Below are 57671 nucleotides of genomic sequence, written 5' to 3'. Positions count from 1 at the left end.
TCCACTGATATTCATCATCTGCTCGGGCGGATCAACGACGTGAATAATTTCGCAATAGTTCTATCGCGCCCAAGGGCCTAGACCGGCCACCATGCCTGCCCGGCCGGAGGATCTCCGCCCTTGGATCTGCCATGTACAAGCTCTTGATTTCGCTCGCGGCCGCCGTGCTACTAGTGCCAGCCTCTCGCGGCTACGCTGCACCAGTACATGCCACACCTCAGCGCGCCTCGCCCTCCGATCTTCTCGCTGGGCTCCACGAAGCACCGACTCGTCGCCCTCAGAGCGGAGCTACCGCCGAGCAACGCCTCAAGTCGCGCCCTGCCGTTCCTGCTGCTCCCTGGCAGGCAGGGCCGCTTACCCTGCTGCTGGCAGCCGAAGTCACGCTTCTGATCCCGAAGGGCTACTCTTACCTGCCCCCTGTCGACGCCGCACAGCTGGCAGGGCTGCCATTCCACCAGGGGATGCCAGGACTGATCCGGCACGAGGCTGCAAGCACCCAAGCGGCTGTATGGTGGCCAGAGGTCGGCTACTACCCGCCACATGCCCTGCATGTAGATCCGGTCGCCACACTTGAGGCGCTGCAACCTGCCAGGCTCAGAACCCTTATCCCAATGGATATGGATGCCAATGAAGGGGCACAGTTCTTCGCCCGCCCGGTTTGGCTGATTCCGCCCACCTTCAATCCGGCGTTGCATACATTCCGATGGGCCTACACCCTGCCACGGAGCGCAGCCGCGGATATCACCCTGTTGCGTCTTGGAGGCACCCGTGCAATTGGCTTCCATGCATTCGCTCCCAAGCAGGAGACACAACGCACGCTGCAGCGGCTGAACGAGCTGGCAGAAGGCGTCGAATTTGCAATCGGCCATCGCTATCTGGATGCCACTTCCCGAGCTCCAGTGGCCCAGGTGCCGATCACGCAGTGGATTGCAGGTGATCCGTTACTCGTCATGCAACAACAGGCAGCACAGGAAGGACGGCGCACTCAGAGGGCGTCCAACAATGGAAGCCTGGGCAGCCGGCAGGCGATAGCGGCTTCACTCCTGATCTTTGCCATCATCGCCCTGATGGCTATCGCCCGCCAAGGACAGAGAGGTGCAAGTAGCAAAGCTGGTGCCGCAAGGGCAGATCCAGCAAATCAGTAGCCCAGCCACCGATTGCTCTCCAGTTTCGACTATTTTCGAATCAATCAATGCGCCAAGAGCTTCCCTGCCCATCAAGTGAGAAGCCGTTTGCACTTTCACTTTAATGGCTAGGCACTGATCACGCGACTTTCTGAAATTTAGAGCACCCGCATCACAGTTGCGGCTCAGTCAGACATAAAGCAGTGACACTGCCAAGCCCCCAAGCCACCGTTTCGGTTTGACGCTCCCAATTAAGGAGTGTAGAAAATTCGGACGATCCGATACACGAGGTTTCATCGATGAAGATCAGAAATGGAGTTTCAGTTCTTTGCGCACTCGTCGCAGCATCGCTTTCCGCAGGAGTGGTCGCAAGTCAGGCGCCCTACCAAGACCGCCCTATGGCATCAGCAGATGGGAAGAGGTGGATAGAGCGAACGGCCCAGCTATCTGACTTCAATGGAGGCCAAGTGGCTGTCCGAATCAGATTCCTCCAAGACGGCAAGGGGGACTCGTGTATCGCTTCGATGATCAGACTGAGGCTACAAAGCTCTATCATCAAGCAGCCTGTGAGGCGACACATGCCAAAGCTAGACGCGGCGAAACTGTTGTTTCTGGCGAGGCAGTGGCAGGTTGGTCATGCGAGGGCGGTTCTGACGCGGACCCATCTGCGCAGGGGCTGGTACAACCGATGGTTGGCTACTACGTTTTTGCGTTGGCCCCTAGCGGCAGCGCCCCCATAGGAGTGAACTTCAACTCCGTAGGGACTGCCCGGTACCAAAGCTCCATTGCCGGACAATCCAATGCAACTCTCTCAATCGACAACGGCCGCTGCATGACGTCAGCTAGTGACAACTACACAGGACCATTTACGGGCACCTACACCCTTCAAGTGGTCTGCATAGGTGTTAGACCAGGTCTCATCAACACCGCAATGTCAGCATGCATCCCACGACTATGCTCGACAGACAACGGCGCCATTGACGTCATCTAGTCTTTGGGATCGAGCACCTCATCCTGGCGAGCGCAGGCCGCCATTGCCTAGAAGATGGTCCCGATGAACGTCGATTAGCGCCCCCAGACCGCCAAAGCAACGTGCCGCCCGGCGGCCGTTGCCCGCAACTGGGCTTAGATCATATCGAGCTGTGCAAGGAAGTCCTCACTATCAGTTTTGCCAGCCGCCACCAGCAGCGACCCCAGGGCACTCACTCGCTCCCAACGCTCCGTAGCAATGGCTGGCGCCCAGTCTGCCGCGGAAAACCTCCGTTTGTTGTATGGATCGCATGCCACAGCGGCATTTGCGCTGATCCGCCAGCCAGACCATGGCCCCATGCCGCATTGTTCCGCTGCCGCCCGCCTCCGCAGCGCCGTTCACGGCGCAACTGCAGATCTGATTGATCGAGAGCAGCTTGCCGAACTTATGGTGCTAGCCATCATTGCCGGTGAGCACTTGCTCGTAATCGGCCCACCGGGCATAGGCAAGAGCGCCATCGTACGTCGCGTCGCAAAACTCCGTAGCGGGACGCCCGAGTTCTATTTGAAGGGATCAAGCACAGTCGGTGCTCACTAGCGCTGATTTCACATTGGTTATCTCCAACCTCATCCCTGAAGCACGCGCATGCGGAATCGCGAAGGATCTCTGCGATGCGCCCTTCCTTCATCACCAGGACCGCTGCCTCCATACGATCGATCTTCAGGATTTCACGCCGGATCAACGGTGGAGCTGATGACTCCGGCCAACGCCCGGCCATCCGGCCAGTCCGCCATGTTCACTAGGACACACCCCAGATCGTCATGCCTCAAGCCTTCTGAATCGACACTTTGGCGGGCCAGGTCGCAATAGGCCCCTGCGGCTCTGAAAGAGATCCAGCTTTCCAGTCATCTGGATGCGCCATGTCGTCAGAAGACAGCAAAAAAAAGGGAAGATCCAAGCGCGCCTAGCACGCGCCAACCCTAGACCAGCTCAGCCTAGGGAATACAAGCTGGCGCACCCATAGTCGGTGCGCACACCGATAGCATCTGTTCCTACCCATGCAGTGTTGAAACGCTTGACCACAGGCTCAATGCCGATGCGATGTAGCGGCTGCGACCGCCATCAATAAGATCATGCAGGTGATGCACTGCTAACGTCTTGAGGAAGTGAAGTTCTTCGGAAAGAGCCCGTCCTTGAGCGAAGAAGTCGTCCAGCGCGCTATCCACAAGAGCTATCGACTCCTGGGTATAGTCAAGGCGCACCGGGTTGATACGCCCCCCCCTCTTCCTGAAAGGAAGCGATCAACGCCTCCGCCTGCAGCGCCATCACATGCTCATACATGGGCGGCGTTTTCCTGCGTTTCATAGAGACAGGCTCATGGCTTAGTGCTCCTTGTGAATCGCTGATCCATAAATTGAAGGGCGGCACCGTGAGGAGCCGAGCCGGCACGATAGATTGGTAGCACCGATCGATCTATGGACATCTGTCTAGTTTTTACCCCCCGAGATCCACCTGCACCGCCCTCCAGCCTCGCGCGCAGCCCCAACCTGACGGGGATGAGACACGCATGTCACAGCACGCCCGCTCCCACTTGAGAGCTGCCTAGAAGGGCAGCTCTCCCTCCGGCAAGTCTGGCCCTTCCAGCGCCGTAGCCATTCGCTCGAAATGACCAGCTCCGCGGATCAGCCGATCAACTGTGCGCCGACGTCTGGCACGTGCTTGCCAGTCACCATCTCCGGCAGCCTCCAGCGCGTTGATGCGTCCCCATAGCTCCGCGGCTCTGGCCCTCGCCCAATCTGCTTTCTGCTCAGCTATCGTTTTTTTTCATACATGGCCTCGTTGTTGATGTTGCAAGCACTCCCAAGACGCTGGGCTGACCGAACCGCATGACTGAGCCTTCGGCGACAGCCTGGATGTCCGGGAGAGTTGTTGTTGTTGAACCTTCTTCACCCTTGGTTTTCGTCGGCGGCGCCGGCCTTGTCCGGGATGACACCGATCTGCTTGGCCTTGATCTGGCCAGAGAGCATTGCGCTGCAGACCATGTAGGCAGCCGTCGCCAGGACGCCAAGCCAAGCGTCGATGGACAGGTTCCACATCAGCCAACCCAGGTGGAACACCCAGAAGATGATCGGTGAGAGGATCCCGATCGCCTTCTGCAGCTTGATACGGTTGACCACGATGTTGTTCTGGAAGTGTGGCAAGGGCAGGTGGTCATTCTTCAGGCTCAGATATGCCCGAATAGTCAGCGGGATGAGGAAGAAGGCCATTACGAGGTTGTAGATTGCGATTCCCATGGTGTGTTGCTCCTTTCTTGAAATGAGTAGATGGCCCTGGAAGCCCGGCAGACGTATACGCATAGCCATGCTCGGACCGACCGGCAGCCCGCGCACAAGTCAGTGCCGCCTGCAAGGCAAAGGGGGTTGAAGGGACTGTGGAATTTTTCACGACAAGCACTACAAGGCCGCCTCTGGCCGTCTTCTCATCATCTCGATGCTTCGATTGCCGAGCACCTCCTCGTGACTCCTCGCCCCCGCTTTTGGCGAGAGGCGTAGCGGAATGCGACCGATGCAGGCTTCCTAGGAAGCCCATTGGTCGATGCTAATCGTAGTATGTCGAATGGTAGTATACAAATCGAGACCATCCATAGATGGCTCGAGGCGCCCACGAAACTCACCTAGTCACGATCTTTGCCAGCAATGTCAGGCGATTGAGGAAGGAGCGTGGGCTGTCGCAGGAAGATCTGGCGGAGGCTGCCGGGGTACACAGGACTTACATCGGGATGATCGAGCGCGGCGAGAAGAACGTGACGATCTACAACATCGAGCGCATCGCACTAGCCCTAGATGTTCGTCCCGGTTCACTTCTCGATTGAAGGCCGACTGCTGCACCGTTCCTCAAACAGTCGATGAGCCCGTCCCTATCCCGCCACGTAGTGCGGTAGCACTCGCGCTGGCGATCGCCCTTGATTTTCCACCCGCAAACTTGCGCGCCGGCACACATGCCATGGCGGGCGCGATTCTCTTAATTGGTACAACGAGCGAATCGCTACAGGGCTAAGTGGCAGACACTGCCCCGTCTAGGGAAAGTGGGCCAACATCCCTGATATCCATTACCTGCGGGACACTCTTCAGCTGCGCCAGCTGTGCCGCGCCACTCTGTACACAACGAGCAGCGATCCACGCCCCGCCTCTAGATCGCGCTTAGAGCGCCGCTCTTCTGGTCCACGCAGTCGTCTCAATCAAGGCTAAACGCCTGTACAGCGAATGGAGGCCAGTCATTTCGAAGACTCCACGACACCTCGCACACTGGTCCATGCATCTGTCCATCGCTGTAGCGAGCAGGACGCAGCATAGAGAGTGTCCCGAGCCTCTACCGTCCATTTTCGAAATAGTTCAATGGATGGCACCAATGCTCTTTGCCAGGATCGTGGGTTCCGCTCAGGAGACTGGGCCGGCATGCCAGCCTCCGACAATCTGAGCCCTACATGGCCATCTCACTACCGCGAATCCTGCGCTCAGCGCTACTCCTCCTGCAGGGCCTGCTGCTTCTTGGCTGCTCCAAGCCGTCGCAGCCACTGCAGCCCGTTCCAGGCACCGCAGTCAGCCTCGCTCCCCCATCGGGGTTCTCACCAGCCCCAAACTTCGCTGGCTTTGTAAGCGAGGATGGTCGAGCAAGCATCCTGGTTGCTGAGCTGCCCGCACAGGCCAGCCGCGATGTCGGAAGGCTGTTCATTGATGAAGAGACCGCCCGTCGCAAGTTTGCTACCCAGGGCGTTCAGGTCCAGCGCATGGATTCGCTCAGCGTCGAGGATCGACTTGTACCGGTTGCGATCGGCACTCAGGACGGCCATGGCCATACGTTCAACAAGTGGATTGCCCTCTTCTCCGGATCTCCCACCGTACTAATCACGGTGCAGGTCCCCACTGATCATCCGCTGACGCACAAGGCCGCAATGAAGGTATTGGCTTCAGTCAGGGTGAGTCCGCCTCCTTCCCTCAAGGAGAAGCTTGCGGCGCTCCCCTTCACCGTGGCGCCAGAGAACCCCTTCCGGATTGTCGACACCCTGGCAGGCTCATCGGTGATCATGACCGCAGGCGATCTGGATGTAGATCCTGAGGGCCGCCAACCGATGATGGTCGTCGCATCTCAGCTATCACTCCCATTTGATTCGGATGACCTTGCAGAGGTATCCGATCAACTGATTGCCGGCACGCGCAAGATCCAGGACGGCACTGTTGAGTCGAGACGCGAGGTCATTTTCGCTGGCGCTATCGGGCATCGCGTCAGCGGACGCCTCCCTGACGGTGGCACCTACCATCACTACTTGGCGCTCTGGCCCGGAACGCGCTTCGTGCGCATGGTGGCCATCCTGCCCGTGGGCAGTGGCCAGGAGCTACAGGATTCGGTTGAAGCAACAGCCGCTTCAATCAGATTCCGGGAATGAACCACGTACAGCTACGGCATCCCGCTATCACAGCGTTTGAATCCAAGGATGGACGCACTCGGGCACGGAGCAGAAATACAGTCAGGCGCTGATGCCATCTATCTTTGCGACCAGTTACGCAAGCGAAATGGAAAGGCTCGGCAAATCCCCGACGTCGCTGCTCCTCGGTCCTGGCCGATTCCAGATAGGGGAACTTCGAACTGCGGGCCCATCCATGGTCCATCACCCCGCCAATGCAGAATGCACGGAGCAGATGAGCAAAGACCATTGGACCGCGTGCCAAGCAACTGAACTTCTGCGTGAGGTTCAATCAGCAAACTTCACCTGCATCCGAGCCCGATCCTTTCGCGATTGACCTTCGGACAGCAGAACTCCTTGAGCAGATAGATGCAGTCCTCACCCCAACGCCGATCCAGCTCCAGAGTCTTCTGGTGCCTCGCACTACTTGTGTGGCTGATTCTCGTCTGCACACTCATCCACGCTGGGTTCCAGCCAGATCATTGGCGTCTGAGCCACATGGAGTCCGGGCCCCCGTCCTATCCAAAGGCTTCAGTCCTAAACTTCTCCCTCATCATCCTGGCAGAGATCGTGGCCCTCGGCCTGATCGTGCAGCCATGGCGGTTCCGCCGCATGTGGCTCAGGATGCTGATCGGCCTCTTGGCTTGGCTGGGATGGACCGGTCTCTCGGCAATGGTGGCCATGCATCAATCACCAGTGCGCGATGTGCACTTGAACTGGCTACTGGTCGCCGCCTCGATCCAGCTCCTAGCGCTGCTGGCGCGTATCGACATCTTGTTCGACCGGGGCTCTCCTCGCTGACTTGCCTACCCCCCGCAGCAGCCAGGTACACGCCCATCCCATTTATGAGCTGACGCACATCGACTCTGAAACAACGGAGGCCATGTAGGCGAAGTCCATCGGTACCCCCCCCCCATCCAATCTCCTCAAGCATGAATCTACCAGGCGTCTACGTGCCGCGCGGGCAGTCCCAGCGCACTGCGCGCGCGCTCGATCGTGGCCACGATCTCCTGTTCAAACCCGACCCCCGAGTCCAGACAGCTCAGCAGCTCGGCAGACCTCCGCTTGAGCGCGACGGCCCACTCCAGCTCCTCTGGGTCAGCGATCACCTCGGCAAACATTGATCTGCTGCGTTCAGCTTCTCCAGCCAATCCGGCCATCACTGCCGAGTAGTACCTGTTCCATAGGCTGGGCGATGCGTTCGCAGCCATCCATGTCAGCGCGTGAGCGACCGAGGAAAATCGTTCACGTAGAGCCACCACTTCCTGTGCTGCACGCCTGGCAAGCGAGGTGGCCTCCACCGAGAACTGCTCCTCGCTGACGAACTCGCAGAAATCTTCCACCCTGTACCCGGCATCGAATGAAAGGTAGTCCTTCTCATACCAGAGCCAGTACGCCCCCACATTCAGATAGCTTCCCTTCCGCCCAGAAGATGGCTGGAACTCGACCACTCCGATCCACCACCCCTGGTCGTCAAGCCAGATCCTGGAGCGTCCCTTCTGCACGCAGCCCAAAGAGCCGAGCTCCAATCTGGCTGCAGCATTGATCATTCGAGAGTGCTGGGGAGTCGACATTGAAGAAACTCTTACGCTAGCGAACGTTCCTGCCATTGTATTGCCAGGTTTGGCGCTGGGCATCGGCTGCCTCCAGGAATGCCAACTGCGGGCCACAAAGTCTGATCGCCGCTACGACCTCCCTGGCAGAACCATCCTCTGGTCAACGAACTGCCCTGATTCTGAAAGCCCTAGCCCATCAAACAGTGCCCGGCCAGCAGGCCGGGCACTATGACCGCCATCCAATCCAGTGGCTCGCTACATCATCCCCCGCCCAGCCATGGACAGCGCCTGATCCGCCGTGACCACAAAGTGGTCCAGCATCCTGATATCCACCAGCTGCAGGACGCTCTTCAGCTGTGTCGTAATCGCCTTGTCTGCAGCAGAAGGCTCAGGATTTCCGCTGGGATGGTTGTGTGCCAGGAGGATTGCGGCGGCATTCAACGCCAGGGCCCGTTGGACCACGATCCGTGGCGAGACAAGCGCTCCATCGATCGTCCCGGAGAACAACCGCTCCGCTGCAATGAGGCGATGCTGGGCATCAAGGAAGGCCACTTCGAAGTGCTCCCTCGTCTCATTACCCAGGCGCAGCCTGAAGAACGCCCCGCAGGTGGGCACATCACTCATCGCCCGCCCGGGCTTGCAGGCCCGCCGCTCCAGGATTCGTAGCGCCCGTGCAATGGCCCGATCATCCCTCAGCCTGGCGGCTGCATCCAGCACCGCACACTGACTGTGATCAAGCGGGTCCACTCGAGTGTGCACCCGCATCAGCGCCCCCCTTCCCCGGCTTCAGGACTGGCCAGTCCTGCGACGGAACCACCAGAAGCCACCGAAGTCGACCGCGGCACCCCGCGATCCCGCGAATGGCTGATTCCCAGCACAACGCAACTGTCGGCACCGAATTTCCCTTCTCCACCTACTGCCGGCACGTCAGCCCCTCCTCCGTCGCCGCTATCAGGAGCACATCTCCGTGCATCCTTCTTCTCGCTCATCTTCATCCACAGCTCTCGGCCCGTACGGACCATCCGTTCAATCAACTTCATCAGCGTTTCCTTTGTGAGTAGACGGCAGAACGCACAAGGCCCGGACGAGCCGGGCCTTGTGCTGGGTGCCATGGATTGGGGGTTCACGGATCGAGGAAGTCACCGCAGTTGATGCAGGTAGTGGAGGAGGTGCATTTGACTATTCCAGCCAGCACAGCCGTGGCCACCACCATGACGCAGTAGATCAACTCGATCTTGCTCTTCATCATCGATTACACCCATAGAGGGCGCCACACAGCGTGGCACCGGACGCGAAGCCAATGACTCCTTGCTTCATGGGAGTACTACGTATCTGAAATATCGTTGAATCGATTCAGTCCGCCCTCACCGGGCATCTGAGCAGCCCATATGCCCCCAGCGCACATCGATTTCGAGGTAAAGCACACCGAAACTGACCCACCGGTGGCAAATCCAGCCTGATGCGGGCTTCGAATCTGCGCTGCATCTGCCGCTTCTGCCCTCTCCCCCATCAGGACCGACTTGGCGGTAGGATCGGCCCAGGCCGGTGAGGACTGGCCTTACAGGGGGAATCATGAATCGCACGACCACGTTGTTGGAGCGAGTTGCCTTGCTGTCCGCAGTTGCTGGCTTGACCGCCTGCATTCATCGAATTGGCATACCAACGGTGGCGCCGCCGGCCGTTACTACCACCGAGTTTGCTGATGGACGGTTCTGGGTGCAGGAAAAGGACCTGAACTACCGGATCGGTGATACCCAGGAGGTGATCACGGTACCGGCAGGCTTCGTGCAGGACGGAGCCTCCATCCCACGATTTCTCCATGTGGCCATCCCCAAGACAGGTTGGTACGGACGGGCTGCTGTCATTCACGACTACCTGTACTGGTCGCAGTTGTGCACCAGAGAGCAGGCCGACAATCTGATGCTGATTGCGATGAAGGAGAGCAAGGTCTCCACGGTCGATCGCGTCGCGATACACATGGCGGTGAGGAAGGGAGGAGAAGGTGCCTGGGAGGAGAACGCCCGCTTGAAGGCGAAGGGCATGCCTCGACTGATCCCCAGCGCTTATCGGGATCTTCCTCTGAACATCACCTGGCCTGTCTACCAGCGGCATCTGTATGAGCTGGGCATTCGTGATCCTGACGCGGCGCTTCCGACAACTCCGGCAACTCCGGCCTATTGCGCGATCGGGGACTCAACTCACGTGCCAGCCAGTTGACCACGCCCTGCAACGGCAGGCCCGTCGAGGCGACGAAAGGCCCCGAATGCGCTGCAATTCCCCTTGCAAGAGAAACGCGCAAGGCCCGGACGAACCGGGCCTTGCGCTGGATGCAGTGGATCTGACCATTGCGAATCGAGCACGTCACCACAGTTGAAGTCGATTGGCGCAGGTCAGACACCGTACCGGACAGCCGCTCTTGAACATCGGCTTCGGGTCAAAGCGCTCAGCTACCGCGCTTGGGCAAGCGAAACTCCCCCAGCCCGGTGGGAACCAGCCCCATCGCCCCGCCAGCAATCGCCCCTGCGTCTCGATTACGGATGCGGAACCGGAGCGCCGTATCGGTTGCTGGTCGAGTTGCCCGGAAGCAAGATGAACGCGAGCGCGATCAGGCCGACGATCGGCACCAGACCCACCAGCAACCACCAACCAGAACGATCGGTGTCATGAAAGCGACGAACGGTAACCGCCAGAGCGGGCACCAGGATTGCCAGCGAGAACAGCGCGCTTGCAGCAGTGCCGATCAGTGCAATCGCAGACCAGCCATTGGAGGCGGCTACGATCTGAAGAACATTCAGAGGAACAAGCACCATGTAGCAGAAGAGCTGGAACCACCAGAACTCTGCCCGGCTGGCGCGTCCGCTGAACTGCGCGTAGCGCTTGAGTGGCATCATCATCCTATTCATTGCGACAACCCAGATTAAGGAAGCCGACAACCATTCCAGCCTAGCTCAAGAATGAACATCGAATAAGTTCTAAACGATAATTCCCCATGGAATTTCCCACCACAAGACACCACCTTCGCCGCCACTATGTATTGCAACTCAAGCATCTTCCGCTCTCGGCTCTGCCATGATGTAAGGCGCTTCAATCCCAATTCCCATTGCATGGTACGAGTCGGCCTACCTTCTTTCAGTCCATTTGCGACATCGAGTCAATTGCCACACCCTAAGGTTCCACAGAAGCGATCGACGCCGCACTGATTCAGTCGACGTGCTTTGCAAAGCGGCTCTTTTTTTTGCGAGACTTTGTTAGACCAATCACCAAGGAAGATCATGTTCGAAAACGGAATTTATCGCAGCGACGATGAGACACCGGGCCTGGGCGAGTGCCTGCAGCGCGCTCGCGAAGACATCGAGATCGCCTACAACATCCGAGCCAAGCGGGCCAACCCTCTGTGCTCATTCGTCGATGAATGGAACCTTCTCTGCGAGGACATCATTGGAGGCACGGATACTGCCAGCAGGCTGGACAGGATCGCCAATCACATGCGGCTCCACGGGGCAGTTCCTGAAGTTCATATTCTTATACGAGTCCCGATTGTCCTCTGGCTTGAGGCCAAGCGCGCTTTTGACACCGGGGACAGAGAGAGATCGTGGGCTGCTCTGGCGCGCTGCAACTACTACATCGGCATGTGCTATTCCCACGAGACGCATAACGAACGTTCGTCCCGAGGCGGAAAGAACTCCTCGCTGTACTCCCCTTACCTGCGCAGTATGGTTCTAGAGCGTTTGAGAGAGATGGAAGACAACTCCCGCGCTACGAAGCAGGACGTTTGGAAAGAGCTGGTTCCCCAGATGGCCTCTTTCCGAGCCCCCATCTCCAAGGAGCTCAACACCGTCTCGGCTGCAGCCAAGAAGAATGCCGTACTTGATGGCAATGCATCCAATGGTAGTGGCTCACTTGGCAAGAGCGCCTATGCAAGAAGCCAGAATCCGAATCAACTGCTCAGCCGCTGGACCAACAACGACGAAGAGATCCGCGCTGAGTTCGTGCGCGTGGTTGTGGCAGACCTCAACACCCGCGCTAAGCGATCACACAAGGCAAAGGTTCCCAGGGGCGACAAACCTCAGAGCGAACTCGGGGCCCTGGATCAGCAGGGGATCTCGGAGCATTCCCAGGACACGGTCAAGGAGCGGTGACTGTCAATTGGGCTTCCTTCAGCAATGGAGTTCAGCTCGAATGGACCATTCCTTTCCCTGACCCCCTCCGAAGAGCTTCTTCCTAAGCTGAGCTTCTTCCGCTCCCGGTTGACCGATGGGCATCTCGAGTGCGAACGCTCCGGGTGATCCTTTGGCCTCGCTCATGAGGAAGATTCGTCAACGTTTCCGTGCCGGCACGGCAGAGCCCGTTCAATAGCATTGCTGCAGAGATCGATTTTTTTCTATATGACGTAACTTGAACAGACCCTAGGGTGGGGCGAGGCGGCAAGAGCCGCCCACCTCACCCTAGGAGTTTTCAATGCCGTTGAGTGTGCATCGCAAGCGCTACCTGTTGACCGCCCTTCTCGCAGTGATGGCAACACCTGCACTGGCGCAGACCCCTTATAGCGGCACGGTCTTCATCGGAGACAGCCTGACGGACACGGGCTATTTCAGGCCCCTGCTGCCCGAGGCCGTTCGCCCTGTCACCGGTCAGTTCACCACCAACCCAGGCTGGGTCTGGTCGCAGCACGTCGCCAACTACTACGGAACCAACGCCGGCCCTAACGGCAACGGCCAGGACGGTGACAACTACGCTGCTGGCGGCGCACTTGTCGGCGTCGACGTCGTCAACGAGCTGGGCTTTGTTCCTTCGCTCAAGAGCCAGACCACCGCATACCTTGCGGCCAACGGTGGCCGCGCCGATCCCAACACCTTGTACTCGGTCTGGGGCGGCGCCAATGACATCTTTGCCATCACCTCGCCTGCCCAAGCTCCTGCAGTGATCGGGGCTGCCGTGGCCGACCAGGTTGGTATCGTTGCGGCATTGCAGAGCGCTGGCGCGCAGTACGTCGTGGTTCCCAACCTTCCGGACTTCGGCCTGACGCCCATGTTCCGCAGCCAGGGCGACGCCGGTATTGCCACCGGAACTGCCCTGGCAAAGGCCTACAACGAGGCGCTGTACGGTGGTCTCAAGGCCGCCGGCCTGCAGGTCATCCCCGTGGATACCTTCCACCTTCTCCAGGAAGTAGTGGCAAATCCCGGGGCATATGGATTCACCAACGTAGATGGCAGGGCTTGCCCGGTCGGATCTTCGCTGACCTGCAACCCCACCCAGTACGCAACCCCTGATGCCGCCACCAGCTACATGTTTGCAGATGGCGTCCATCCCACCTCGGCTGTCCACAGCATGCTTGGCCAGTACACCATGTCGATCCTAGAAGCTCCGCGTCTGCAGCAGGTGCTGACGCATTCGGCCCAGACTGTTGGCCGATCACGTGCCGACCAGGTCAGCTGGCACCAGGATGGCCGTCCCACCGAGGGCCTGAACTGGTGGGGCAGCGTACGTGGGGACATGCAGCGCTATGCACACGCCGATCTGTATGACGGCATGGCTCCTGCCGGCTTGTTCGGTGTGGACTGGGCACGTGGCGGCACGGTGGTTGGCGGCTTCGCCGGCTACGGGCGCATGGATGCCGACTTAGGCAACAGCCACGGGGACTTCAATCAGTCCGACACAACCTTGGGCCTGTTTGCAGGCTGGTATGGCGAGCGCGTCTGGGTCAACGGCCAGATGAGCTACACCTGGCTGAACTACGATGTGAATCGCAAGGTCCAGATTGGCCCTGTAACGCGCGAACACAATGGCTCGCCCGAGGGCAGCAATCTGACCGTCGCATTGAACGCCGGCTACGAGTTTGGTGCCGAGGGGGGCTTCCGCCACGGCCCAGTGGCTGCAGTGATCTGGCAGAGGGTGAAACTGGACGGCTACACCGAGAGCAACCTCAGCGCTACCGCACTGGGCTACGTCGACCAGAAGATGGATTCAACCGTTGGCCGTGTCGGCTGGCAAGCCCGGTTTGATGGAGGTAACGTCAAGCCCTACGTGCAGGTCACATACGACCACGATTTCGAAGACAGCAAGCAGGCCGGCGCTTGGTTGCAGACAATGTCCGAGGCTGGCATGTACAAGGTGCCAGGACTGCAGTTCGACAGGGACTACGGCACCGCAGTCATCGGTGTGCGCATGAACCTTTGGGGCCTGCAGAGCAACGTTGGTGTCAGCACCACAACCCTGCAGAAGAGGGCACGCGACGCCACACTGTTTGCCAGCTTCGGCGGAAGCTTCTAAGAACAAGCGCCACGCCGCCACATCGGCATGGCGCTCCGTAGACCTGCTAAAGTCAGCAACCGAAGGGTTTTCCAATGTAAATCCGTGACGTAGCGCGCGTCGAGACCGCTGTGCGGGAGCTTCTAAACTGCAGAAAATTAGAACAATCTCTATCGATTCAACGTACATTCCTCACCATAATGAGCACCGCTGGATCGATTGCTTCAACAGCGCAGTAGTTCGTACCGATCAGCCAAACGCACCTACTACAGTTCGACATAAGCTGAATTGAGCATTTGAATACCCCGACACGTCATTAGGCGTTACTCCAATGAAATCCTATCGCCTAGCAGGACTCTTTGCGGCAGCGGCAATTTTGGTGTACTCGTCAAACAGTCACGCACAGGCAGCAACCGCCAGCATATGTGAAGTTGTGGGGTCGACTCAGCAAGACACTGCTAGGCTGACGATCGACTACGGTTCCATTCGAATCAAACCCGACGAGACCTTCCCGCCGGTCGGTTCTTTGCTTACCGAGTGGAAGTCTGCGGATATCGACGTCCTATGCCATATCGAAGGCAACTACGATCTCGATGGAAGAGCAATTGACCCTGACTATGCGACAGTCAATGTCGACGGCGTGGGATACGCAGCCATCGCCCCAGCGAATGGTCCTGTGGGGACAGTCGTTCGCATCACGCTGCCCGACGGGCGCGTTATCCCATTTGATCGCTCTGGCTTCCTCGGGCGGATCCATCTTCCTAGAGGGAACAGTGTTATCCGCATGTCCTATCGTCTTGTTTCGATGGGGCGCTCATCAGGCATACCTGAAGGTTCAGTTGCACTTGGTGCGCACGGGGGAGCTTTCAAGGTACTGAACGCATATGCTGATCAGATTGTGACCGACGCCCCCCTGAACTTCGTATCGCAGGGATCGGCCGTGTTCGTACACCAATCAAGCACCTGTATCCCCGGCAACATGCCGTCGAAAGTTGATGTCGGCTCCTTCTCCAGCGCTGACGCCCCTGGCGTCGGCAACGCCTGGCAGACTGAAAAGACGTTCGGCTTCACCCTGACATGCCCTGCAAACGTCAGTGCGTACGCCGTTTTTACCGATGCAGCCAACCATGGCAACTTGACTGACTCTTTGACGCTCACCGGTCCGGAAATCCCAAGCGGAGTCGCATTGAAGCTTTACTCAGGACCTGAAAACGGCAGCCCAATTTCCTTTGGCCCGGAGAGCAATGCTCAGGATGCCCCCGGGCGCTTCAAGCTGCTAGATAGCGGTGCGAGTGGCGTTACCGATGAGCCAGTTACCTTCACGGCAAAGTTGACCCAGGCGGCCGTCGAGGTTGGAGACGGCGTCATCGAAGGTGGCGTTCTTGTATCGCTCGGCTACGACTAGGCCCCTATCCTTTCGGAACATGGCATGGCAGTGACACGACATGAACAGCAGGTACCAAGCTACCTCCGAGACCGACAACCGCGCCGGCTCTTAGGACGGAAGCGGCCTGACCACAGAACTAGCGACGACTTCAGCGCCGACAGAGCTTGCGCGGCGGCTGAGGGAGTCGGCTCGCAGTGACACACCCAAACCCGTACTGCGTGCCGGCTACTGCAAACCTAGGACGCGAAAGAGTCGGTACACCCAGTTGTCAAAGATGCAATTTCGAGAAGATCCAGAGACTCAAGAAGCGAGGCGGGCCCTGATGCCAGTGCCGGCGCTGCCGCATCGGCGCGAGCCTCTTCGCTCCAACCGTGTCTTTCCCGTCGAGCACGCGTGGGGCGATAGCAGTTGTTGTCTCCATACTAAATGAAGCCAACTGATAGAAGAGAGGGGCCAGGGCATGGATTCCTCACAGCCTCGACGTAGATCTCGTCCCACGGCACCAGGTGATCAGCCAGCTCCAGAAAGCAGCTGGACCAACCCATCCCGCGAAGTCGTTGTGTCAGCGATACAGATGCAAAGTCCAACGTCATCACGCTCTTGCCGATTCCAGGAAGGGCGAAGCACGTGGAGCGACGCACATAGAGCTGGTAGCCGCCCCGCCTCAGATCGACACAGCGCGCGATCTTCCGATCCTCGACCAGCCTCATCCACGCAAGGAACTGCAACTCAATCGATGCCATTCGATGAACTGCCAGCTCGTTCTTCCAAGAGTCTTCAGACAGATTGATCATTCTGGTCCCTACCAAACACTGGTGATCGATCGCCGCGATGGTCCGGGTTGCGAGGACAGTGCCGATAGCATTCCACGCACATGGCGTTGCCGACATCCACCTGCATCAGCGCCTTCCCATCGATGAAACCTGCGGATACCACTTGAGCCCCATGAGCGGCGTTTCGGCCTGCGCAGAGGACTTCGAGGCCATGAAGATCATCAATCCATCCTCGTCAAATATGCCCAAGGCAACGTACCTGATCCCCATGCGGCAGTAGACCCCCTCCAAAGCCTCTTCAGCAGAGGCAAAAACGTCCTGGCGATCAAAGATGCCGCCTCTCAGCAGAATGCGCTGTCTCACAACTTTTCCCCGATATCGATGATTCTCCAACCGTTGTGCATCCCCTGCTCAACGGACGATCAATCCTTGAGGCATTCCCAGCTGCTCGCGAATAGAGTTCTTTCGAAAGTTGTTGAAAACTTCTCGGGCAAGCACGTGGTACCTCGCCCGCTCAGGACTTCCGGCTCGTAGGACAACTGCCCAACCCCATTTCCAATAGCAACAAGGTGGTTTGGCTCGAAATCCGCCTGAATCATGCAACGGCGCACTTGCACGTATGGCTTCACTGCCCGTCCCGCGCCATTGAATAGCCAAAGACGGTGACGCATTTGGCCTGCAACTGAATTACCTTCCAGCAACCAGAGCGTTGCCCATCAATATTTCTTTGGCGCCTAGACAGGCGCTTCACGTGCGGCTCAGTAAATCGCAGGCCTGCAAGCGCACCACCTCGGACTGCGCGATTGCATCCAGCCACCCAAAGAGACCGCACACATGCCTGATTTCAGACGATTGTGTAATTCCCCTGTGATCGCAGGATTGCTCACGCTCGCCGTTCTTGGATTGGCCCTGCAGGTAACTGCCGCAGCCCGATACGGCTCAGCGCAGTCTTCGGACACTTCCGAAGCTGCGTCATCGATTGCAACCCGCCATCCCATCGTACTTCTAACTGGCGCAGCCGGATCGCCTGAGACCCAACCAGGCGTGCCCTACTGGTTTGGCATCGAAGCGGACCTTCGCGCTCAGGGCGTCGCGGTCTACGTTCCTGAGCTGCCACCGGTTCAGAGCGACACCGGTCCCTATGGGCGTGGAGAGAGACTGATCTCGATCCTCCAGGGCATCCAGCGCGATACCGGCGCTGAGAAGTTCAACCTTGTTGGGCACAGCCAGGGGGGACTGACAGCGAGGTACGCGGCGTTCTGGGCGCCTGATCTGGTGGCATCGGTCACCACAATAGGCACGCCCCATCACGGCACTCCTCTTGGCGACATCATCTCTCGGCCTGAGGGTGCCCCTGCAGCACTGGTTGCCTATGTCATCGAGCAGATGAACAAGATCAACCCCGAGGTGAACCCGGTAGCGATGCTGCAACTGCTGAGCAACGACTACGTCGAGCAGTTCAACAGGGAAGTGCCAAGCGCAGGACTTGGATCTGCCGGATCGTGCACCAGTGGTGCCGGGGAGGAGACCGTAGCGGGCTATCGGCACCTTCTCTATTCCTGGTCAGGCAACGCGATTCAGCGCGGTGCCTGGGGCCTTCCAACCGACACTAGCCTCTCCTGGCCATACGATCAGGCGGTCGTGCAGGACCCATCAATGACCGCCATGAGCGCGTTGGGCTCCATTCTCATCCGCACCCTGCATGCACCATCCAATGACGGCTTGGTTGACATCTGCAGCGCCAAGTACGGGACCGTCCTGGGCCCGTATCGATGGAACCACCTGGACGAGGTCAATCGGGAGCGCGGCATCCGCGGCGGGCGCGCTGAGGACCCCATCAACGTCATGCGTGCGCACGTGGCGAGATTGGCCGACCAGGGCCTCTGAAGTCCATTGCCAGCCTCACAGATTCACTTCTCCCAGAGGTCAGATATGTTCACAGAAGCTACTGGATGCCGCGCGCCAACCCGCGGTGCCATCAACAGACTATTGGTCGCCACCCTTGGCGCTCTTCTTCTAGCGGGCTCGGCTACTGCGGCGGCCCAGGTGTTGGCAACGCCACTGCGTTCGCCCGTGTGGTTGTGTAAGCCTGGGATGCCGAACAATCGATGCAATCAAGATGTATATGGCAATCGAACCGACGCCGTTTCGGCCCCCTCCTCCAGGTACCCCGGCACCGTACTCAACTGGGGCTATCCATTTGCCGGGCCAATGGTGCCTCTCGACACCAGCCGGGTTGAAGCCGACGGCTCGACGTCCGTCGAGCCGCTGATTCCCCAAAGCCCACCTGAGTTCGACTGCTTCTACGTCTACCCAACAGTTGATGTCGTGCAGAATCCATTGCCTCAGATCCTTTCACTTCCTCCGCTGGCGACCAATACCGAGTTCGCCACGCTCCTGTCCCAGGCCGGCCGCCTTGCATCCGCCTGTCGCGTATTCGCGCCCCAGTACCGTCAGGTTCCACTGAGCACCCTGGGCATCGAGTACCTGCTGAGCGGGGACCTTGAGCGTTGGAGCGGGCCCGGCTTTGGCGATGTCGAGCAGGCGTTCATGCAGTACTGGAATCGAGACAACATCGACCCACGCACAGGCAAGCGACGCCCGTTTGTACTTCTAGGCCACTCGCAGGGGGCATTCGCTCTGGAGGCACTGATCAAGCGTCAACTGGATGGCCAGAGCGCAGGGAACGTCGAGCGCCGCAGCTACCTGCTAAGTGCGGTCCTGCTTGGGGGGCTTGTACAGGTTCCCTTCGAGGATCCCTATGCAACCAATCAGACAAGCACCTTCAAGGACAACCGCTTACTGCCTGTGGAGTCCATCCATTGTCCGCAGGCACCAACCACTCAACCTATCGACCGAGCATCCATGAGCATCAATCTAGACACACTCAAGCAGTTCCTCCACCAGCAGCCCTACCTTCAGTTGGCGGTGACAGCAATGGAGTCACTCCAACCGCACTTCGAGGGTCAATCGCAGCTGAAGGTCAAGCCCAGCGGCAGCACGAACTCAGATGAGTTCGAGGTCACACTGGTCGCCCACCCAATGGGTGAGGGGCAGCCGGTGGACATCCTGGTCATGGAATTCTCCAATGGCTGCGTCTCCATTCCCAACATGATCCTCCCTCCGGAGATCCAGTACCGCGGAGCCATGATCGGAGCACTGGGCCAGATGGCCGATGCAGCGGTTCCGCTGAACTATCAGGTCATCGTCCGCGATCTGGTCAGGAGCCAGCATCGCCGGCTGATCATGCGGGGTGCGCACCAGCTGCCCAAGCACGATGAGGTGGCACTCCACACCGAGATGAACTTCCAGCCCTCCACGCAGCTTTCGGCCTAGCCGCGTTGCGCTTCCAGGCGATGGCGATGGTTGGGGCTTGACCATCGCCGTCTGCCTGCACAGCTTTGGCCCCATCAGTGCCACGCGGAAGGCCACATGGCCAGGTTACGCCGCCAATGCCAGCTTCCGCGGGCGCCCCAGCTTGGTTTCGCCGACGGGTCCCAGCTGCCCCTTGCCAAAGATCCGGCCCAATGCCGGCTCATTGAGCTTTACGTAGTAGTCCGCCTTGGCTAAGTACAGGGCCGCATGTTCCAGGTGCGTGCGCTTCTCGAGGTCACCATAGGCCACCATCCCGATGCCTACACCCTTCCTGCGCTCGTAGAAGCTCTTCTGGGCATTGCAGTTCCAATAGCCACCGTCGCCACCGGTTATTTCATTCTGCCAGAGCTCACCCAGCGCCTTGCCGATTGCCACATCCTGCCAGACCTCATGACCGTTGAAGAATGCCATGAAGTGGATGTGGTACGACTTCTGCTGACCGTACTCAAGCTTCCATGCATACCCAACGAGCGCGGGATACCTCTTGCGCAGGGCACGAACCAGCGCTGCCAGATCCCTCTTTACCCGGGCAGGATCAACGTCACCGGAAGCAAGGCTCTGGCGATAAGGGAGGTTGTAGGCGAAGTCCGCACGCACCACGCATAGACGCGCGTTACGTTCGAGGAGCTCATTGATGTAGTCAACAATGGAGCGTGCGTTCTTACGGGCACTCCGCTCTTGGGCACTGACCAGACTGGCGAAGTCGCTGGCAATGGCTCTCTCGCGCATGCTGTCGACCCACCCATTGGCTGCGTCGACGTCGGCATGGCGACCAGTGATCGCATGGGTTCGAAAGCCAATGTACTCCGAGGCCAGCAGGTCGAAGTACGGGCTCAGCTTGTGCTTGCTGTAGAACTTCTGGATACCGCGATAGTCGACCTTGGCGCATTCCTGCACCGCTCTAGCTATGGGATCGGCCACCAGGTAGCCCCCAATGCGCCCCACCTTCAGGGTGAACAACTTGTGCTTGGATCTGACCAAGGCGCGGATGGCCACATCCACCTGGACGATCTCGCGCGGGTAGTCCACAAACGAATCAATGACCAAGACCCCATCCTGGCTCTCCACCAGGCGGTCACTCCATTGGTCGATGAGGTTTTCTTTCTTCTTAAACATGGAATTTCCAGCGCGGCACGTGTGCTGCATCGATCTATTGCCGGGGTCCAGGCTTGGGCTAATCTGGCTCAAGCCAGGAGCCCCCCCAACCAACGGGGGGAACACCCAAGGTATAGAGTCCGGAAAGCGATTCCCTGCTCGGCCCTTGCGGGGAAAAGGTCTAGGCGGCCTTGAAGTGGGCAAACTTAGTGCCCGTCCCGCACCGCCGGTTCTTTGACGTTGAACGGGCGTGGCTATACCCGCTGGGCTTGGCGCTCAGCCATACGTGTCCTGATCCAGTCGTCCACCTCGCTCTCCACCCACGCGACTGCCCCGGCGCTCAGCTTGACGGGTTTGGGAAAGCTGGGGTCGAAGCGCTTGTTGCCTGGCTTCAGGGCTGCGTAGATCGTGGATCGCCGGAAACCCGTTCTGTGCTCAAGCTCCTGACGGCGGATGAGTCGCGGGGTGCTGGTGTCGATTTCCATGGTGTCGCCTCTTGTGGAAGGACCCCCAAGTTATGCACCCATCCGGCACTCGTCACGTACCTTAAGCGCTTAAAGTGCGTTAGCAGGGATGACCGACCAGGCTTTCGGCCGGACCTCGGCCATTGAACTGGTTCCGCGAGGCAGAGTTGGTTCCTGGAACCCCAGCGAGTTGGTTCCGTGGACAGTTTGGAAAGATCTGGACGCCCCCTAGCGTTGGAATCCTGTGGAACCGTATGGCCCGGAACCTGGCGGATGGGATGGATAGGGCATCCCTTCTTCCAACCGTTGCGAGGAAATCCCCCCAATCAGGCATGTGGGGCCGAACGCGACAGTGGTCATCGGCCCGCGCGGTTTGGCGATGCACTTCGCCGAGGGTGGCGGTGGGGCTCAGCGAGCTCCCCACGCCCTAGAGCTGATCGGCATTGGAGTGGGGAAGGCCTCGATACGCCCTGAGAACGCGATCGATCAAGGCGCTGGTTCTAGCAGCTGAACGACCCGTCGAAGGCGAGTGCCCACTACCAAGCAGTTCTGCAACCACTGAAGCTATCAGTGGCTGCTGAATGGCGCTCGGGTTGGTGAACTCGACAACCTGTGTGCCGCTGGAGGTCTCCACCACCACTGGATCGTCCCCAAAGGTTGAGAACCGTACGACCCCGGCGTCCCCGGTGATCTCAACCTCATCTACGGCCCGGAAAGCACTGAAGCTCCATTGGCCGACACCGAGTGCTCCGGTGGCAGTCCGGAAGCATAGGGATACCGTGTCCTCGGCTGCATACAACCCGCCTAGATTGGAGGCCGCACTGCCGACCAGATCGAGTGGCCCCAGCAGGAAGTCCAACAGGTCCAGGGTATGCGAGCCCAGATCCACGAACAGCCCGCCTCCAGAGACATCCGGATTGGTCCGCCAGAACCCGGGAGACTCGCTGGTCGGGCTGTGGGGGCGATGCAGCGTCGTGCGGACACATCGGATGGATCCAATCGCGCCCGAACTGAGAAGCTCCTTCACATAGACAAACCTGGGCAGGGCGCGCCTGTAGTACGCGACGAAGACCGGGACACCGCTCTCCTCGCCTGCTCTCAGGATTCGGACGCACTGCTCATGATCCATCGCCATCGGCTTTTCGATGTAGACCGGTTTACCGGCGGCAATTGCCTTCAGTGCATACAGCATGTGGGTGGAAGGCGGAGTAGCCACATAGATCGCATTGACCTCGGGGTCATTGATCAGCTGGTCTGCATCGTCGTACCAACGCCGAATCGAGTGCCGGCGGGCATAGTCTTGGGCGAGCACCCCATCGCGGCGCATCACGGCCACCACGCGTGAACCAGCCACGCTGGTGAATGCAGGGCCACTTTTCCTCTCGGTGACGCTTCCGCACCCAACAAAGCCCCACTGGATCGTCGAATCAATCATTGAGAGTCACCACGGACCAAGGCGATGAGGCCATGGTATCCACTGTTGCCGGTACTGGCAGGCCAACGACTCGGATCACCCCAAAGCCCTCCTACCTTGGCGGTTGCGGGGGCCAGCCTCGCTCGCGCGCGGACCGTCGCTGGGGACGGCCGACCCGCAGATCCTTTGCCTGGCTCGGCGATCATGTTGCGCGCTACGGAGGCTGGGAAATTCTCCCGGAGCCGGTTAACTTTCCCGATGGCGCCAATGACACTCAGGGAGCGAAGCAATGGCAACCAGGTACTCCAAGCGACGGCCCGACGGCTCGGTCGCCTACTACGACTCAGAAGAAGAAATGTGGGCCGACCAACCCGCGCTGCCTCCTGAGCCCGCCCTGTTTGAGTTTTCCACCTTCTGGGCCGTCATTGGCTTCTTCGCCTCGGTGTTCATCATTGCGTTGACGGTCTACGGACTCGGATTGGGTGAAGGGTGGCCCAAGGTCGTTCGCTTTGGAGCTGTCGTGCTGTCCATTTGTGTCTCTACCTATCTCATAGGCAGAGCTGGGCAGTTCCTCTTCCAGGTATTCTGGGCACTGATAGGGATCAGCTTCGTCCTGGGTGTTCTTGGGGCGATCATTGCCCTGCTCTGGCATTTCGCCTGAGAAGGGCGCGTTTGACAGACTTGATGCCGATGACACTGAGCGAAGCCCTCCAACGGAGCATCGATCGCGAGCAATCGCATCGGTCATCAATGCTCAAGCCGACTCTTGAACTGGATATGGATGTGACTGAAGTACGCAACTTGAAGATTCGCCGCCGCCCCAGCCAGGAGGAAGGCCTGGGCTGCCTCGCCACTGCATTTCGATCATTGGCTCCAAGGACCGGCGGCGAGCTTCTGATGCGCGAACTCTTGGACCACTGGGACTACCCTGCGGCACATGTCATGGACGTGCTCTGGCGTGCGGAGGCACGCAGCTTGATCATGCTGTCCAATCGTGCAGTTGGGCTGGTGATCGTACTGACTGTTGTTGGCGCCAAGCTATTCCTGTCCATAGAGGATCAGCGTGAGTCGAAGACGCCCGCGTCGCCCGATTGGATCAGCCCACCTGAGCCCCTGGATCAGCTGTTCCACGTTGCCGCGCAGTACAAGGAAGCTCACGGCGAAACTGGCCTGAAGGTGATGGCCGAGCAGCTCTGCAGTATCGTGGCGCCCGTTCTTGATGGGCCCCAGGCATGGACGGAGCTCGCCGAGCACATCAAGAAGGCCAGCAGCTAGACGCTTGCAGCCCGCGTATGAATGCGCCAAGGGCCAGCTAGTGGCGGTTCCAATCCCGAACTGCAAGGGCCACATACGACCGCATCGAGGCCATACCTGATCGGGCGCCTTTAGAAGGAATTCTATTCCCGGCCTATGTCTTCTCGACACAAAGTCAGATTGCGCTCGGGGTGAGCGCGGTGACTTTCAGTCAGGAGTAGATTCATGCCCGACTTCACGATCGGCTCATTGTCTTTGGGGTTCGCCCTGATTGTTCCAGCGATCTATTGGTTCACCAGCAAAGGGGTGGCAGGCACAGCTGAAAAGAATGACCTCCCAGCTCCGCAGTCGCTCGCCCCCTATCTCGTAACGTTCTCCATTGCCGGCTTCATCATCGGTGGGCTGATGCAACCTGGGCTGGATCAGATCGTCGAGTGCTCCCGTGACACGCAAGCCGGAGCACATTGTTTCACCAATTTCGATCCCGAAGCCAAAGATGAAGAGGCCTCGGACGCGGAGCAGGCCGCGAGCGAGACCTGATACGTATGCTGGCGAAAATTGCTGCAACAAGCTGCGATCATCCGCTGGTTTCCTACCGGTGTCGGCCACCTAACTGACCGCGCGCCTCATCCAAACCCGCGCCCCTCTGAGGCAGTGCTCGTCATATGGACCTCCATGGACCGCCACTGCGGGACCAGGCCGAAATCCATTGAAGCGGAGAACTTTCGAGGATGTTCGATATCTCCAAACCGAACAACCCACGACCATGCATTCCCCTTCTGAAATTCCCATCAACGCATGAACCTGACCTCTTGGCGCTACATCGGTATCGCCGCACTCATGGCCGTCTGCTTCTCCGTCATCGGCTATCAGGAGCACCAGCGATACTCTCTGACTGAAGGATTGGCAGGTCGAGACGCAGTCGCCTTGGTTACCGAAGTATCGTGGAAGCAACGCAGACTTCATAAGAGCAACTACGTTCTTTCAATTGAGTTTGAGACCGACAAGGGCGAGCTCCGCCACGAGAAGATCGAAGTCTCCAACAAGTTGGGGGAGCAGATGCGAGCCATCGAAGAAGTCGAGGAAATCGACATCCGCTACAACGGCAACGATCCCGCGATCGCGGTGATCAAGGGCGAAGAAAATGACGAAGCGTTCCAGTTGTGGCTGGCCGTCGCCTCGGCAGCAATCGCCCTGATTCTTCTGGCGCTCCGCCTCACCAGCCGACGGCATGCCCAGGACTGAATCCAGGAATCCACCAGGCTTCAGCAGAATATCCCAGAACCATCAGAAGGGCATCGGCCTCAAGCCGGTGCCCTTTCCTGTGTCCGTTAGCACGGGAACCGGCAAGCAACGCTCCATAGCGCTGCCGCCCGAAAATTGACTCGTCAGGGTCGGATCAAGATCAACCCGCCGCTGCCATGAACCTCGGAATGTCATGATGGCCAGCCATATCTGCCAGACTCGGCTACGCCAAGTGCCTGCAGGAGACCGTCATTGAGTCGAGAGCCCATCCTCCAAACTGCACGCCTGCGGCTTGTCGTGGCGACCCCGGCAGATGCCACCCAACTGTTGTCCTATCAACAGACCAACCGCGAACACCTGTCACCTTGGGAGCCCCTCAGGGAGTCTACGTACTTCAGCCTTGAGGCCACTAGCAATCGACTGGAGCAGATGCATCAGGACACCTTCATCGGTGCTGCAGTTCATCTACTGCTACGTGATCACCTCAGCAGCGCGCTTCTGGGTACCTGCAGTTTCACCAACATCATCCGAGGGCCCTTCCAAGCCTGCCATCTCGGCTTTGGCCTGGCGCGGTCGGCTCAGGGACAAGGTCTGATGCGCGAGGCGCTGTCAACGGCACTACCCTTCATGTTCCAACACCATGGCCTTCACCGGATCATGGCCAACTACCTCCCAGGCAATACACGCAGCGCCAAGCTTCTGGCCGCCTTGGGGTTTGAGATCGAGGGTCTGGCGCGAGAGTACTTGATGATTGATGGCATCTGGCAGGACCATCTCCTGACTGCCTTGATTGGACCTACGCCCCAATACGCGGTGCCTGAGGGGTAGCTGATCTCGAGAAGAGGACGGGGCATCAGTACCTGATGCCCCGTACAACGTCATGGGTTTCCAAGCCTGTATCGGCCCATGGGACCGATGCAGACCTGACAAGGCCTTACCAGCTGCGACGTAGACCAACCTGGGCGGTCAGGTTTCGATAGCCACCGCTACCGGACTGCACCCCCATGTCAGCCCAGGCCGACCAATGATCACCCAAGGTCAGCTGAGCACCCGTCTTGATCTCGAGCCGACGCGTCGGCACGCCGCCCTGCAGACGCTCACTATCGAAGTCCAGTGCGTTGTCGCCACCAGCATGCAGCCAGTTGGCCTCGAGGAAAGGCTGCACACGATTGCGGCCAGCATTGGCCTGTCCGTACAGACGCAGACCCACACGCGAGGTCAACCCGCCAGCATTCTCACCATCGATCACCGTACCATTGCGCTCGGTTACCCGATCACTGCGGTAGTCGGTGTAGCTCAGTTGGACCTGCGGCTCCAGGTACAGCGACGAGGAACCAGTCTGACGCAGGGTGAAGGCATAGCCCGCCTCAACCGAGGCTGACAGGGTACGAGCACGATAGCGCTCCTTCTGGAGTACCTCGCCCTGGACGCTGTTGCTGTAGCGGCCATACTCCACCCAGCCATCGACGTAGCCGCCGCCGGCTTCGTCCTGACGCTGCAGCCAAGAACCGTAGACACCAACCGCGTTACCGTGGACCTTGCCGGTAGCCGAGTATCCCGTCAGCTTGGACCGGACCCGGCTGGTCGCATCGCCATTGGCCATCATGACACCCACCACGCCGCGGCTGGACTTGTCCCAGCCCCAGACGTCACTGCCGATCTGTAGGACGTTGCTGTCGCTGCTGACATCGAGCTGATCGCCGATCACTCCATAGTCGGCCTCATTGCGGTTCACCTGGACCCAGGCACCGCGATCATTGGTGACACTACGGTCATGGGCCCTATGCTGGAACAACTGTACGGCAGCGTTCTGATTGGCCAGGTACGCGCCCGGCTCCGGACGCAGTACCGGTACCGGTACAACCGGCGGCAGCACAGGCGGATCGATAGCAGGATTACAGCGCGGGTCGGTCGGATTGACTTCGCAGAAATCAACCGGGGGTTGGATGACCGGGCAGGTTGGGCCAGTCGGATCGGCAATGCACGGATCCACCGGCAGCAGGCTGGACTGCAGGTACCATCCGCCATCCACACCCTTCTGCAGGAAGTACTCGTATTGACCGCCCACGGCACGGCCGAGCAGGTCATAACGCGCGTTGGACGCGCCATCGACCTGGATCAGCTGGATGCCCTGCTGGGTCTGTCCTCCAGCACCCCCGACATTGTTCACCGTCACATCGGCATGGCCATTGGTATCGCCCATGACGTGCAGACGGTCGGTGCGCGCCCCATCCTCACCCAGTGCGCCGTTGAACACCAGATGCCCTGCGCTGGTATCGAAGTCGCCGGCAATGGTCAGGGTGTTGAATCGCCCGCCATCGATAGCCGACAGCGCAAGCGTGCTGTCATTGAGCGCAAGGCTCTGCACGGTCGAGTCACCGGTCACAGTCCACTGGCTGCCGCCGCTTACGCTCATGGCGTTGACGATGTCGGTGGCACCCAGCCAATGCGAGCCCTGGTCCAGGCCAAGATGGACATCAGCGGTCACGGGGATGCCTGCGGCAATGTCCTCGGCAGTAATGACGATATCGCCCTGTGCGTAGACATCGCCCTTGAAAGACAGAACAAGCGGATTGATCTGCGCCGCATCGATCGAAGCAAGTACTCCATTTCCCCCAACCAGAACCGCGCCATTGCTCGCCGACACATGTCGAGTCGAACGGATCCACATCGCGCCATGGTTTGCGCTGACCAGAGAGCCACCGTCAATATCAAGGAAGCCGTTGTTGTTGATCAGCGCTCCATATGCCCCGGCACCTTCGGTGCGAACATGGGTGTTGGTTGACCGCAGTTCGCCGGCACCCTCGCTACGAAGGCCATAGGCACTCTCACCGGTGGTAAGGATGCTGCTGTCGCGCAATGAGACGTAGCCACCCAGACGTGCCACCGCGCCGGTGGAGCCAGCGCCGACAGTGCGGATGTCCACGCCCGACGCATCAATGCTCGCGCGCGAACTGTACTCCTTGGAGGCGTAGACGCCGTAGGCAAAATTCCCCTTGGTGCTAATCGCGCTGTTGGACAGCGTCACCCTGCCGGCGCGTGTATCGATGCCAAGTGCCTGGTCCTTGATAGTGTTCAGCGAACTGTTTGCGATATCTGCCGTGGAATCGTTGGGAACCCAGACGGCCGTGGTTCCAGAGGTGATGCTAACCCCATCCAGGAAGACCTTCTGATTGCGACCATTGAGGTTGACGCCGTCTCCTTCGGAGATGATGGTCACCCCGGTCAGCCAAGCGCTGGAGTTGGGAGCGTGCAGATGAACACCCTCGGCGATCCTGCCTGTTGCCTCAATCCGCCCGCCCTGCATATGGAACTCGCCTCCACTGACATCAACGCCGTTGGCACCTTCTCCATAGGTGAAGATATCGGTGTTTGACATCCTGACGATGCCTCCACCCACGGCAACGCCAAATGCGTTGTAACCATGGGTGACTAGGGTACTGTCCTGGACATCAAGCGAAGAGTTGGGCTGCACGTTGATGGCCCACGCCGAGTTGCCATGGGTGGTGAAAGTGCTGTTTCGTACCGTGCCGTTGTTGCTTCCAGCACCATTGGATCGGCTCATCCGCAGCCCGATACCCGCCATGCCGGTCGTTTCCACGTTGACACCGTTTACCTCAATTTTGCCCTCATGGGATTCAATGGCGTTGCCATAGCTTCCTGAAGTGCTGATGCGGGCGCCTGTGATCTGAGCGCTCGCCCCGGACTCCACGAGCACTCCAACGGCCTCATTTCCGGACACGTTGATCTGCACATTGCCCACATTGGCCGTGGAACCCCCACTGACCTGGACGCCATGGCCGTATCGACCCTGCGTGCTAATGACCGTCGATTCGCCATTGATCTCAACATGTGCCCCACCAGCAACGGAAACGCCACTGGCGCGATCACCGATGGTGCTGATGCTGGCATCAAGCAGTTCAATCCGACTACCCGCACCCTCAGCACGTGCAGCGGCAGCGCCTGCGCCACTGGTGCTGAGAGTGACGGGGCCGGCCGGCAGGATCTGCCCGCCGTTGAGTGCATAGAAGACGTAGCCTGCGGTGCTGCCCGGATCAACCGGTTCGGAAGTGGCGTAGTCACCTGCGGAAGGATTCTGGGTATCGCCATCGGCGACAACCTGCTGGGCATTGGCATTGGTGGTTAGCGCCAATGCCATGCTGACTGCCAGTGTAAGAGCATGTGGAGAACAGGCGGTACTAGGACGCACGGAAATACTCCGATGTGGGGGAGATGAGCGGCGTCCCTGCCTGGAAAAATGACGCTGCTTTGCCCAACACCTGCCCGCGCGACCTTCAGGGAGGGCGCGAACGCAGATGATGTCCCGGCCAGCCCCGCCATGCAGTCACGACCCGTCAGATGGTCTGCACTGCGCGGAGCCAGCCGGAAGCGCGCAACGATAGGAGGCGCGGCAACCCCCAAGAATCGACAATGTTCGAAACTCACAGTCGACGGCGTTCCCATTCAGCGAGCGGACGGATCCGGGCTGGCTATCGGCATTTCGACGGCCACATCGACGCCTGAGCTGGTGCTTTTCCCCACTTCAGCCATACATGACATTCCATGTATGGCTACTTTTGAAAAAAGACGAAATGCGCCGATGTCTGACACCAAGTGCTGCGCAGCCCCGAGCGGCTCGCTAGACTTCCACCCACAGTCTGGAAATCGACAAGATTCGATGTTGTCGTGGCAATGGATCGCCAACTGCACGCCCGTGACGGCATCTTCAGAGTTGCCATGCGTGACAGCGGGACCATGCAGCTTCTGGAGCAGGGGAGCCCTGCAGTGACCAACGGGCAAGCCACTGATCGGCCGGCCCTACAGGCGATGTGGCGCCGGAGCCAGGCCTGACCGCCTGCGGAAGTCACCCATTCCTGTTCAAACGAGCCGGGGAAAGAAGGGGCGGGGCACCGGGCTGCCATCGTGAGTGCGAGATGTCGATTCAAGCAGCAATCGCGTCGATCAGACGCATATCGCCTGCTCCGACGTATCGACGCATCCCACTCCCAGTAGAGGCGCCCCGCCATGACAATCGAACTTATCCCTGCAGTCACCCTTGCCTTGCTAGATGATCACAGCGTTGTACGCAGCGGACTGGCACTTCAGCTGGGCAGCTACCCCAACATTCAGATCGTCGGAAGTCATGCAACCAGCCAGTCACTTCTAGCAGGGCTCCAGAAACTGCCTGCCGACGTCATCCTGACCGATTTCGCGCTCGGCCCACACGATGTCGATGGCCTGAACCTCATCCGCAACCTTCGTGTTCGATATCCATCGAGCAAGATCGTGGTGTTGACGGCACATTCCAACTCCGCCACGCGATCTCTGGCCATTCAAGCCGGTGCACATGGCTTCGTCGGGAAGCAGCAAGGACTTGAGGACATCCTGCTGGCCATCGCCGTTGCGTTGGAGAACTCCATCTATCTTCCATCCGCCCCCCTTCCCAGCCCCCGCACGGACGGGGAGACAACGCCGCACCCCGCCTGCCTGGAGCTTGTATGCCATGCAGAGCTGACGGCACGGGAGTTTGAGGTTCTTCGGTGCAGCCTGGATGGCCTGACCAATGCCGAGATCGCGCAGAAGTTCTCCAGGCAGCCCAGTACCGTCAGTACCCAGAAGCGGGCCGCCTACAAGAAGCTCGGCATTCGCAACGACAATGAACTGTTCAAACTTCGCCATCTCCTCCATAAGGACGACGAGTGATGCGCCGTTGCCAGGGGCAGGAGCTCTACCTGGAGATCGATCCAACCAAACCGCAGCTGAGCGGGGACCCTGCGCGGCTGGAGTCGCGCCCCTTTTTCGACTTCCTTCTATCCAATCCCTGCAACGATTCGCAAATACTTCGGGCCAGCTCACTGCACGTCTCATTCTATTCGTCAATAGATGGGGCCGACAGGAAGCAGCACTCCTATCGGCACCCAACCACGAAGGCTTCTGCATGTACACATCGCGCACCCCACTGCTGACCATACTCGACGACTTTGTGATGACACTGCTCAGCCTGTCGGCGCTGGTTGTGGCGATGATGCCCTGCATCCTGCAACAGGGGGCTGTTGCCTTCTTCTACGGTGGAATTGCGTTCATCGCCCTCACCAGCTGCATGGTTCGCATGTACAACGGAGTAAGCCGACATTGACTGAGCATGCTCAAAACTGCGCGCCCAGGGCTCGCATCCTGATTGCAGACGATCATGAGGCCGTGCGGGTGGGAATCCGTGCCCTGTTGAGCACGGTCAACGGTTGGACTGTGGCCGGTGAAGCATCCACCCCCGGGCAGCTGATGACGCTGGCAGACTGCCGAAGCTTTGATGCCGTTGTTGTGGACTACAACATGCCCGACCCACTGCACCGCGATGGCCTTGAACTTGTTCGATGGCTTGCAGATCATCCACGCAAGCCGCGGATCGTGGTGCTCACTGCGCTCACCAATGGCCCGCTTCTGGAGGCGACACTTCGCGCCGGAGCCTCAGCGGTAGTGATAAAGACATGTCCCCCAACTTGCCTGACCAATGCACTTTCATTTGCACTGCTTGGGGGGCGATACGCATGCGAACACGCCAAAAGCCATCTGGCTGATTCTGAGAAGTGCCTAAGCGCCGCGCTTACCACCCGCCAGATAGACCTGGTTCGCCTGCTGTCCAACGGCAGCAGCTTGTCCGACATTGCCAACAACTGGAGCCGCAACATCAGTGGCGTCAGCCATCACAAGCGTCAGGCCATGGCTGTGCTCGGCGTGAAGGGAAAGCTCGCATTGCGGAGCTTGGCCGTCCATCTGGGTCTGGCTACCCACCATTGATTTCGTACCACCGCGTCCCATTGCTCCGCCCATCAGACAGATTCACACTGTTGCGCGACTGCCAAGTCCCACTGGAACCCGACCATGCCCATGGAAATCTCCCACCTTGAGTTTCGCTACAACAGCGAGGTGATTCTGCAGGATGTGTCTCTGGAGGTACCGCAAGGTGCAAGGATCGCGGTTCTAGGTGACAACGGCAGCGGAAAGTCGACCCTGCTCAAGCTTCTCGCCGGCCTGATCCTGCCAACAGAAGGCAGCATCCACCACGAAGGCGCAGGCGCAGTCGGCTATGTCCGCAGGTATTGAACGACGACGGCTCGCTCAGCGGCGGGGAGCGGGTCAGCGGTGCCATCAGCCAGGCCCTGGCCGTCCACCCTGATGTTCTGTTGCTGGATGAGCCCACCAACCACCTCGATCGCGACAAGCGTCGGGCGTTGCTGCGCATGCTCAACGGTTTTGATGGAACGCAGATCATCGTCACCCATGACCGCGAGTTAATCGAGCGTATCTGTGATCGTCTTTGGATCGTCAGTGCCGGTACCGTCGAGGTTTTCAATGGCAGCTACAGCAGCTGGCTCGCTGAGCAGCAGATCCAACGCAGCTCGCTTGAGAAAGAGCTGCAACGTCTGCGACGACTCAAGACCGAAGCGCATGAAGACCTCATGCGTGAACAGAACCGCGCCGCCTCCTCACGGCAGCGTGGGATCAAGAGCATCCAGGAAAGAAAGTGGGCGACGGTGCGCTCTGCCGCCAAGCTCGATCGCGCTGCCACACAGCAGGGCGCAAAGGTGCTCAGCTTGCTGCCCGCCAGCAGCAGCTCACCGATGAGCTCGCCGAACTCCCTCGCGATCGCGTGATCGTGCCGACTTTCGAGATCTCGGCAGGAGACAGTCAGGACGGGACTGTGTTGCAGATCAGCGACGGCGTGGTTGGCTATCGAGACCAGGCGCACCCGGTTCTTGAAGGCATCTTCACTACGGCTCGAAAAAGGCGAGCGTATTGCGGTCATTGGCCCGAATGGCTCAGGCAAGTCGAGCCTGGTGAAGGCATTGCTGGGGGCGCCTGAGATCGTGGCACAGGGTGACTGGGTTGTCCCTGCTGCTGATCGGATTGGCGTCATTGACCAGCACTACCAGAACCTGGACGACAAACTCAGCCCTGTGGAAGTGCTTTCCGGCATCGCTCCTACCTGGTCAATGGAGCGAATTCGCACCCATCTGGCTGATTTCCTATTCCGCGGCAGCAAGGCGGTAGATCGCCTAGCTGGCGACCTGTCTGGAGGTGAGCGCGCCCGCCTCGCGTTGGCGTGCATTGCGGCCCGGCCGCCGCGCCTGCTGATTCTGGACGAAGTAACCAACAATCTCGACATGCGGACCCGTGCCCATGTCCAGGAAGTGCTGGGATCCTATCCCGGCGCAGTGCTGATGATCTCCCACGACAACATCTTCCTGGACGCGATGCAGCCAGGCCAGATTCTCGACTGTGGTCCGATCAGCCACCAACGCAGGTGAGTTGCGCATTCTTCCGACTGCTAGCTACAACAGGAGCAAGCTGCTCGCAATCATCCCCGCCGGAGATATCCGGCATCGGTGTTCCTGGTGAGACGTTCGCCAGGAGCTCACGCCCAAGTGAGGTCAGGCGCAGTTCGACCCTGTAGTCTTTTGGCTCTCCAAGCACCTTGAAGTCCGCCACTTCAATCAAGCCTTGGATGGCTAGGATATCGAGCGCGATGATCGCCCTGCGTGCACTTCGTTCAAGATAGCCGGTGCTGACGGCCTGGCCGTTGGCCACGCCTAGGAGTGCTCCGGTTTGCAGGTTGTGCATCAGCTGATGCGCGTAAGGACTGTTCCACATTCAGGGACACCTCTCAGGACTGAATTCGATGGCGACCACGCTGGCAGCTGCGAGCTCTGGCCCAGTCTCGGCAATCACGATCTCCTCACGCTCGAAGTGTGGCGAACTGCGCATCATATGCAGGAGGTAGCGCCCCTTCGTGGTGAGACCTACAGTGGCCCCGGCAAACTTCTCCCCGGTAACGTCTCGGGAGCCGATCGATGCCAGCAAGCCGGTCTGGATCATGAAGCCGTAGGCGGCTGTCACTTCCTTCCGGCCCCAGCCATGAACCTTCAACTCGGCAAGGCAAAAGCCGGGCACCGGCGTTTCAAATCGCTGTAGCATCAGTAGAGTCCGGCGGGAAGAAAGCATCCTGGTCATGCTCTAAGTCGCTCCAAGGGCGGGCGGGAGCCGGCTGCCGCCAACTCTCCGCCCAAGCTTGGCCAGCAAGGAGGGGGAAGCGAATAGAACTATTTCCAAAATGGGCTGGATCCCCCTTGGCCTACCCAGCATCGAGGCCTGCGAGCCGGGGGCATGCCCTGCGCTCAGCAGGCTTGGTGGTCCCGGGCAGGGCATGCCATGATGGGCTCTATCCCGCCATCTTCTCCTTCCATGGCTGCCATCCCTGCCCCAATCACCATCGCGTTGCTGGATGACCATCCGATCGTGCGCAGTGGGCTGAATTTTCAGCTCCAACAGGAGCCGGGACTGCAGGTCGTAGCGAGCTACGGAAGCAGCGCCGAGCTGATGGCGTACCTGGCTCGCAATGCCGTGGATGTAGTGATCACTGATTTCGCGCTGGGTAGCGGGGATATTGATGGCCTGAACTTGATCAGGGCCATCCACGTCAAATTCCCTGATACGCGAATCATCGTGGTATCGGCCCACTACAATCAGGCCACCATCGGTCTAGCCCTCAAGACCGGAGCCAGCGGCTTCATCGGCAAGGTCCACGAGCCGAAAGAGCTGGCAATGGCCGTTCTGGCGGTGATGCGCGGCAAGACCTATCTGAATCCGGATATGGCCCGCTCGCTGGATGAGTACCGGTTCTCCGGCCCTTCCGATGCCGGCGAGGAAAGCTCCGGTGACCTGCTCAGCGATGCCAAGCTGTCTCCAAAGGAAGCCGAAGTAGTCCGGTGCGTCCTGGAGGGGCTGTCGACAACCGAGATCTCGGCAAAGTTCAACCGCCAACCCAACACGGTCAGTACCCAGAAGCGTTCGGCCTATCGCAAGCTCGGCATCCATACCGACGGTGAGCTTCACCGCATCCGCCACTTGCTCAAACTCTGAGGTTTTGCGATTAGTTGAAGGGAGTAGAACCTGGGGAGGAATCTCCTGACAAGCTCCAGCCCTGGACATGCGCCACCATCTGATCGATCTCCAGCTCCAGATCAGGGCCGCGCCATCCCTCTCGCTCCACGCGATGGGACCATTCGGCCAGAACCAGATCCTGCGCCATGCCGGCAGCACCGCGTATCCGATGTGCTCGCTGACGCAGCTGAGTCTCGTCTCGACGTTGCGCAGCCTCTCTCAACATTTGTAGATCCTCCAGCAATGCAGCCTGATATCGGGCACGCAACTCAGCTTCAGAGAACTCCTCGAACGGAGCTTCCTCATCCTCATCGTTCAAGTCCAGCGACGAGCCCAGCCAGAGCCGGACAACCCCTTGGATGTCCTCGATCCGAAGCGGCTTCTTCAGAACACCATCCATGCCACTGTCCATGCACTGCCTCAAGTGAGCAGCATCGGTCGCCGCGGATATGGCAATAATCGGCGTCGTCGATCGGCGCAAAGTGGCCTCAAGCCGCCGAATCATGCGTGCCGCCTCATAGCCATCGATTCCAGGCATATGGCAGTCCATCAGGACCATGGCATAGTCGCGCTGACCAAATGCCGTCAGCGCTTGCTCAGCACTCCCTGCAATATCGGCAGCCAAGCCGATTCGTCTGAGCTGCTCGCTGATGATGAACTGGTTATCAGGATGATCATCGACCAACAACACCCGTGCACTCGCCAACGAATCATCCGCTGACACGGCCTGTGTATCTTCCGCCCCAGCTTCGGATTCGACCTGCAAGGTGACCGGAATCGATAGAGTGATCGTAGTGCCCTGCCCCAGCTGGCTCTTCAGCTTCAGCTCGCCTCCCATCAGTTGCACCAGTTCCCGACAGATGGACAGCCCCAGACCAGTACCACCGTATTGACGGGTGGTTGCAGCGTCGGCTTGGCGGTAGGCATCGAAGATCGAGGCCTGATCCTTAAGGGCGATGCCGACCCCGGTATCTGCAACCTCAATCCAGAGATCGGCGCGTTGTCCTTCCGTGGAACGGATTTCCACGCTCAGCTTGACCTGTCCCTTTGAAGTGAACTTGACTGCATTGCCGACCAGGTTCATCAGGACCTGCCGCAGCCGGGTGGGATCCACCAGCACATAGCCAGATGTGATGGTGCCCACATCGATGACAAGTGCTACCCCCTTGGCCTCTGCCTTGGCCCTGAACATGCTCGCCGTTTTGGCGGCCAACGCGGCGACGTTTGCCGGAATGACTTCCAGCTTCATCTGGCGTTCGTCCAGCTTGGAAAGATCCAGAACGTTGTCGAGCAAGGTATCAAGAACTTCGGCTCCATTGACTGCAATGGTGGCCAGCTGACGCTGCTCCGGGTTCAAAGGAGAGTCCAGCAGCATTTCAACTGCACCGACTACTGCATTGATGGGAGTACGGATCTCATGGCTCATGGTTGCCAGGAACCGAGCTTTGACGCGCTCGCTCTCCATTGCGCGTCGGCGCGCTGCATTGGCGCGGTGGGCGAACAGAACGAGCAAGCCAGCCAGTGCCGCCAACAGCAGAATGTAGGGGGCGTTGTACTCAAAGATCGCGCCAAAGGTCGGGGCACCATAATCAGTCTCCCGCAACCATTCGTCGCGCATCTGCGACTCCTCCTGCGTGGTCAGCGTGGCCAGCGCCTTGTCGATGATCGAAGCCAGCATCGGATGATCAGCACTGCTCCCCATCTGAGCCAGCATGTCCAGAGGGATTTCCGGGTGGGATATGTTCAGCTCGCTGAGGTACTTTCGGTTACTAAACGGCTGAAAGGTCATCACCGTTCCCATCGCCGCATCTGCCTTGCCCGCCACAACCGCGTCCAGCGCAGCGTCGGGCGTCGGTGCCTCCAGCACCTGCAGCTTGGGAAAGGTCCGCCGGATCATCTCGGCATACATTCCACTGGTACGAGCAGCGACCACCTTGCCATCGAGCTGGTCCATGCTCAGCACAGCCGGTGCTTCGGGCAATGTAAAAACGACGCTGGAGGCGACCAGATAGGGGCGGGACATGATCACCCGTCCATCCAGGCGAGGCTCGATCCGCCCTTTCATCACATTCGGTAGCAGCAGAACCTCACCCTTTGCAAACCGATCCTGTGCGTCCTTCCAGTTGGTCGCGTCAACAAATTCAAAGCGCAGCCCCGTCTTGCGTGTAATGAATTCAAGGTAATCCGCAGTCAACCCTTTGAACTGACCATCCTCAACATACTCAAGCGGACGTAGCCTGGCGTCGCTGGCAAAGCGTACTACCGGATGCAACTGAATCCAACGCAGCTCGGCTTGATCCAGCGCAGGCAAGCGATCGGCAGCCGATACCGCCGAAACGACCGGTGCGAGTAGACAGAAGACCGACGTAAGAAGCTTGGCAATACGCTTCACTTTACTTCCTTGAAAGGGGGCATCTATTGCTGTGCACAACACCTGACCTAGTGCTCCAAAATGAGCCTGCCGCCATCGAGGCGATTGTGCACCATGCTGCTGTGGCGTGCGATAGGCCAGATGAGCACGGCCATGGTTTTAGAAATCCTTCTATGGGCAGGCATCTTGACCCGGCTCACCATGACCATGCTCCGCCGATTTGGCCTCGTCTTCAGGTCATTAAGCAATTGCAATTGGAGGAAAGCTCTTCGGACTTTCTCAATGGTCACACCCAAATCCCCATTCGAGCGACGACTTTACTCGCGCTTCGGCACCAATGAGCCACTATGCCGAATGCCTTGAAACGCACTGCCTTGAGATCTAGCTCGACGCGCCCCTAACCAAATCACCGGGAGTAAGTAACCATGCAGGGCCCACGTACCGAAGCATCCTCGCTACCCCACACTTTGGCAAGGCGCCTTCAACCGCCCACGCCAGGACTACCCGCAAAACCTCATCAGCCAGCCCGTCTGATCGTCGCAGATGACCACCAGGTGGTCCGTACTGGCATTCGCCATCTGCTCAAACGCAAGAAGCATTGGCAGGTTGTCGGCGAAGCGCAGAGCCCAGAGCAACTTACAAAGCTGTTGGCAGAGCGTGCCTGCGATGTGCTGGTCTGCGATTACTGCATGCCTTCTCCCCTGTACCCAGACGGATCACGAATGGTGCAGGAGATCAGGGCGCGGCATCCGGGGCTCAAGATCCTAGTGATCACCATGCTTACAAACTCCACGCTGCATAGCCATATACGACATGCGGGCGCTGATGCGGTTCTTGAGAAGTCATCGCAACCAGAGTCAATACTGGCCATGATCGAGCTGCTTCTATCTGGAGTTCGATCCCCACCAAATCTCATTGACCGGCAGGCGACACGCCTCACCGCCTCGCAGATGGAGCTGATCCGAATGCTTGCCACAGGGCGCAGCATCTCCGAGATCGCCAAGGCAACCAATAGTTCTGAAGCGACGGTGATGAACCAGAAGATGGCCACATTGCGTCGACTTCATCTCAGACCAGATATCGATCTGCCTCGCTTTGCAGCCAGCATCGGGCTGGCGCATCCTCTGCCTCAGGACGGAGTCTGAGCTGTCCGTTGCCTGTGCGATCTGCCTCCGCGAAGAGGCACGCTACACTGTTCACCCAGTTCTTTCGTATCGCTGAGCCTGCTGCGCTTTGATCTCCGGATCACCTGTGATGTCCAGCTCCCGGGCCGGATGCAGCGGTTCCACCCACTATTCGCACCTGCCCAATCTAGGCGGGGCGTTTTTTCATCAGTCAATGATTCGCTGGGCTGCCCGATCACGGCGACAGAGCTACCTCTGATCTGCAGCATCTTGCAAATGGCCCCTCCTCCCGGTCGATTATTCGTCGAGCCGGGGCGCCGCAGCTTGGGCACGCGGCCGTCGTGGCAAGGTCCTATCAGCAGATTCCTGCTCACCAGAAGCATCATCCGCGGTAACGAACGGGTCCGCCTCGCATAGCTCAAGGCACCCCGGCCAGCTAGCCGGGGTGCCATCATCTACTACCAACCGATACCCACACCGACACCCACACTGCGCTCACCGCTGTTGGTGAATGCGCCGTTGAGACTGAATGTGGCCGAGCCACGCTCATTCAGCACTCGCTGGTAACCAACAGCCAACGCCGACTCCCCGTCAGCGTGACCGACACCTGCGCCAAGCCGATTGTAGGTCTGCAGACCGGCTGTGTTCATGGCCATTGCGCTCTGTGCGCTGCTCATCGCAGCCATACGGTTGAAGCGCTTGTCCATGCCATCCAGTCTCTTGTTCAGGCCCTCGACTGCTGCATCGGTGTACTGATTAGCACGATCCATTGCCTCGTTGAGCTGCTGGACATTGACCGCATCGTTCTCCTCGGTGCCGCGAGCCACGTGCTTGACACTGCGCTCCTCGCCCTCGCTGCCCACTGCCACCGCATGGTCACCCTCCGCCTTGACCGGCTGGGGACTATTGGCCTGCGCCAACGGCGCCTCTGCTGGGCTGTCCACTTCCTGGTCTGAGACCGGCTGTGCATCGGACTGCGTCATTGGCATTGCGATGCGGCCTGCATGGGCACTACGCCCCTCCAAACCGTCAATCTGGCCCTGTAGATCCTTCTGAACCGCATACAGTTGGCTACCATTGACTGCATCTCGACTGCCTGCAGCGATGAGACCATTGGCCACATTGCCAAGCACCATGCCATTGGCGCCCCCGAAGGTCAGCTGCCCGACGCCGTCCGCGCGCTCGGACGGAACTTCCTGGAAAACACGCTGGAAGCGAGCGTCAAGACTATCAATCGACGTTTCGTTTGCGGTAACGGCGCCATCCAGCGCACTCAACGCATCCCCGAGCTTGTGATAGACCCGATCACCCAGCGAGTAAGAGGGAGCGACGATCTGGCCATTCGCATCGATGCCGGCACCTCCATCGAGGCTGGCCAGGGAATCCCTCAGCTGGGCAACGGTAGCTGCATCAGTGCCCGCGGTTCCGCGCGCAACGTTGACGATGCGCCGTTTGATTCCGGAGTTACCTACGGACAACGTATCGGGTGCATCAGCAATTGAAGCATAGCCCAGGGCGATGGCATTAGTTGCCCCGCTCCGAACCTGGCTCGCTGTACCAATCGCGATGCCATTGCTTTCGGCAACCAGTGTCTCAGCACCCAAGGCAAAGCCAGCAACCGCATCAACCTGAACATAGGCTGCGCGACCTAGCGCCACGGAGTTCTTGCTCAGAGCACCGGCAAAGGAGCCAATCGCGGTGCCTCCTTCCGTATCCAACGACGCCCTCGCAGAATCCCCCAGCGCTACAGACAGAAAGCCCGCCCTTGCTGCCACGCTTTCCTGATCCGAGCCGATTGAGAGATATCTTCCCAGCTCTTCAACCCGATCAACTCGAGAATTTGTGGAGTACAGCTGAGCGCCATTGACAACGTCTCGACTCCCTGAAGCCACAAGGCCGTCAGCCACTCCGGTCAGCGACGCACCGCCAAAATCGATCACGCCATCGGATGTCCCCATCAACTGAAGGGGATGGAAATAGTCATTCTTGGCCTTAAGACCTTCAAGCTCGTTTCGGTTCCGAGAGATTTCGCTCTTCGCCTCAAACAACTGATTTCCGGTCACAGCATCGCGGCTACCAGCCTCAATGCGTCCGTCAGCGAGATTGGACAGGATCATGCCTCCAGAGCCGGCAAGCGAGACTTGCCTGGCGCCGTCGCCACGGACAGAGGGCGCATCCTGGAAAATCTCTTGAATGCGGGAGCCAACGTCGTCGATCGCTGCGTCGTTTCTGGTGATTGCTCCATCCAGTTCAGTCAACGCATCACCAACGTTACGGAAGGTCTGTCCATTCAGTTTGTAGCTTGGGGAGATGATCTGTCCATTGACGTCAACGGCAGCTCCACCACCCAAGCCTTCGAGAGCCCCCCTCAGCTGAACAATGGTGGACGCATCCCCATCCGCAGTTCCGCGCGCGATGTTGACAATTCGCCGACTCACCGTTGAGCTACCCACGGATACTGTGTCCGCCTCGCCTGCAATGGATGCGTACCCCAGCGCGACGCTGTTCTTGCCCCCCGCTCGAACTTCACTGTAGGCACCGATTGCGATGCCATTGCTCTCGGCCACGGAGGTGCTCAGACCGAGAGCGAAGCCCCCTTCGGCGTCATGCTGTACATACGATGCGCGACCAAGAGCCACAGAGTTTTTGCTCAGGGCACTAGCGAAGGGCCCGATAGCGGTACCTCCCTCAGAATCCAGCGACGCTCGGGCCGAGTCGCCCAATGCGACAGCAAGGAATCCAGCTTGAGCTTTGACGCTATCCTGATCAGCTCCAACCGACAGGAACTTGCTCAGTTCCTCGATACGACCGACCCGCTGATTGGTCGAGTACAACTGCCCCCCAGTGACGGCATCCGTACTGGCCTCGCTTGATGCGTCTCCAACGCGAATGCCAGTCAGCAGAGCCCCTTCCAGGTCAACGATGGTGCGATCATCATTGAAGCTCACCACACCCTGTAGATCGGGAATATAAGAGTCAAAGTCACTTCTCAGCATGGCAATGTCGCTGCGATTGACGTCTATGTTGGACTCGTTTCCATCGATATCCGCACGATTCACCACAATGCTGTTCGCATTTGCCACTACGGACTGCTGCTGTGCCGCAAGCGCGGTGTTGGTCTCGTGGAGCTGCTTCCCGGTAACGGCCTGGTCACTACTGGCGGCTACCAGGCCATCGGCCAACCCCGAGATGACACGCCCATTGCCAGACTTGTTATGAACATCCAGCACGGCACCGTCATTCTGCGCACCGACAAGCACATCGCCAGTGGCAGAGGCCTGGCTAAGCAGGCCACCCAGCTGTGTGACGATGCCAATGGCATTGGAGGCATCCAGCTTCGCAGCATCCGCCGCAATCTTGGCAGCATTGGCAGTTCCAGTAGCCGAGGAAACGCTCTGATTGGTTGCGTTCAGCTGGCTACCGTTTATCGCTTCATTGCTATTGGCTGACACTGCGCCAGCAGATACGCCGCTGACCACCCGCGCCCCACCGTAGCGATTGTGCAGATAGATCGAAGCTCCGGTGTTCTGTCCACCAACTTGTACCGCCCCATTGGATGCAGTCTGGCTGATCAACCCGCTAACCAAGCTGACCGTCGACAATGCCAAAGAGGCATCCGAGCGTGCCGCATTGGCAGTGTTGATGGCGGTCGCCACATTCTGATTTGTAGCGTACAGCTGATTGCCAGTGACTGCCTCCGAACTGCCCGACCCGACCCACCCGTCCCGGACATTGACAATTGATCGCCGAAGCGAATTGTTCCCGACCGAGACGGTATTGGCAGCGAGCGCCTGCGAACCACTGCCCAGAGCCACACCGCCGGTTGCATTGCTGCCAACAGAAGCCCCTTGACCCAATGCAAGCGAGACCTGCCCGTCCGCGATGGCGTTTGCGCCTAGCGCAATGGCTTTGCTAGCGCGTGCAGCTGAGCTGACACCAAGTGATATCGCGCCTGTCCCGCTAGCATTGGTTCCCCAACCAATGGAGATCGCATCCTGGGCGCGTGTTCGAGAGCCACTTCCCAGCGCGATGCTCGACTGACCGTTCGCGCTCGCGTTGTGTCCTACGGACGTCGCCGACACAGAGTCTGCCCGTGCTCCCGCCCCCAATGCCGTGCCATTATCGGTCATGACAATTGCGTGCTGACCCACTGCCGTTCCATTGGAGCCATTCACGTAAGCGTCGTTTCCGTAACCAACACTGTTGGCTCCGTTCACGATCGCCCTTGAACCCAGTACCATTGAATGGTCGCCGTACAGCTGTGCGTTCTGGTAGGAAGAGTCGTTTACCAACGCAAGTTGCTGATGAGTGGACTGAGGGGTTACAGCCCGCACATTCAAAGCTGCTCCCGATGCGTACCGCATGGATGCCATTGATTGCACAAGACGGTACTCGTCGTCGCGCTCATCGAATGATGATTCCGCCATTGCTGGAAGTGAGAGAAGAATGGCGGCACCCGCGATAAGAGTTCGCGCAGAGCGCTTTCCCCGCCCACGCGTATGCTCGCTAGCCACCATCCAACGATTCAAGGTGGCGTTCCAGATGAGTCTGTATATGCGATTCATTACATGGCTTCCTTTTATAGAGGAGTGAGAAATTGGCAATGCGATACCCTCTCCGCCGGCTTGGCTGGCAGAGGTTCGTTTGATCTAGATTGGAAGCACGCTCGCGCAGAGCTTGCTGCATTAGCTGCTAGAGAGAGATCTCTCGCTTGTGAATGCGTACGCCATGCTGACTAAGGCGATAGTGAATACGAATGCGGTGTCCCGGACTGGGTTTGAATGGAATGGCCAGCTTTTCACCTGGATACACGCTGTGCTCGACGCGGTGCTCTTGGCAGCTCCCGGCAACGTCACAGTTCTCGATCTTCATGACCCCCAGACGTACGTTGCCGCTGTTGTATAAGATCTCTCCGTCCACACGCATGTCAGCGACCGGCTGAGCCGGTATCAGGCTGATCAGTGCTCCCCAGACCAGGCTGACGCCAACGCTGGCACTTGCTCCAGCCTTCTCCTCGCCGACCTCCACCTCGACCGGAGGCCGCACGGCCTCGAAATAGACGCGATACGCAGACTCTTCGGTCACCTGCGATAATGGGATGATCCTTACCAGGCGATTTCCTCCTCCGCCAAGCACGAACTTCCCGGGCGTCACGGCGATACCTTCCAAGCTGCCAGGAGCAAGATCGACTTCCTGCTCCTGTTCAGTGGCGGCGTGCACAAGTCGAGTCACGCGAGTCTGGATGTACTGGACCTTTGGCGTCTGGGAGTAGACCCGAATCTGGCCGCCATGCTCGTCATGGACCGGTAGCCGCATCGGGTAGACACTTAGGTTCGCGTACGCTGGCCCTGCGAGCACTGAAGCAAGGACAAGAGATAGCACCCGAATGCTGGTAGTCATGCTGTTCAAAAGTATTCCTTGTCAGAAGCAGATCAGGGCGAACCGGTGGGTACGTTCATTTCGATATGAAGTACCCCTTGGTAATGACCCTCCGCCTTCGAAGAGGCGGCAACAGATGGCGTCAGCAGAGCCAGTGGAGCTGGCACGCAGTAGACCGGTTGTGTCATCCCGGGCAGGATCACCAGACGCAGAACTGCCGTATCGATACCGCTTAGGGTCCTAAGCACGCCGTTGTCCATGGCCATTGGCTTGCCCCCATACTCCAACGTGATTGCATAGTCGAGCCGGTTCTTCTCATCGGTGCCACCTTCGTCATGCCACACCGAGTACATGCCTGGTGGTCGACCAGCTACTGGGGGAGCACGATCATCAATGGTGACTTCCAGATAAGGACTTTGAGAGCCAAGACCGTCGTACAGGCACATATCGAGCGACGCACGCCCTCCGATTGTTGGCGCACCGATTGGGTTGTAGGCAATGTTGAGACCAACCAACGGTGTTGCGTCGTCCCAGAGAGGGAAGTAGATGCTCGCGTTGGCATGATCTGTAATTGTCAGGTCGAATGTGTACTTGAGGGTGAAGAAGTCCCCCGCGTTCCCACCACCGGAGGGTATACGCATCACCAAGAGCATCTCCGCCTGCCAGTGACCCGCTACCAGCTTCTCCATCTCATTGGCATCCAGCACGAGTAGTGCGCCTGTTCCTGTTGGCATGTCGCCAATGCATTCCCCATCATCGGACGTCCATAATGGCCATTGACCGGAGCTCCAGAAGTCGCTTGCGCATGCTCGTGTTGGGTAGACGCGCAGGAGATGCCCGCGTACGTTCAGGGTGGTTCGGAGATGACTTCTCTTCTCGGTGAACTGGAGAGCAATCGCTCCTGCATTCCCGACGGTTTGACCAGTGTCTTCTGTGGGACATTGGCCCTGCTGGGCATCCGAGTTGGACATGCAAGTGATGTGGATCCGCCCATATCCGTCACTGCTGTCCGAGCTGAAACCCAGCACAGTTCTCTCAGGAATAAGCACCTGATCAGGTGGCGGCGAGGAACGGTCGTAGCTAAGCACGATATGCTCCTCCCTATTGATGGGATCCGTTTCCGGCGGCCGCTGTGCACAGACCGGAAACGCGAGCAGCGCGAGGAGACCAAGCATTGCAGCGCGCAGGAGGCTCATCGTTGCACTCCACCGGCAGCCACAGTCGGTACCTGCTGGGGCAGACTCTGCTCGCGCAGCAGCCGCTGCACACGCGCCTGCTGCTGGACCTGCGCAGGGAGGCGGTTCACAGCTATAGGCTTGCAGCGCACGGCTCCGACCAGAAGCACGACAGCACGCTTTTCGCGCACCTGCAGTGGGCACTCCAGCAGATGATTGGACTGCAGCAGATACAGGGTCCTTTCACGCTGCGGGAAGTCGGCGACGAAGCCGCCGTCACGCCCCAGCGACGGGAGCGGCGCATTGAGAATTCGTGCTCCGTCCAACGCCTTACCTTCACCATCGTGCGCGCGCCCGATGAAGGTGTATGTAAGATCAATTCCAATGGGCATGAGCATCATTCGTCCAGGTGGCAGGAAGACAGACGCACCCACCCCAAGACCGTCAACCCTCACAGATGCAGCCACTTCATGTGAACTGACGTCTTGGACCTCGGTACGACTGGCGGTGTAGCTAGCCAGGGGTAGCAAGCGACGATCACCGAAGTGCAGCAGATGGCGACGAGCCCCGCTGACCCGCACTTCCGCTGCCAGGCCCTGAAGGGCGAGGTCATCTGGACTCTCAACCTCAACACCTACGCCTGCGCCTGAACCCGTGCCCGTGTCGATGCCCCAATAGAGGCCAGAGCGCCCCCAGGCGAATGACGAGGAGTGCGTCGCGCTGTAGCTCATTTCGCTCTTTCCACCACCTTGGAAGCGCGAGACGGTCGCCGCATTGGCGCCGAAGCGGTCCTGCGTTCGCACGCTCGCAAGCACACCTTCGCGCTTCTGGTTGCCTCCACTGATCTCACCACCAACCTCCCTGAAGCCACTTTCTGTTTCCCAACGGCGCACTTGGCCTGCGCGCCATGTCGTCGTTTGAGGAGCATCTCGCCCCTTCTGAAGATCCAGGCCAAGACGATCCTGCCTGGTCATCGCCGGCCGTCTTGTCAGACGGGTCAACGACAAACTCAGGTACGCGCCTCTGTCGCGGTCGCGGCCTCCATTGCCGGCATTTCGCTGTTGGAATACGCCAACCCTGGTCGCCAGGTTGAAACCTCGCCACTGGAAGCTACGGCTGAAACTTGCCTGCAGAGAGCGCGTCAACCGGGGTTCCCCTTGGAACTCAACGAGCGGAGGCACTGGAACCCAAGGCTGTTCCAGCCATGGTGGCGGGTTGTTGGCATACCGCGGAGCAAAGGTCATTCGCCGCGTGTATCCCAGATAGGCCGTTCCACCCGCAAAAGGAGCTGAGATGGATCCACTGAGTGAATCCTGGCAACCCAGCGATTCGGCTGTGTAGGTCAGTCCGTTGCAGGCACCTCCACGCATTCTCTGTTGGAACACATTGAAGGAAACATGGTGACGATAGCTGGCTTGGTGCTGCATACCTCCACTACCGTCAGCACCGCGCAGAATCGCAGTACTTCCGCTGAATTCATGACTACCGATTGTCTTGCGGGCATCCAGGCGCACCTCGGCGTAGCCCACTCCATCGACAACAGCTACGCCGGCGGTACCCGCCAGATCTCGATGGAGCGGCACCCGGACTCCGGCCTGAAGCGATGAGTCGTGATCGCGCATGCCCTCAGAGACGACCCGCCCTCCCTGCACGAACCATTGAAGGGTTTGATCGTTCCAGTTGGAGCCGCTCTTGTTGAACGGTACGTCCTCGCTGCGTACCAGCACCCCATCCTCGAACACCTGCAGGGTTACCACGTAGCTTCCTGCTGGGAAGCGCGTCGTATCCAGGTCATTGATGCCGCCATCCAGATAGAAGCTTTGGAGCAGACGCGCACCCTCGTATGCATCCACACGGGCATTACGCCCAAGCAGCACTGTTACTGGGCTTCCTTGTGCCGCCAGGCTTTGGTCGACGTAGGCCTGTGTGGTACCAAAACGGATGCCTTCGAACCGATCGAGCGGTAGCATTCCAAGCGCGAAGCTCCCACCCAGAGGGCTTGATAGATTGCGGCGATCCATGCGCCCAACCTGGACATAGTGGCGACGTTCAATGTCATGTCTGAAGTAGGCGTCGTTGACCTCCAGCCGCTGGAAACTACCTCGACCTCCCACTTGCTGACGGGCGTAGGTCCAGTCAATGCCAGCATGAGTGTCACGCGTCACACCGAGCACCCCACTACCTTGGGCAGATAGGCTCTGGTAACCCCGTCCACCTCCGACATTGATCGTTTGCTGATGAAAGAACGCGTTCCGTGAGCCGGCACTGGGCTCGTGATAGCGCTCGTGGGCTGGAGTCACTGAAGGCAGCCATTGACGGGCAACGAACAGCTCCAAGGCCGCCTGCCCTTCGTTGTAGATTGCTTCCACGGCGCCTGGATCCTGCGGCGGCGGTAGATAGCCGCAGCCCGCGTGCTCAGCACCATGGAGGCAGGACAGATGGCCGTTTCGAGGCAAAGTACCTGAGAGCGCCGGCAGTAAAGCGGCCTGCGCCTCTGGGCTCAGCTCAAGGGCAGAAAGAACCTTCTCCGGATCCTCCACACGTACGCCATCGGGCGTAACCAGCACGGGCCAGAGACCGGCCGAACGTCCAAGAATGCGCACATCCAAGTGCTCAACCTGACCGGCTACTAGCTCTTCAAATCCGGCCGGCACCGGACTAGCTGCCACGGGTGCACATGCGAGCGCAGCCAATAGCGCCGCGCTCAGCTGCGAATGTACTAGGGTCTTCTTATGCATGAGAGGAGCCAGAGGCGCCGCCGCTCTTAGACGGCGGCGCCAAAGGATTCACTTACGGAGCCTGTGCCAGCACGATGCTCACGACGCCCTCGTACAAGCCAGCTTCCGCAATCGCGGCCTGGACCTTCTGCTTGATCAGCAGCGGCATTGCAATCGAGGCACCCGGAATGTCGCTACCCGTGAACAGGTCCGCAGCATCAAAGGTCTGCTCGGTGGTGCCAAGCTCTTTTCCGCCCAGGCTAACAGTCAGCGGAACAGGCTGCCCCACACCGAGGGTTGCCGCCAGCTCTGCATCCTGCGCCAGACGTACCAAGACAGCCTTCTTGTCATCATTGGCAAAGATGCGCACGGATTCCGTCCAAGCGCTAAGTCCACCAGTACCGACAGGACCGGGTCGATGGGACATTTCCACCATATCGTCCAGTGCCGTGCCATCTGCCTTGAGCAGAGCCAAGGTCGGATCCACGGTTGCCCACACCTTGATGTCTGCCTGGGTAGCGTGAGCGGAGAGCGAGACCGTCGCGAACACGGCGGCGGCAAAGAGCTTCTTCAATAGATGCATGGGGCGAATTCCTTAGATTGATGCCTTGGATGACTGACAGCAGATCGGCATGCCATTGCGGCACGGCGCTGTCAGCCCGGAACAATAGGAACTCGCGCCTCAGTGAACCATACAAAAACTTTACATGTTCCTTTGCACTTGCTCGCCGCAGGGAAGATCCAAGATTCGAATTCCGAACGGGCATGAGCTGGGCATGGGTAGCCCCACAATTCGAACAATCACGAGAGAGTTCTTCCGATATCTCTTCAGCATTCATCCGTAGGATTACGAGAAGATCTGCTCTCTACAGGCGGATCATTCAAATAGCGTAGCGACTCAGCTACAGCCACCTTCTCGCATCGCATCGAGGTCATAGTGCCCGACCCAGTTCTCTCGACGACGAAGATCACGCGACAAGCTTACTCAGCGCCTAGCCATCGATACGCATCGGTGTGAGTACGTTGTGCGCTGGGAAGGCTCGATCGTTCAACCTAAGCAGAACTCCCGTCAGGATTCTGCTAGCAGATGATCACGACGTAATACGCATCGGCGTCCGACATCTTGCCCGCAGCATGAAGTCGTGGCGTGTGGTCGGCGACGCAGGCAACCCATCTGAGCTGCTGGGGCATAGCGCATTACCCACCTGCGACGTCGTCGTGATGGACTACTGCATGCCCGGTGGTGAGCAACCAGATGGGCTGCATCTGATCAGCGCACTTCGTCGCCGAAATCCAGATCTACGCATTGTGCTTCTCACCATGCTACGCAATACGCGCGTACTCGAGGCGGCGCTGTCCGCCGGCGCAGACGCTGTGGTTGAAAAGATCGACGCAGCGGTGGAACTTCTGGTTGCGATTGCAGCAGCTTCTCGTGGCGACCCCTACATTTCCACATCAGTCAGAAAGAGACTGATCGACGGTGACCAATGCCTCAGCACCCGATTGACGACCTCACAACTGGAGGTCGTCCGTATGCTTGCTGGCGGCCTCTCCATCTCACAGATTGCACAGCAAACTCACCGAACGGTTAGCGCCATAAGTCGACTCAAGACCGCGGCCATGGCTCGACTTGGCGTTGAGCACTCCCTGGAACTTCATAGCCATGCTGTCATGATGGGGTTGTCGCCAGTAAGATGATTGGTTCGACCGCGCACGCAGGAATCGTCTCCGCCTTACTTCAATTTCCTCCGGGCCTTAGATCGCCCTGGATGGCGCGGCGCACCTTGCTTGCTTCAGCTTCCGACCCGTGATGGATGTCGATTCCGGTCCGCACAGGAGCCAGAGAGGCAAGGCATTGCTATAGATGAACTGACATCGCTCAAGCAACAGTTTTCGGGCTGGCAGATCAATCTAGCTTGACTGCTATATTTCCCGGCCCAAAGGGAGATCGGACATGCAGAAGTCATTCAACATACTTTTTCTAGTGACTGTGATGGTCATCAGCATCCTCTTTGGCATGGCCATGAACGCAACTCGGCCGTCAGATCTGACGCTGGACCAGCTATTGACCCTCGGAGCAGCCATTGCAGCAGCCCTTGGCACCTGGGCCGTCGGCATCGGAGCAATGCACTACGCAGAGCGGGCTCATGAGCTGAGACTTTCAGAGAACCGGCAGGCATACCAGCGAGAGTTCATTGAGTTGCGCGCGAGGATCGTCAATATCAATTCGGCGATGGACGTCTACTTGAACATCGTCAAGATGTGCGACGGCACTCCAGGCTCGATCGATTCACGCCACACCGCAGTGCACGCCATAACCGACCTCCTTCCCAGGTCTCCACTTGGGATCGCGGGGATGCTCGCCGAAGAGGATCGCGTGACTTGCCACACCATCGACGTAACGATTGTCATGCTCCGCGTTTCGTCCAGCCAGTTCTTGATGTCGTATCCCGTGCCGACCGCATCCGCTGTCGATCAGAAGGTGAAGTGTGCCCCAGCCCCGGAGATCTTTCGGACGATCTGGCCTGCGGATTTGAGCAAGTCGAGCGAGCAGGATGTGCAAGCCGCTCTAACCGAAGAAACGGCGCATTTCCTGTACATAGTCGCGCAGCTTAAGAGCATCTCGAAGCTCGCAAAGGATCTCACGAAGAGCTTGGACGCGAAGCAGATTCACTTGGGGCCTATGCAATAACTCCGCCGGCAAGTAGTCGACCAGCGGGAGACCTGATACCCCCCCTGCATGACGGCCTATCGAGCGAGTCGTCGCCCCAAGCGGCATCAGCATTTCTTCAGTTGTCACGCAAGATCGACATTCGCCACGCCTACCGTTCGCAATTGATCCAGATAGTCAGCCCATGACTGCATCATCTTTCTACGTTCAGGCAGGTGTGTCGCGCGGTTGTAGGCGCGCCCCAGCGGGTCCTTGACTGCATGGGCGAGCTGGTGCTCGATGTAGTCCGGTCGATAGCCCAACACTTCGTCCAGCACAGTTCGCGCCATTGCGCGGAAGCCGTGGCCCACCATGGTGTCTGAATCAAAGCCCAGGTACCTAAGAGCGGCGTTAAGCGTGTTCTCGCTCATCGGCTTTAGCACACTGCGTATGCCGGGGAACACGAACTCGCTTTGCGAGGTATAGGGATACAGATCACGCAGCACATCCACAGCCTGCCGGGACAAAGGGACGACGTGCGGCGTCTTCGTCTTGCTGGTGACGTACCGCCATTCACCGGCGTCAAGGTCGATGTCGGCCCAGTTCGCCTTTCGCAGCTCACCGGGACGTACAAAGGTCAGCGGAGCGAGCTTCAAAGCAGCCTGTGTTACGCGAGAGCCCTGATAGCTCCATAGCGCGCGCAGCAATCCGGCGATCTCTGAGGGATCGGTCATGGCGGCAAAGTGCTTTGTCCGGGGCTGCTCCAGAGCTCCGGCCAGGTCCTGGGCAGGGTTGCGCTCCGCACGCCCAGTGGCGATTGCATACCGGAACACTCGTCCAGCATGGGACCTTGCTCGATGAGCGGTCTCGACAACCCCCCTCTGCTCCAGCTTCCGCAGCGCGGCCAGAAGAATCGGGGCAGTTATGTCCGACACTGGCATGTTAGCCAACATGGCCAGGTCCTTCTCAATCAGTCGACGCTCTCGCACCACAGATCCTGGGGAGAGCCCCTCTCTGGTCCGCTTCGCCAACAGCTCCAATCCAATTGCGGAGAACGTAGCGCTCGCCTTCTCACTATGCGTTGCCTTCTCAGTCCTCGCCACCTGGGCAGGATTGGCGCCGCCGCGGAGCATGGCCTTCAACCTATCGCGCTCAGAACGCGCCGCCTGGAGCCCCATTGCTGGGTACTCATCCAAGGTGACGATGCTTGCCTTGCCAAGGAAGCGATAGCGATAGCGCCAAGCCTTGCTACCTGCAGGACGAATCTCGATCACCAAGCCGTTCGTATCGGCCACTCGATAGGCCGCTTCTCTTGGTTTTAGTGCACGAATCTTGGTGTCAGTAAGCATGTGAGTCAGATGTTTGTGAGTCAGGCGAAACTTGACCGCCCTCTGACTCACACACTGACTCACTTCTTAGGTGGATGCAAGCAGACCGGGGTAGACTCCGGCGGCACCCAAACCCTTATTTCTCAGCACTTTCGGAGGTTTTTTGGACTGATTTGGACGTACTCAGACGCCTAATTGGTGGGCCCACCAGGATTCGAACCTGGAACCAAGGGATTATGAGTCCCCTGCTCTAACCGTTGAGCTATAGGCCCTGCGCAGCGCCACAGTGTAGTGGAGCACGACCGGAGTCGGCTACTCAATCGGCAGTAGCTAGTGCGTGAGCAACATGCTGCAACCGCTTCTCGGCTATCCCAGCGAACCGCTCCATCTCCTGCAGATGCGCTTGGAACAGCGCCACTGCCCTCATGGCCCCCTCCAGCCCCTTCTGATTGCCGCTACCGAAGCCCTCGATCAATCCCGCTCCAGACTGCGTCAGCAGCGCGAACGTCGCGCGTCTGGCAAACCCCAGCCGATCCTCCCGTTCGTCCTGCATCACTTCATTCCAATCCAGGAGGGGCGGGAAGTCACACGTATCTGCACTAACCCGGTCGCCAGCGCCCTTGCCGGCTATCGCCTTCAGTCTCATCTTGGATCTCCTACGATTCGTCGAACCTTCTACGCCTCCTGTTGAGAGAGGCGGCCGGGTGCTTCAACACGGTCGTAGGGCCGCCCGCAGCTTTTCCCCTTGCGGGGTCTTGTATGGCTGCGCGCCACCCGGCCAGGAACCTTTGAACTCGCCGGGGTAACGAGTGATGCGGTTTGACCCTGGATTGCCTGCTGTTGCTGTTGCGGCAGACAGCCCTCCTACGACGGTGTGTTGAGCACCTGCGGGGACTGTGTGGAAGAGAAGGTAGTGGCTTCAATTGTTGTATGCGACAGGGCATGCGGGAGCCATGGCGACTCAGAAGGCTCGACGCACTGGGGCAATTGAGGATTGAGCTGACCAGCTTCTGCCCGTCGCACGGAGTCGCGCGCTATTGCTCAACAATGCTCAAGCCGGTTGCGTCAAAAGGCGCAAATATTGGCGGTCGGAGACGACGAAGAATTGGCCAAAGCGTCATCGCGGCAGAGCAGCCGAGCATGGGCTCGGCTCTACAGAAGGCACCCTCGCCATCCGGCCCCAGCCCAAAAGAAAAACCCCGCCGAAGCGGGGTTTCTCTCAACACATCAGCACGCGCTGGAAATCAATCGATATCCAGGAAGCTGCGCAGCTGCTCCGAACGGCTCGGGTGACGCAGTTTGCGCAGGGCCTTCGCTTCGATCTGGCGGATGCGCTCGCGGGTCACGTCGAACTGCTTGCCGACTTCCTCGAGGGTGTGGTCGGTGTTCATGTCGATGCCGAAGCGCATGCGCAGCACCTTGGCTTCCCTCGGGGTGAGGCCGGCCAGCACGTCGCGCACGGTTTCAGACAGATTGATGTTGGTGGTGTTTTCGATCGGGGACTCCACGTTGGTGTCCTCGATGAAGTCGCCCAGATGGGAATCCTCGTCGTCGCCGATCGGGGTTTCCATCGAGATCGGCTCCTTGGCGATCTTCATCACCTTGCGGATCTTGTCTTCCGGCATGTCCATTTCCTTGGCCAGCTCCTCCGGCGTAGCCTCGCGGCCGTACTGCTGGAGCATCTGGCGGGAAATGCGGTTCAACTTGTTGATCGTTTCGATCATGTGCACCGGAATACGGATGGTGCGCGCCTGATCGGCGATCGAACGGGTGATGGCCTGGCGGATCCACCAGGTCGCATACGTGGAGAACTTGTAGCCGCGACGGTACTCGAACTTGTCCACGGCCTTCATCAGGCCGATGTTGCCTTCCTGGATCAGGTCGAGGAACTGCAGGCCGCGGTTGGTGTACTTCTTGGCGATGGAGATCACCAGGCGCAGGTTGGCCTCGACCATTTCCTTCTTGGCCTTGCGCGCCTTGGCTTCGCCGTAGGCCATGGCACGGCTGAGTTCCTTCAGCTCGTCCAGGTCCAGCAGGGTGACCTTCTCGATGTCGATGGTGGCCTGCTGCTCGGACACGATCTGGTCCTTCACTTCACGCAGCGCCGAAGACCACTTCTGCTTGCGCTTCAGTGCGTCTTCCACCCATTCCAGGTTGGTCTGGTTGCCTTCCCAGGAACGGATGAAGTCCTTGCGCGGCATGCGGGCAGTGACGGTGGCCAGGTTCAGCACGCGGCGCTCGTGCGCCTTGATGCTGCCCATGGTGTCGCGCAGCTGCTTGGTCAGCACGTCGGTCAGCGGCAGCGGCAGCTTCAGGGTGACGAACACCGCCGACATCTCCTCACGGAGCTTCAGCAGGTTCTTCTTGTCGCCCTTGGCAGCAGCCTTCTTGAAAGCGTTGAGGGCATCGCCCAGCGCCTGCATGCGCGCGGCGACTTCCTCCGGATCCGGACCGGTCGGTGCGGCTTCTTCATCGCCGCCGTCGACGTCGTCTTCTTCCTCGTCGGCGTCCGCGTCGGCGTCGTCCGCGTCATCGGCCACGGCAGCGGCGGGAGCCGGCACGTCGTCGGTCAGGTCGTTGAAGCCGACGATCACTTCGGCAAGGCGCTTGCGGCCTTCCTTGTGCGCTTCGTAATCGGTCAGCAGCGATTCGACCGACACCGGGAACTGGCCGAGTGCGGCCTGGACCTGGGACAGGCCTTCTTCGATGCGCTTTGCAATGGCGATTTCGCCTTCGCGGGTCAGCAGCTCGACGGTACCCATTTCGCGCATGTACATGCGCACCGGGTCGGTGGTACGGCCACCTTCGGTGTCGAGCGCGCTCAGCGCGGCGGCCGCTTCTTCGGCTGCGGTGTCGTCGACCTCACGGTTGCCCGTGTTGCCGTCGTTGAGAAGCAGGGTTTCCACATCCGGAGCAACTTCATGGACATCAATGCCCATGCCGTTGATCATGCCGATGATGTCTTCGATCTGTTCCGGGTCGACCATGTCGTCCGGCAGATGGTCATTGACTTCGGCATAGGTCAGGTAGCCCTGTTCCAGGCCCTTGCTGATCAGTTGCTTGATTTCGGATTGGGCAGGACGTTCGTTGGCCATGTAGTGCTCGCGCCACCGGCTAGGGGGAAATAGGGAACGTAGCATTATACCAGCCCGGGGCCCGGCCTGCCGGGCGGTGGTCCCGGCGGCCTAGGGCCTGAGGAGGAAGGTCACGGGACCGTCATTGACCAGGCTGACGACCATATGGGCACCGAAGCGGCCCGTTTCCACCCCCGGCGCGTGATTTTCACGACAAATGTCGACAAATCGATTGAACCCGCGTTCAGCCTCCTCCGGCGGTGCCGCGCTGGTGAAGCTCGGCCGCATGCCGGAACGGGTGTCCGCGGCCAGGGTGAACTGGCTGACCAGCAGCAGGCCGCCGCCGGTATCACGCAGCGAGCGGTTCATTCTGCCGGCCTCATCTGCAAACACACGGTAGCCAAGCAGGCGTTCGGCCATTCGCTGCAGCTGGGCCTCGGTATCGCCCGGCTCCATGCCGACCAGGGCCAGCAGGCCGGGGCCGATCTGCCCCACCGCTTCCCCTTCCACATGCACGGCGGCCTGGCTGACACGTTGAATCAGGACGAGCATCGGCAGGCTTCCAGGCAAGGGGCCGGCCACGATAGCAGCGCCCTTGGCTAAACTGGGGGTGATGAATCCACACCGCAAAGCCCGGCTGGTCTACCGCGCCACCACCCTGTTCGCCCGCCTGCCCTGGCCGCTGCTGCGCGGATTCGCGCGCGCCCTGGCCTGGACGTGGGTGCGCCTCGATGCCCGCGAAAGCCGCGTCACCCGCCGCAACCTGGAGCTGGCCTACCCGGAACTGGACGCGCCGGCACGCGACCGCCTGCAGCGCGACCTGCTGCGCTCCACTGCCCTGCAGGCGATCGAGACCCTGCGCCTGTGGAGCCGGAAGCCCGAAGACAACCTGCGCCTGCACCTGAAGGAGCGCCATGGCCAGGCGTTGTACGACGCGGCCCTGGCCAGCGGCAAGGGCGTGATCGTGGCGGCCCCGCACTACGGCAACTGGGAGCTGCTGAACCAGTGGCTGGCCTCGCGCGGGCAGATCGCCATCGTCTACAAGCCGCCGGAGGACGAGGCCAGTGATGCCTTCCTGCAGATCGTGCGCGGCGGCCACAACGTGCAGCAGGTGCGTGCCGAGGGCCCGGCCGTGCGCCAGTTGTTCAAGGTACTCAAGGACGGCGGCGCCACCGGCATCCTGCCCGACCAGCAGCCCAAGGCCGGCGACGGGGTGTTCGTGCCGTTCTTCGGCGTGCAGGCGCTGACCATGACCCTGGTCAACCGGCTGGCCGAGCGCACCGGCGCGACGGTGCTGTACGGCTGGTGCGAGCGCATCGGCCCGGACATGGAATTCGCCCTGCACATCGAGCCGACCGATCCGGCCGTGGCCGACCCGGACCCGCAGGTCGCCGCCACCGCGCTCAACGCAGGCATCGAACGCATCGCCCGCCGCGATCCGGCGCAGTACCAGTGGACCTACAAGCGCTATACGCTGCGGCCACCGGGCAGCGGCGAGGAAGACCCGTACGCGACCGACGAGCATCCGCACTGAGAGCCGCTCCACCCGGCCTGCGACACACCGCCGCAGCACGTTGAATACGGCGCTGGCGCCCCCATAGAGACACCGATGTCCGCCTCCCCCGGTCCTGCCATGTCTGCTCCCTCCCTGTTCGGTGATCCGGCAGCGATCCGCTGCGAGCGCGCGGTCGCCGAACTGCGCGCCGGTCGCCCGGTCCTGCTCCACGATGGCCAGGGCCAGCGCCTGGCGGTGATCGCGCTGGACAGCGCCACTGCCAGCAGCTTTGCCGCCTTCGCCAGCGCCGCGCGCGAGCGCCATTACCTGTATCTGACCGCCACCCGCGCCCGCGTGCTCGGCGTGGAGGCACCCGAGGGTGCACGCCTGCCATTGGCTGGCATTGCGTTCGATGCCCTGCCCTCGCTGGGTTACCTGCGCGAACCCGGGCCGATGCCCGCGGCCTGGAGCGCAGGCGATGCGTTCGATGCCGGCGCGGTGGAACTGGCCCGGTTGGGCCTGCTGCTGCCGGCGATGGTGGCCGTGCGCCTTGAGGCGGCCGACAACACCTTTGATGGCGCCGCCGACGTCGGCCTGTGCGACCTGGCCGAAGGCGCTGCGCATGCCGCACATGATTACGAACTGGTGGCGCGTTCTCCGGTGCCGCTGCGCGATGTCGGCATGACCACGTTCGCGGTGTTCCGCGGCGGCGTCGCCCAGCGCGACCAGGTGGCGATCATCGTCGGCGAACCGGACCTGTCCGCCGTGGTGCCGGTGCGCGTGCATTCGTCGTGCCTCACCGGCGACCTGTTCGGTTCGCTCAAGTGCGACTGCGGCGACCAGCTGCGCCGTGGCCTGCGCAAGCTGAAGGAACTGGGCGGCGGCGTACTGCTGTACCTGGACCAGGAAGGCCGTGGTACCGGCATCGCCGCGAAGATGCGCGCCTACGGCTATCAGCATGACGGGCTGGATACCATCGACGCCGATGCGCAGCTGGGCTTCGGCGCCGACGAGCGCCGCTATGGCAGCGCGGTGGCGATGCTGCGCGGGC

The 57671-nt window shown here is 59.6% G+C and carries 50 protein-coding genes, 1 tRNA gene and 1 pseudogene (1 of these 52 running past the window's edge); 28 read left to right on the top strand and 24 right to left on the bottom strand.

Annotated elements, in window-relative coordinates; all coding sequences use genetic code 11:
• Window positions 1–131 precede the first annotated feature (131 nt).
• Complete coding sequence (locus tag AC13GI_RS12750) at window positions 132–1145, top strand: hypothetical protein (RefSeq protein ID WP_482996460.1); 1014 nt, start codon at window positions 132–134, stop codon at window positions 1143–1145.
• A gap of 1306 nt (window positions 1146–2451) precedes the next feature.
• Window positions 2452–2676: pseudogene (locus AC13GI_RS12745) on the top strand (ATP-binding protein); the annotation flags it as partial.
• A gap of 1364 nt (window positions 2677–4040) precedes the next feature.
• Here AC13GI_RS12745 and AC13GI_RS12740 read toward each other — a convergent pair.
• The gene (locus AC13GI_RS12740) at window positions 4041–4388 is read right to left on the bottom strand and encodes a hypothetical protein (RefSeq protein ID WP_482996459.1); all 348 of its coding nucleotides are present in this window, start codon (window positions 4386–4388) and stop codon (window positions 4041–4043) included.
• A gap of 353 nt (window positions 4389–4741) precedes the next feature.
• Here AC13GI_RS12740 and AC13GI_RS12735 point away from each other — a divergent pair, with 353 nt between their 5' ends.
• The 3 genes from AC13GI_RS12735 to AC13GI_RS12725 all read left to right on the top strand — a co-directional run bounded on the left by AC13GI_RS12735 (window position 4742) and on the right by AC13GI_RS12725 (window position 7357).
• Window positions 4742–4966 carry a helix-turn-helix domain-containing protein gene (locus tag AC13GI_RS12735; protein ID WP_482996458.1) on the top strand — a complete coding sequence of 75 codons (225 nt, stop codon included), beginning with the start codon at window positions 4742–4744 and terminating at the stop codon, window positions 4964–4966.
• A gap of 612 nt (window positions 4967–5578) precedes the next feature.
• Window positions 5579–6538 carry a hypothetical protein gene (locus tag AC13GI_RS12730; protein ID WP_482996457.1) on the top strand — a complete coding sequence of 320 codons (960 nt, stop codon included), beginning with the start codon at window positions 5579–5581 and terminating at the stop codon, window positions 6536–6538.
• 588 nt (window positions 6539–7126) lie between these two features.
• Window positions 7127–7357, top strand: a complete 231-nt coding sequence (locus AC13GI_RS12725; protein ID WP_482996456.1) for a hypothetical protein — start codon at window positions 7127–7129, stop codon at window positions 7355–7357.
• 137 nt (window positions 7358–7494) lie between these two features.
• Here the strand turns inward: AC13GI_RS12725 and AC13GI_RS12720 are convergent, their stop codons facing one another.
• The 3 genes from AC13GI_RS12720 to AC13GI_RS12710 all read right to left on the bottom strand — a co-directional run bounded on the left by AC13GI_RS12720 (window position 7495) and on the right by AC13GI_RS12710 (window position 9358).
• Window positions 7495–8106: a hypothetical protein gene (locus AC13GI_RS12720; RefSeq protein WP_482996455.1), complete on the bottom strand. Its 612-nt coding sequence runs from the start codon at window positions 8104–8106 to the stop codon at window positions 7495–7497.
• Window positions 8107–8367: 261 nt separating this feature from the next.
• Entirely contained in the window at window positions 8368–8859 is a 492-nt protein-coding gene (locus AC13GI_RS12715; protein WP_482996454.1) for a JAB domain-containing protein, read from the bottom strand.
• A gap of 376 nt (window positions 8860–9235) precedes the next feature.
• Window positions 9236–9358 (bottom strand): hypothetical protein, encoded by a 123-nt coding sequence (locus AC13GI_RS12710; RefSeq protein WP_482996453.1) that lies wholly within the window; start codon window positions 9356–9358, stop codon window positions 9236–9238.
• 326 nt (window positions 9359–9684) lie between these two features.
• Here AC13GI_RS12710 and AC13GI_RS12705 point away from each other — a divergent pair, with 326 nt between their 5' ends.
• Entirely contained in the window at window positions 9685–10329 is a 645-nt protein-coding gene (locus AC13GI_RS12705; RefSeq protein ID WP_482996452.1) for a DUF1353 domain-containing protein, read from the top strand.
• A gap of 314 nt (window positions 10330–10643) precedes the next feature.
• Here the strand turns inward: AC13GI_RS12705 and AC13GI_RS12700 are convergent, their stop codons facing one another.
• On the bottom strand, window positions 10644–11015 hold the full coding sequence (locus AC13GI_RS12700) for a DUF805 domain-containing protein (protein ID WP_482996451.1): 372 nt from the start codon (window positions 11013–11015) through the stop codon (window positions 10644–10646).
• Window positions 11016–11384: 369 nt separating this feature from the next.
• Between AC13GI_RS12700 and AC13GI_RS12695 the strand changes: the two genes are divergently transcribed.
• The 3 genes from AC13GI_RS12695 (at window position 11385) to AC13GI_RS12685 (ending at window position 15766) form a co-directional block, all read left to right on the top strand.
• Complete coding sequence (locus AC13GI_RS12695) at window positions 11385–12251, top strand: hypothetical protein (RefSeq protein ID WP_482996450.1); 867 nt, start codon at window positions 11385–11387, stop codon at window positions 12249–12251.
• Between the two features lie 352 nt (window positions 12252–12603).
• Window positions 12604–14382: an autotransporter domain-containing protein gene (locus tag AC13GI_RS12690; RefSeq protein WP_482996484.1), complete on the top strand. Its 1779-nt coding sequence runs from the start codon at window positions 12604–12606 to the stop codon at window positions 14380–14382.
• Between the two features lie 310 nt (window positions 14383–14692).
• The gene (locus tag AC13GI_RS12685; protein ID WP_482996449.1) at window positions 14693–15766 is read left to right on the top strand and encodes a hypothetical protein; all 1074 of its coding nucleotides are present in this window, start codon (window positions 14693–14695) and stop codon (window positions 15764–15766) included.
• Window positions 15767–16170: 404 nt separating this feature from the next.
• Here the strand turns inward: AC13GI_RS12685 and AC13GI_RS12680 are convergent, their stop codons facing one another.
• Both AC13GI_RS12680 and AC13GI_RS12675 read right to left on the bottom strand, forming a co-directional pair.
• Window positions 16171–16542: a hypothetical protein gene (locus AC13GI_RS12680; RefSeq protein ID WP_482996448.1), complete on the bottom strand. Its 372-nt coding sequence runs from the start codon at window positions 16540–16542 to the stop codon at window positions 16171–16173.
• 105 nt (window positions 16543–16647) lie between these two features.
• Window positions 16648–16884 (bottom strand): hypothetical protein, encoded by a 237-nt coding sequence (locus tag AC13GI_RS12675; protein ID WP_482996447.1) that lies wholly within the window; start codon window positions 16882–16884, stop codon window positions 16648–16650.
• Window positions 16885–17355: 471 nt separating this feature from the next.
• Here AC13GI_RS12675 and AC13GI_RS12670 point away from each other — a divergent pair, with 471 nt between their 5' ends.
• The gene (locus AC13GI_RS12670; RefSeq protein ID WP_482996446.1) at window positions 17356–18408 is read left to right on the top strand and encodes an esterase/lipase family protein; all 1053 of its coding nucleotides are present in this window, start codon (window positions 17356–17358) and stop codon (window positions 18406–18408) included.
• Window positions 18409–18732: 324 nt separating this feature from the next.
• On the top strand, window positions 18733–19857 hold the full coding sequence (locus AC13GI_RS12665) for a DUF3089 domain-containing protein (protein WP_482996445.1): 1125 nt from the start codon (window positions 18733–18735) through the stop codon (window positions 19855–19857).
• A gap of 105 nt (window positions 19858–19962) precedes the next feature.
• Here the strand turns inward: AC13GI_RS12665 and AC13GI_RS12660 are convergent, their stop codons facing one another.
• From AC13GI_RS12660 to AC13GI_RS12650, 3 genes are all read right to left on the bottom strand, one after another.
• The gene (locus tag AC13GI_RS12660; RefSeq protein ID WP_482996444.1) at window positions 19963–21012 is read right to left on the bottom strand and encodes a YagK/YfjJ domain-containing protein; all 1050 of its coding nucleotides are present in this window, start codon (window positions 21010–21012) and stop codon (window positions 19963–19965) included.
• 233 nt (window positions 21013–21245) lie between these two features.
• A complete protein-coding gene (locus AC13GI_RS12655) occupies window positions 21246–21476 on the bottom strand; it encodes a helix-turn-helix transcriptional regulator (protein ID WP_482996443.1) in 231 nt (76 codons plus the stop codon).
• Between the two features lie 406 nt (window positions 21477–21882).
• Window positions 21883–22890, bottom strand: a complete 1008-nt coding sequence (locus AC13GI_RS12650) for a Gfo/Idh/MocA family protein (RefSeq protein WP_482996442.1) — start codon at window positions 22888–22890, stop codon at window positions 21883–21885.
• 268 nt (window positions 22891–23158) lie between these two features.
• On the opposite strand from AC13GI_RS12650, the gene AC13GI_RS12645 reads away from it, so the two are divergent.
• The 5 genes from AC13GI_RS12645 to AC13GI_RS12625 all read left to right on the top strand — a co-directional run bounded on the left by AC13GI_RS12645 (window position 23159) and on the right by AC13GI_RS12625 (window position 26196).
• Window positions 23159–23530 (top strand): hypothetical protein, encoded by a 372-nt coding sequence (locus AC13GI_RS12645; RefSeq protein WP_482996441.1) that lies wholly within the window; start codon window positions 23159–23161, stop codon window positions 23528–23530.
• Between the two features lie 23 nt (window positions 23531–23553).
• A complete protein-coding gene (locus AC13GI_RS12640) occupies window positions 23554–24144 on the top strand; it encodes a hypothetical protein (RefSeq protein WP_482996440.1) in 591 nt (196 codons plus the stop codon).
• A gap of 204 nt (window positions 24145–24348) precedes the next feature.
• A complete protein-coding gene (locus tag AC13GI_RS12635) occupies window positions 24349–24663 on the top strand; it encodes a hypothetical protein (RefSeq protein WP_482996439.1) in 315 nt (104 codons plus the stop codon).
• Window positions 24664–24921: 258 nt separating this feature from the next.
• The gene (locus AC13GI_RS12630; protein WP_482996438.1) at window positions 24922–25368 is read left to right on the top strand and encodes a hypothetical protein; all 447 of its coding nucleotides are present in this window, start codon (window positions 24922–24924) and stop codon (window positions 25366–25368) included.
• 252 nt (window positions 25369–25620) lie between these two features.
• Window positions 25621–26196 carry a GNAT family N-acetyltransferase gene (locus tag AC13GI_RS12625; RefSeq protein WP_482996437.1) on the top strand — a complete coding sequence of 192 codons (576 nt, stop codon included), beginning with the start codon at window positions 25621–25623 and terminating at the stop codon, window positions 26194–26196.
• Between the two features lie 106 nt (window positions 26197–26302).
• Here the strand turns inward: AC13GI_RS12625 and AC13GI_RS12620 are convergent, their stop codons facing one another.
• Window positions 26303–29527, bottom strand: coding sequence for an autotransporter family protein (locus tag AC13GI_RS12620; RefSeq protein ID WP_482996436.1), 3225 nt, complete (start codon window positions 29525–29527; stop codon window positions 26303–26305).
• Window positions 29528–30393: 866 nt separating this feature from the next.
• Here AC13GI_RS12620 and AC13GI_RS12615 point away from each other — a divergent pair.
• The 6 genes from AC13GI_RS12615 to AC13GI_RS12590 all read left to right on the top strand — a co-directional run bounded on the left by AC13GI_RS12615 (window position 30394) and on the right by AC13GI_RS12590 (window position 33674).
• Window positions 30394–31071: a response regulator transcription factor gene (locus AC13GI_RS12615; protein WP_482996435.1), complete on the top strand. Its 678-nt coding sequence runs from the start codon at window positions 30394–30396 to the stop codon at window positions 31069–31071.
• Between the two features lie 235 nt (window positions 31072–31306).
• The gene (locus AC13GI_RS12610; protein ID WP_482996434.1) at window positions 31307–31504 is read left to right on the top strand and encodes a hypothetical protein; all 198 of its coding nucleotides are present in this window, start codon (window positions 31307–31309) and stop codon (window positions 31502–31504) included.
• Window positions 31501–32163, top strand: coding sequence for a response regulator (locus AC13GI_RS12605; RefSeq protein WP_482996433.1), 663 nt, complete (start codon window positions 31501–31503; stop codon window positions 32161–32163). The genes AC13GI_RS12610 and AC13GI_RS12605 overlap by 4 nt, the downstream gene beginning before the upstream one ends.
• Before the next feature lie 84 nt (window positions 32164–32247).
• Window positions 32248–32469, top strand: coding sequence for an ATP-binding cassette domain-containing protein (locus tag AC13GI_RS12600; protein ID WP_482996432.1), 222 nt, complete (start codon window positions 32248–32250; stop codon window positions 32467–32469).
• Window positions 32466–33020: an ATP-binding cassette domain-containing protein gene (locus AC13GI_RS12595; RefSeq protein ID WP_482996431.1), complete on the top strand. Its 555-nt coding sequence runs from the start codon at window positions 32466–32468 to the stop codon at window positions 33018–33020. The genes AC13GI_RS12600 and AC13GI_RS12595 overlap by 4 nt, the downstream gene beginning before the upstream one ends.
• 72 nt (window positions 33021–33092) lie before the next feature.
• On the top strand, window positions 33093–33674 hold the full coding sequence (locus AC13GI_RS12590) for an ATP-binding cassette domain-containing protein (RefSeq protein WP_482996430.1): 582 nt from the start codon (window positions 33093–33095) through the stop codon (window positions 33672–33674).
• Here the strand turns inward: AC13GI_RS12590 and AC13GI_RS12585 are convergent.
• Complete coding sequence (locus AC13GI_RS12585) at window positions 33655–34017, bottom strand: hypothetical protein (RefSeq protein ID WP_482996429.1); 363 nt, start codon at window positions 34015–34017, stop codon at window positions 33655–33657. The genes AC13GI_RS12590 and AC13GI_RS12585 overlap by 20 nt on opposite strands.
• Complete coding sequence (locus AC13GI_RS12580) at window positions 34018–34377, bottom strand: hypothetical protein (protein WP_482996428.1); 360 nt, start codon at window positions 34375–34377, stop codon at window positions 34018–34020.
• A gap of 231 nt (window positions 34378–34608) precedes the next feature.
• Here AC13GI_RS12580 and AC13GI_RS12575 point away from each other — a divergent pair, with 231 nt between their 5' ends.
• Window positions 34609–35286, top strand: a complete 678-nt coding sequence (locus AC13GI_RS12575; RefSeq protein ID WP_482996427.1) for a response regulator — start codon at window positions 34609–34611, stop codon at window positions 35284–35286.
• Window positions 35287–35296: 10 nt separating this feature from the next.
• Here AC13GI_RS12575 and AC13GI_RS12570 read toward each other — a convergent pair whose 3' ends face one another.
• Window positions 35297–37699: an ATP-binding protein gene (locus AC13GI_RS12570; RefSeq protein ID WP_482996426.1), complete on the bottom strand. Its 2403-nt coding sequence runs from the start codon at window positions 37697–37699 to the stop codon at window positions 35297–35299.
• A gap of 404 nt (window positions 37700–38103) precedes the next feature.
• On the opposite strand from AC13GI_RS12570, the gene AC13GI_RS12565 reads away from it, so the two are divergent.
• On the top strand, window positions 38104–38823 hold the full coding sequence (locus AC13GI_RS12565; RefSeq protein ID WP_482996425.1) for a response regulator: 720 nt from the start codon (window positions 38104–38106) through the stop codon (window positions 38821–38823).
• Between the two features lie 437 nt (window positions 38824–39260).
• Here AC13GI_RS12565 and AC13GI_RS12560 read toward each other — a convergent pair whose 3' ends face one another.
• The 5 genes from AC13GI_RS12560 to AC13GI_RS12540 form a co-directional block, all read right to left on the bottom strand.
• Complete coding sequence (locus AC13GI_RS12560; protein WP_482996424.1) at window positions 39261–43367, bottom strand: ESPR-type extended signal peptide-containing protein; 4107 nt, start codon at window positions 43365–43367, stop codon at window positions 39261–39263.
• A gap of 127 nt (window positions 43368–43494) precedes the next feature.
• The gene (locus tag AC13GI_RS12555; protein ID WP_482996423.1) at window positions 43495–44202 is read right to left on the bottom strand and encodes a pilus assembly protein; all 708 of its coding nucleotides are present in this window, start codon (window positions 44200–44202) and stop codon (window positions 43495–43497) included.
• 32 nt (window positions 44203–44234) lie between these two features.
• Window positions 44235–45377, bottom strand: a complete 1143-nt coding sequence (locus tag AC13GI_RS12550; protein ID WP_482996422.1) for a CfaE/CblD family pilus tip adhesin — start codon at window positions 45375–45377, stop codon at window positions 44235–44237.
• Window positions 45374–48094: a TcfC E-set like domain-containing protein gene (locus tag AC13GI_RS12545; RefSeq protein WP_482996421.1), complete on the bottom strand. Its 2721-nt coding sequence runs from the start codon at window positions 48092–48094 to the stop codon at window positions 45374–45376. The genes AC13GI_RS12550 and AC13GI_RS12545 overlap by 4 nt, the downstream gene beginning before the upstream one ends.
• A 52-nt stretch (window positions 48095–48146) precedes the next feature.
• On the bottom strand, window positions 48147–48656 hold the full coding sequence (locus AC13GI_RS12540) for a CS1 type fimbrial major subunit (protein WP_482996420.1): 510 nt from the start codon (window positions 48654–48656) through the stop codon (window positions 48147–48149).
• Between the two features lie 431 nt (window positions 48657–49087).
• On the opposite strand from AC13GI_RS12540, the gene AC13GI_RS12535 reads away from it, so the two are divergent.
• Window positions 49088–49771 (top strand): response regulator, encoded by a 684-nt coding sequence (locus AC13GI_RS12535; RefSeq protein ID WP_482996419.1) that lies wholly within the window; start codon window positions 49088–49090, stop codon window positions 49769–49771.
• Between the two features lie 256 nt (window positions 49772–50027).
• Window positions 50028–50765 carry a hypothetical protein gene (locus AC13GI_RS12530; protein WP_482996418.1) on the top strand — a complete coding sequence of 246 codons (738 nt, stop codon included), beginning with the start codon at window positions 50028–50030 and terminating at the stop codon, window positions 50763–50765.
• 104 nt (window positions 50766–50869) lie between these two features.
• On the opposite strand, the gene AC13GI_RS12525 is transcribed toward AC13GI_RS12530, so the two are convergent.
• The 5 genes from AC13GI_RS12525 to dtd all read right to left on the bottom strand — a co-directional run bounded on the left by AC13GI_RS12525 (window position 50870) and on the right by dtd (window position 55677).
• Window positions 50870–52072, bottom strand: a complete 1203-nt coding sequence (locus AC13GI_RS12525) for a tyrosine-type recombinase/integrase (protein ID WP_482996417.1) — start codon at window positions 52070–52072, stop codon at window positions 50870–50872.
• A 175-nt stretch (window positions 52073–52247) separates the two neighbouring features.
• Window positions 52248–52323 (bottom strand) — tRNA-Ile (locus AC13GI_RS12520).
• A 44-nt stretch (window positions 52324–52367) separates the two neighbouring features.
• Window positions 52368–52697, bottom strand: coding sequence for a hypothetical protein (locus AC13GI_RS12515; RefSeq protein WP_482996416.1), 330 nt, complete (start codon window positions 52695–52697; stop codon window positions 52368–52370).
• A gap of 598 nt (window positions 52698–53295) precedes the next feature.
• Window positions 53296–55146 (bottom strand): RNA polymerase sigma factor RpoD, encoded by a 1851-nt coding sequence (rpoD, locus tag AC13GI_RS12510; protein WP_482996415.1) that lies wholly within the window; start codon window positions 55144–55146, stop codon window positions 53296–53298.
• A gap of 90 nt (window positions 55147–55236) precedes the next feature.
• Complete coding sequence (dtd, locus tag AC13GI_RS12505; protein WP_482996414.1) at window positions 55237–55677, bottom strand: D-aminoacyl-tRNA deacylase; 441 nt, start codon at window positions 55675–55677, stop codon at window positions 55237–55239.
• Window positions 55678–55738: 61 nt separating this feature from the next.
• Between dtd and AC13GI_RS12500 the strand changes: the two genes are divergently transcribed.
• Both AC13GI_RS12500 and ribA read left to right on the top strand, forming a co-directional pair.
• Window positions 55739–56659: a lauroyl acyltransferase gene (locus tag AC13GI_RS12500; protein WP_099820532.1), complete on the top strand. Its 921-nt coding sequence runs from the start codon at window positions 55739–55741 to the stop codon at window positions 56657–56659.
• Between the two features lie 75 nt (window positions 56660–56734).
• A protein-coding gene (ribA, locus tag AC13GI_RS12495) for a GTP cyclohydrolase II RibA (RefSeq protein WP_482996413.1) crosses the window boundary here: on the top strand, window positions 56735–57671 show its 5' portion. It continues 197 nt past the right edge of the window; only the first 937 of its 1134 coding nucleotides appear in the window; it begins with the start codon at window positions 56735–56737; its stop codon lies off the right edge, out of view.

Source organism: Stenotrophomonas sp. 82F1 (assembly GCF_056861525.1).
This window is presented reverse-complemented; position numbering and strand designations above follow the sequence as displayed.

What these genes read in the sequence shown, in the direction of transcription:
- AC13GI_RS12750 (WP_482996460.1), top strand. Translation starts at nt 132, where the DNA reads ATGTACAAGCTCTTGATTTCGCTCGCGGCCGCCGTGCTACTAGTGCCA.
- AC13GI_RS12740 (WP_482996459.1), bottom strand. Translation starts at nt 4,388, where the DNA reads ATGGGAATCGCAATCTACAACCTCGTAATGGCCTTCTTCCTCATCCCG.
- AC13GI_RS12735 (WP_482996458.1), top strand. Translation starts at nt 4,742, where the DNA reads ATGGCTCGAGGCGCCCACGAAACTCACCTAGTCACGATCTTTGCCAGC.
- AC13GI_RS12730 (WP_482996457.1), top strand. Translation starts at nt 5,579, where the DNA reads ATGGCCATCTCACTACCGCGAATCCTGCGCTCAGCGCTACTCCTCCTG.
- AC13GI_RS12720 (WP_482996455.1), bottom strand. Translation starts at nt 8,106, where the DNA reads ATGATCAATGCTGCAGCCAGATTGGAGCTCGGCTCTTTGGGCTGCGTG.
- AC13GI_RS12710 (WP_482996453.1), bottom strand. Translation starts at nt 9,358, where the DNA reads ATGAAGAGCAAGATCGAGTTGATCTACTGCGTCATGGTGGTGGCCACG.
- AC13GI_RS12705 (WP_482996452.1), top strand. Translation starts at nt 9,685, where the DNA reads ATGAATCGCACGACCACGTTGTTGGAGCGAGTTGCCTTGCTGTCCGCA.
- AC13GI_RS12700 (WP_482996451.1), bottom strand. Translation starts at nt 11,015, where the DNA reads ATGAATAGGATGATGATGCCACTCAAGCGCTACGCGCAGTTCAGCGGA.
- AC13GI_RS12695 (WP_482996450.1), top strand. Translation starts at nt 11,385, where the DNA reads ATGTTCGAAAACGGAATTTATCGCAGCGACGATGAGACACCGGGCCTG.
- AC13GI_RS12685 (WP_482996449.1), top strand. Translation starts at nt 14,693, where the DNA reads ATGAAATCCTATCGCCTAGCAGGACTCTTTGCGGCAGCGGCAATTTTG.
- AC13GI_RS12680 (WP_482996448.1), bottom strand. Translation starts at nt 16,542, where the DNA reads ATGATCAATCTGTCTGAAGACTCTTGGAAGAACGAGCTGGCAGTTCAT.
- AC13GI_RS12670 (WP_482996446.1), top strand. Translation starts at nt 17,356, where the DNA reads ATGCCTGATTTCAGACGATTGTGTAATTCCCCTGTGATCGCAGGATTG.
- AC13GI_RS12665 (WP_482996445.1), top strand. Translation starts at nt 18,733, where the DNA reads ATGGTGCCTCTCGACACCAGCCGGGTTGAAGCCGACGGCTCGACGTCC.
- AC13GI_RS12660 (WP_482996444.1), bottom strand. Translation starts at nt 21,012, where the DNA reads ATGTTTAAGAAGAAAGAAAACCTCATCGACCAATGGAGTGACCGCCTG.
- AC13GI_RS12655 (WP_482996443.1), bottom strand. Translation starts at nt 21,476, where the DNA reads ATGGAAATCGACACCAGCACCCCGCGACTCATCCGCCGTCAGGAGCTT.
- AC13GI_RS12650 (WP_482996442.1), bottom strand. Translation starts at nt 22,890, where the DNA reads ATGATTGATTCGACGATCCAGTGGGGCTTTGTTGGGTGCGGAAGCGTC.
- AC13GI_RS12645 (WP_482996441.1), top strand. Translation starts at nt 23,159, where the DNA reads ATGGCAACCAGGTACTCCAAGCGACGGCCCGACGGCTCGGTCGCCTAC.
- AC13GI_RS12640 (WP_482996440.1), top strand. Translation starts at nt 23,554, where the DNA reads ATGCCGATGACACTGAGCGAAGCCCTCCAACGGAGCATCGATCGCGAG.
- AC13GI_RS12635 (WP_482996439.1), top strand. Translation starts at nt 24,349, where the DNA reads ATGCCCGACTTCACGATCGGCTCATTGTCTTTGGGGTTCGCCCTGATT.
- AC13GI_RS12630 (WP_482996438.1), top strand. Translation starts at nt 24,922, where the DNA reads ATGAACCTGACCTCTTGGCGCTACATCGGTATCGCCGCACTCATGGCC.
- AC13GI_RS12620 (WP_482996436.1), bottom strand. Translation starts at nt 29,527, where the DNA reads ATGGCATTGGCGCTAACCACCAATGCCAATGCCCAGCAGGTTGTCGCC.
- AC13GI_RS12615 (WP_482996435.1), top strand. Translation starts at nt 30,394, where the DNA reads ATGACAATCGAACTTATCCCTGCAGTCACCCTTGCCTTGCTAGATGAT.
- AC13GI_RS12610 (WP_482996434.1), top strand. Translation starts at nt 31,307, where the DNA reads ATGTACACATCGCGCACCCCACTGCTGACCATACTCGACGACTTTGTG.
- AC13GI_RS12600 (WP_482996432.1), top strand. Translation starts at nt 32,248, where the DNA reads ATGCCCATGGAAATCTCCCACCTTGAGTTTCGCTACAACAGCGAGGTG.
- AC13GI_RS12585 (WP_482996429.1), bottom strand. Translation starts at nt 34,017, where the DNA reads ATGTGGAACAGTCCTTACGCGCATCAGCTGATGCACAACCTGCAAACC.
- AC13GI_RS12580 (WP_482996428.1), bottom strand. Translation starts at nt 34,377, where the DNA reads ATGACCAGGATGCTTTCTTCCCGCCGGACTCTACTGATGCTACAGCGA.
- AC13GI_RS12575 (WP_482996427.1), top strand. Translation starts at nt 34,609, where the DNA reads ATGGCTGCCATCCCTGCCCCAATCACCATCGCGTTGCTGGATGACCAT.
- AC13GI_RS12565 (WP_482996425.1), top strand. Translation starts at nt 38,104, where the DNA reads ATGCAGGGCCCACGTACCGAAGCATCCTCGCTACCCCACACTTTGGCA.
- AC13GI_RS12560 (WP_482996424.1), bottom strand. Translation starts at nt 43,367, where the DNA reads ATGAATCGCATATACAGACTCATCTGGAACGCCACCTTGAATCGTTGG.
- AC13GI_RS12555 (WP_482996423.1), bottom strand. Translation starts at nt 44,202, where the DNA reads ATGACTACCAGCATTCGGGTGCTATCTCTTGTCCTTGCTTCAGTGCTC.
- AC13GI_RS12550 (WP_482996422.1), bottom strand. Translation starts at nt 45,377, where the DNA reads ATGAGCCTCCTGCGCGCTGCAATGCTTGGTCTCCTCGCGCTGCTCGCG.
- AC13GI_RS12545 (WP_482996421.1), bottom strand. Translation starts at nt 48,094, where the DNA reads ATGCATAAGAAGACCCTAGTACATTCGCAGCTGAGCGCGGCGCTATTG.
- AC13GI_RS12540 (WP_482996420.1), bottom strand. Translation starts at nt 48,656, where the DNA reads ATGCATCTATTGAAGAAGCTCTTTGCCGCCGCCGTGTTCGCGACGGTC.
- AC13GI_RS12530 (WP_482996418.1), top strand. Translation starts at nt 50,028, where the DNA reads ATGCAGAAGTCATTCAACATACTTTTTCTAGTGACTGTGATGGTCATC.
- AC13GI_RS12525 (WP_482996417.1), bottom strand. Translation starts at nt 52,072, where the DNA reads ATGCTTACTGACACCAAGATTCGTGCACTAAAACCAAGAGAAGCGGCC.
- AC13GI_RS12515 (WP_482996416.1), bottom strand. Translation starts at nt 52,697, where the DNA reads ATGAGACTGAAGGCGATAGCCGGCAAGGGCGCTGGCGACCGGGTTAGT.
- rpoD (WP_482996415.1), bottom strand. Translation starts at nt 55,146, where the DNA reads ATGGCCAACGAACGTCCTGCCCAATCCGAAATCAAGCAACTGATCAGC.
- dtd (WP_482996414.1), bottom strand. Translation starts at nt 55,677, where the DNA reads ATGCTCGTCCTGATTCAACGTGTCAGCCAGGCCGCCGTGCATGTGGAA.
- AC13GI_RS12500 (WP_099820532.1), top strand. Translation starts at nt 55,739, where the DNA reads ATGAATCCACACCGCAAAGCCCGGCTGGTCTACCGCGCCACCACCCTG.